The sequence below is a fragment of the Flammeovirgaceae bacterium SG7u.111 genome, assembly GCA_034044135.1.
GTDB lineage: Bacteria > Bacteroidota > Bacteroidia > Cytophagales > Flammeovirgaceae.
On the sequence record CP139021.1, the window covers coordinates 3,092,914 to 3,150,584 of the forward strand.

Genomic DNA, 57,671 nt, shown 5'->3' on the forward strand with positions numbered 1-57,671 from the left:
ATTGTCGTTTAAAAATTATTGATACATTTGCCCAAGTTTAACATATGCAATAATCCGCATATGTAATATAAGAGTTTGATTAATGTATCGTTTAATGATTGATTATATTAAAATTTTCAAAGCGCTATCAGATATAAAAAGGCTAAAAGTTATTTGGCTGCTTACAAATATTGATAAAAAGATTTGTGTTTCGGAAATTGTAGAAGTATTGGAAGAGCATCAATATAATGTATCTCGACATTTAAGGGTTTTGAAAGACGCTTTGTTAATTGAAGAAGCGAAGGAGGGTAAATGGGTATTCTATTATCTTTCTCCAGTTAGGAGCGAATTCCAACATTTAATTCAAAAAACAATCTCTTCTATCCCTGAAAAAGAAATGACTGTAGAAATAACTAAATGCAGGAAGCTACTAAGTATTCGTGAAAATCATAAAAGAGACACTATATAACACAGAATAATATAAGTATCACCAATAAATATTTTTTTATCATAACATATGCGTATTAACGCATATGTTAAATCAACATTTAATAAGTAAGTAACATGAATGAAAAATTTAATTTAGAGCATGTTTAAATTTTGAAAAGAGCCGGGCAGGCTAAAACTTTGTAGTGACGAAACAACAAAGTTTATGGAAACAGGATATACCCGCTTGACCTCCCGGCAATGGCAATATATAAAAGAATATCTTCCCGTGGAAAGGAAACGCAAATATGACCTCAGGGACGTGGTGGACTCGATCTTGTACTGCATGCGCAGCGGACAGCAGTGGCGCAGCCTCTCGGGCGAGGGACGCCCTCCTTGGAATGTGGTATACTATTATTTCCGCAAGTGGCAGGGGGACAACACGCTTTTTCGGCTGAACGCGGCACTCAACCAACTAGAGCGCAAGAGGAAGGGCAAGAAGGCGACCCCGAGCATGCTTTCCATTGATAGCCAGTCGGTAAAGTGCGCGCCTTTTATCGGGCAGGACACGGGGCTGGACGGCAACAAGAAGGTGAACGGGAGAAAAAGGCACGTCATCACCGATACGCTCGGGCTGGTATGGGGAGTGGTCGCCACTGGCGCCAACGAGCATGACGGCACGATAGGGCAACGGGTGGTGGAGCCCCTCTTGGGCTACCTGCACAGGATGGAAAAGATCCTGGCAGACCAGGCCTATAAAAAGAAGTTCACCGGATGGGTAGAGGACAACATAAGGGGCGTAGAGGTCGAGATATCCTCTTGTCCCCCAACCCCCAGGGGCTTTGTGCCCATCAAGTGGAGATGGGTCACCGAGAGGACATTCGGCACGTTCAATTTCTTCCGGAGGCTGTCCAAAGACTATGAAAAAACTACCAAAAGCCAAGAAGCTTGGGTTTTATGGCAAAACTGCCAAATAATACTTAATAGGATCAAAAAAATGCCTATTTAAAATTTTTAAACATGATCTTAGCATTAGATGAGTTTATACACGTTGGCGTAGCATTGGTACTCATTATTGCTGTTGTATCAATCCTTACTGGTTTAATACGGGCCTATATTCCACAGGAAAAGCTGCAGAAAAAATTATCGAAAACTGGTAAGTATGGTGGTTTGATGGGAACACTATTAGGAATACCAACTCCCTTTTGTAGTGCGTCAATGGTTCCGGTATCCATGGGGATGGTAGAGATGGGTGCTCCATTCTCCATGGTTTTCTCATTTTTACTTTCTGCTCCATTGGCCAACTTTGTTGTAGTGGGTTTTATTTTTGGTGTATTTGGGTGGAAAGTAGCTTTGGTGTACTTTCTTGTAGTTTTTATTGGCGCTATTTTGATGGGAACCATTGTAGGAAAAACCTCATTGAGAAACCATGTAAAAAGAATTAACCTCAACTCGGGACAGCCTACTCCAACATGTAGTTCTCAACAATCTACCAACTGTGGTACTGAAACTACTTTAAGTCAATTAGGTAGTGTTTCTACAGTGGAATCAGGATGTTCGGGGCTTTCTTCTCCTTCCTGTAGTCAAAGCAATGAATCGAACCCTAAGCTTAAAGAAGCATTTAAATTTGGATGGGCATTGTTCAAACGAATTTTCCCTTATGTTTTGGTCGGGGCTCTTATTAGTGCCGTTTCGGCAATTTTCGTTCCTGACACATGGGTTCAAGAACATTTGGGTAATGATAGTCCATTGGCTATACCTATCGCTGCAACCATTGGTATACCTTTATATTTGAGGATTGAGATGGCTATCCCTATTTTAAAAGCTCTTATTGTGAAAGGCATGAGCATGGGAGCAGCAATGGCATTAATTATAGGGGGAACGGGAGCAAGTTTACCAGAAATAGCTATCATTTCATCTATGTTAAAACCTAAAGCTATTGCGGCATTTATAATTTCTGTTTTGATAATAGCTGTGGCTGGAGGATTCATTTTTTACTTTTTCTTTTAACAGGTATGAGTAAGGTCATTAGATTTATACAATCAATAATTAACGCATGTCCATATTCAATTGCAGGAAAAAAATGCTTGCAAGCCATAAAAGGTAATAAGATTGATAAAAAAGGAAATAATCATAAAATACTTAGGTACAAAAAAGGCATCAAAACTGGGGCTAACATTTTATTAATTGGTGTATTTTGTCCTTTTCTGTGGTATTCTATTTTAGCAGGTCAGAGTAAGGATTTGATTTGCCTAAATGTTTTGCACTCAGGAATCATAGCAGGGATAGGTGTACTGATAGTTGTAATAAATTATTTATCAATGGTTTATTATAGGAAACAAAGTACTCATTAGGCTAAAGAATCAAGAGCGAGTAACTTTGGCTAATACCGAATAGTTGAGGTATTTCCAACAGGCTTTAGTCTTAGAATGATGGCGTTAACCAGGGGTTCTATTTTTTTTAAGGTCGAATAGTGGGGGGCTCTACGAGGGAGCCCCCACCTGTGTAGGGATGCAGGGTTGGGATAGAAAAAGAAAAACAAGAGCTATCAGAAATATTTATAAGTAACCTAGAATTAGCTATCTATTAAATATGGAAATCCAGAGAGTGCTTTTATAAGTTTAGAGTAGCTAAATTCACTATTTTCTTTGCTAAAACTAAAGTAGGGTCAATTAACTCAACTGATTTTTCAGTATCTGTAAACTCTTTAGTATCAGGAAACAAAAGTGGTAATTCAGTACAACCTAAGATGATTACCTGAGCTTTTTTTTCAATAAGGTGTTTAACGCCTTTCAGAATTTGTTCTTTACAAGGTCCATTTGTTTTTCCTGCTTTTACCCCAAATTCCCCATAAATACTTTCCATTACATAATCTTGATGTGTTTCATCGGGAACAACAACCTGAAGTCCATAATGGGTAAGTACATTATAGTAAATTTTGCTTTGAATAGTGCCAGTTGTTGCCAATATCCCTACTTTGGCTTCCTTCCCAAAATTTTCTAAAATATATTCTGCTGTAGTTGTTATCATATTCACAATAGGCACTTTGAGGTGTTTTTGTATTTCTTTTACAAAAGCATGTGCTGTATTACAAGGTATTGCTATTACATTAGAACCAGCTACTTCCAATTTTTTGCAAGTCGAATATAACGCAATGGTTGGATCTGTTTCATTTTTAATCAAATTGGCTGTTCTATCGGGAATTTGAGGATTTTGTTCAACTATCATTTTTATGTGATCCTGATCTTTTTTAGCTGGTGTGCTTTGAATGATTTTATTCATAAAATCGACTGTTGCAGAAGGACCAACCCCTCCAACAATTCCAAGTTTAAAAGGCTTGACCTGTGGACTATTTTCTTTTGCTAGTGCATAGTCTGCATAAACCTCATTAACGTCTATAATAGAAATCCCTCTTTTCCAAAGCTGACTTACCAATAGAGAAATTTCGGTTACACAAGGCAAGATCACTTCGCAACCTTTTGCTTTTAGTTCTATACATGCCTCATGTATATATTCTAATGGCAGACCGTCTAAGTATCCATTTTTTATGCCTGATTCACCATATATAGCGTTCATTAACTGGTTTTGATTTTCAGGATATACCAATTCATAGTCTTGAAAATATTTCTGCAATAAGAATGATTCTTTCACAAAGCTAGAGGTAAGCACTCCTATTTTTGTTCCCTTCTCAAATCTTAAGTTTAAATAATCGGTTGTAGCATCAAAAATATTTACAATAGTGATTGGTGTTTCTTGTTGCAGCTCACCTAAAAATGAATGACTTGCAAAGCATGGAAGTAAAATTTTAGACACGTTTTTTTGTTCAAAATTTTTGCATAAATTGAAAGCGTAAAACTTTCTTGATTTAATATCCTGCTCTTCAAATAAAGCAGATCCAATCTGACTATAGGGTTGCTGTTCAAAAATGAAATGATAATTATTTTGATTTTTTAAGGCTGATTTGTTTTTCAGAAGTTTAAAAAACAAGTCTGCACTAGATAAAGCCCCTAAGCCACCAATTACTGCAATTTTATTCATCCTTTTTAAATGATTTTCTAGTTACCTGTAACATCCATACAGATGCAATTGTAGCTGTGCTTATGCCACATATATATTTACATAACCCTAATATAGGATAGAAGAAGTTCTTTTGTGAGACTTTTACTTTAAAGCACAAGTTAAAATTAGCTTCTATAGAAAGCAGAGTGACTTTGTCTTTGTGTTAATCTTTAATTTCTTTAAAAGGAATAGGCTCCATAGCCAGACTTGGATATATAGGATTCCTAGGTGATAAGACCAATTCTATTATGTTCGTTTTTTTATTCATGCGATACTGTTTTTCAGTGCCTTCAAGGTAATCCGCTAATTTTCTTTCAATTAATTCGCTTGTAATAGTATCTTCTTTAGTAGGAAAATAAAATTGCTCGAGTTTTTGGGCTACCGTTTTCTCAACAAGATTGATCTTTAAATTGTAATCAAGGTTAGATATATTTTTGTGTCTGAATGGAATGAACTTTACCAATCTTGTCAATTTAACTTCCACTTCATTTTTTGTGTGTTCTTGAAATTTGTCATTGACTTTTGTATTAGGTGAATAAATTATTGAACAGCTAACTAACGTGTACCCATCAATTCGTTAGCCAAGTTCTGGTTTTTAGGCAAGCTTTCTAGAGGAGATATGTAAAATATACTCAATGTTATAGTCTGAGTAATGTTTTTAGGTTATCTCTCAAATTTGGGTATAAACCCGGCTATTTTTAAGCTATCTCTTGCATGGAGGAGGGTAGGGGCACAAGAAATAGGTATAAAGTCAAAAGGATATTTTGCAAAGCATCCTTTTAGATCTTGAGAGCAATAGAAAAAGAGGTAATGTATGCTATTAAATTGCCGACTAAAGCTCTAAAACAAGATCTTATAGGTCTTTCATTGCGTTCAGGTGTATTTTGATGCCTCCTTAGTGGCTTTCAGTACTTCTTGTAGCTCTTTCGGTTTCAACCAAAGCTATTTCAGCATCTCTCGACTATCTTGCAGGCTCGAATTCTACTATTTTGGGCCTGCTCATGGGGCTTTTATTACTGCTTTGTATTCTTTCGCTACCTATGATAGATCATTGGGTAAAGCCTAGTTAAAAAGACGGACTGCAAGTCCTACAATAAAGGTTCGAGGTTACAAACCTCGAACAGCAAGTGTTTGACGAGTTTGAGACCATAAACCTATCGTAAGTCTTTTTGGTTTTTTCTGATCTGCAATTTTCTATTCATTTATTGTACAAGTGATTTCTATTTCAACTTCATCACCAACCATAAATTTACTGGTGTCCTCTCCTATAAGGTAGTCTAATCGTTTTAAGGTTAAAGTCCCTGTAAAAACGTTATTTGTAAGTTTAAAAGGAATTTCCACTTCTTTGGTAATTCCGTGCATCGTCAATTTACCCTTTACAAGAAAGTGCCCATTACTAGACGAAGTACTACTGGATTTGAAACAGATTGTCGGGAATTTTTGAGTATTAAAAAAGTCTGGTGATCGCAAATGGTCATCGCGTTTAGTATTAGAGCATGTTTAAATTTTGAAAAGAGCCGGGCAGGCTAAAACTTTGTAGTGACGAAACAACAAAGTTTATGGAAACAGGATATACCCGCTTGACCTCCCGGCAATGGCAATATATAAAAGAATATCTTCCCGTGGAAAGGAAACGCAAATATGACCTCAGGGACGTGGTGGACTCGATCTTGTACTGCATGCGCAGCGGACAGCAGTGGCGCAGCCTCTCGGGCGAGGGACGCCCTCCTTGGAATGTGGTATACTATTATTTCCGCAAGTGGCAGGGGGACAACACGCTTTTTCGGCTGAACGCGGCACTCAACCAACTAGAGCGCAAGAGGAAGGGCAAGAAGGCGACCCCGAGCATGCTTTCCATTGATAGCCAGTCGGTAAAGTGCGCGCCTTTTATCGGGCAGGACACGGGGCTGGACGGCAACAAGAAGGTGAACGGGAGAAAAAGGCACGTCATCACCGATACGCTCGGGCTGGTATGGGGAGTGGTCGCCACTGGCGCCAACGAGCATGACGGCACGATAGGGCAACGGGTGGTGGAGCCCCTCTTGGGCTACCTGCACAGGATGGAAAAGATCCTGGCAGACCAGGCCTATAAAAAGAAGTTCACCGGATGGGTAGAGGACAACATAAGGGGCGTAGAGGTCGAGATATCCTCTTGTCCCCCAACCCCCAGGGGCTTTGTGCCCATCAAGTGGAGATGGGTCACCGAGAGGACATTCGGCACGTTCAATTTCTTCCGGAGGCTGTCCAAAGACTATGAAAAAACTACCAAAAGCCAAGAAGCTTGGGTTTTATGGCAAAACTGCCAAATAATACTTAATAGGATCAAAAAAATGCCTATTTAAAATTTTTAAACATGATCTTATCAGTATTTACCGTAGAAGCATCTATACGGACATCAAATGTGGAATTTGCAGGATTGTTTGTGTTGAAATTTACATTTCCGTTCATTCCTGAAAAAGTACCTTCCACGGTATTGATTTTCATATTGTCTATTTTGAAGTTAACAATAGACTTTTCGCTATCCACTGTTTGAGCAATACTTGCTGATACTACAAGAATGCTTAATAAAAGTGTTGTGATATTTTTTTTCATAGTGTTTATTTAATTACTGTGCAAGTTTACAGAAACTTGGTTACTTTATATAATCAGTTACCTTTAGGTAACCAGTTACCTTAAAGTAATCAAAGTCAAAAGATGAAAAAGAAAGAACATAAAGAATGCATGTCTGCACTGTTGCCTGTAAAGGATACATTGGAAGTGATAGGTGGCAAATGGAAAATTTTAATATTAATTTCCATTTGGGAAGGTAATAAGCACTTTAGAGAAATCGAACGAAGTATTCCGAAGTTGAGCACTAAGGTTTTGTCAAAAGAGTTGAAGGACTTGGAAGCCAGTCAGTTGATAGTTCGTAGCGTTATCAATGGTTTTCCTGTCCGAACTGAATACGCACCTACAGAATATTCTAAAACTTTGAAGAAAGTCATTTTAGAATTGCAAGATTGGGGTATCAAGCATAGAAAGAGAATTTTTGGTAAGGAGTAGCTTTGTCGTTTTCCTTTTGAACGGGACTTAATTAAGATTGATTTTTTAAGCGACATAATTATTATGTCTAATAGTAGCCTGTGGCTTATCTGCAACATTGCAATCTATACCTTTTGGGGATTTTATTAGATGTAAAAGAACCTCGTAGAGGTTCCAGTATTGTAGATTTGGCCAAGCAGATGAAAACAACGCCGTAGGTGTTGCAGAATTTGTGTGAAATGTAGGTTTCTGCAACCCCTCAAGGGGTTGATGGAATGTTTATGCTAATTACTACAATTATGAAACCCCTACAGGGTTTTTCTCTAAACATCTTTACAAAAATGACGGTTATTTAGTCAATCTTAATAAAGCCCTGCTTAGTAATTTGTTTCTTTTTTATAAATTAGGAGTGACCTTTAGGTCGTACATTTTCTATCTAATTAAAAGAGGCTTTAGCCAAAAGCCTAAATCAGTTCCATATCCCCTAACTGTAAACTGACTACTCGAAATCCTAAAAAAGTCACCTCACTTTCATGCCAGTTCTTATATTTGTGGCATTTCAAACAAAAGTATGAGCAATGGCAAATCTAGCGTGGAAAACGGAAAAGGAATACGAGGAAATCACTTTCAAGAGCTTGAATGGCGTAGCAAGAATTGCCATCAACAGGCCTGAGTGTAGAAATGCATTTACCCCCAAAACAGTAGATGAATTGTGGGAAGCGTTGATCATTTGCCACGAAAGCCAAGAAATAGGGGTGGTATTGCTTACAGGAGAAGGACCATCTCCCAAAGACGGTGGCTGGGCATTCTGCTCTGGAGGCGACCAGCGTGTCCGTTCCACTACGGGCTACAAAGGCGAGAATGGTATCAACCGATTCAATATATTAGATGTACAGCGCCAGATTCGCTTTATGAACAAAGTGGTGATTGCTGTAGTGCCAGGCTGGGCTGTTGGCGGTGGACATAGCTTGCATGTAGTCTGCGATCTTACGCTTGCAAGCAAGGAGCACGCAATTTTCAAACAAACGGATGCCGATGTGGCCAGCTTCGATGGTGGCTATGGCTCTGCTTATTTGGCACGCCAAGTTGGGCAAAAGCGGGCAAGGGAAATCTTCTTTTTAGGAGCGGACTATTCTGCGCAAGAAGCATATGAAATGGGGATGGTCAATAAAGTTGTTCCCCACGAGGAGTTGGAAGAAGTAGCCTATGACTGGGCGCAAGAAATAATGACCAAAAGCCCAACAGCCATAAAAATGTTGAAATTTAGCTTCAACATGATCGACGATGGATTGGTAGGCCAGCAAGTATTGATGGGAGAAACTACCCGATTGGCTTATGGAACCGATGAGGCGGTAGAAGGAAGAAATGCATTTTTGGAAAAAAGACCAAGAGACTTTTCTAAATTCCCTAAGTTTCCTTGATAGACTTGAATGCCTTCTGATGCTTCATCTCAAAACTTATAAGAATGAGGTATTGTATAGCGAACAGCAGCGGAAGGCATTTTCCTATTGACTTATTGAGTCCAAAGACAATTCTCCGTCATTTGGTATTGGATATTCTTCGCAAAATTCTCTTTGGTGAGGGTAGTTTTCTGGCATAATATCTACCCAATATTCGTCTCCAAAAAGCTTGAAGAAATAGCGGCCATCAATATGCTTTTGATACACTTCCCGAATTTCGTAATGGTAGTCGGCTTTAATGGTGTTGTCGACCGAATCTGTATATTCAACTTTTATGCTTTTCTCTTTGAGATAGCGGATATACATAGTGTCTTTACAAAATAGAATGTTTTTGGGTTCACCACTTCCTCCTTCCCAAATGATGTCCCCATGGTCGAAGGAGATATTATACCTAAAACTATGCGATGTGCCATAGTTGTGTTTAGTTATCATCCCAGTGGCAGTAGTTTCTTTGTTGGTTTTTTTAATCACCATGATCATACCATTGGGCAAAATCTTGCTGGTAATATCAATACTCTTCTCTGTTTCATAGTTGCAGTTTGTCAATATGAATAAAGCGAGTATATATAAAAGTGATTTGAGAATACTATTGATCATTTAGACAACTTCGTTTAAACTATTTTCAAATTCCTTTACCAATTCATCTATTTCTGCTTGGTTGTATTTTCTAGAAAAATGGATGGGAATTGCTTCTTTTACTAGTGTTTCCCGCATTATCTTTCCAGATTGGGTCGAGTAACTATGGTAATTGAGTGCGGCAAACTCTTGGTCTTCTTCTTTGTAGTAGCTTTCTATAAATACTTGCCTGCACTGCCAAAAATGATTCTTTATTTTCAGATGGTTTTCTTTATTGGCAGCGTGGTCCATAACTATACCTAAGGAATCCCCTTTTTGGATGTGGAGCAAATGAAAAAGGTCGGCCGTTTTATAATTCTTTCCCTCAATAACAATGGTAGCATCGGCCTGCTGTTTTTCAAAAGCATCTTTCAATTCCTTCACCCATTTCCCCCCTCTAAACCCGCTAGCTTGGATGTCCATTTTGAGAGAATCGTTTTCTTCAAATTTATAAGCCAATGTAGGCGTTTTATGGTCGAGTAGGGTAGCGGCAACAATAAATGACTTTTCCTTAAAAATAATAGTGTCGTTGATGCTGTCGGTTTGTTTTAGCTCCCAGAGCGGAGGCTCAATTTGATAAGTCATGATGTTGTTTTCAGAGACCATTTCTCTTATTTCATAAATGATCGCTCCTTTTTCTACCAAGTTCCATGTATAGCTTTTTAGCTTGGCCTGCACATGTTGGGCAATGTCTTTCGGTCCGCAAATAACCACCCTTCTTTGTGTCCCAACCTGATGCCTTATTACTGTATCAAAATTTATAAAATGATCGATATGGGTATGGCTAATAAAAATAGCATTACAGTTTTGGACTTCTTTTACTGTTAAGTTACTGGCTTCTCCACATTCGCAGAGGTAATTCCAAGGGTGGTTGTTTAGTTTTACAAGGATGGAAATATCTTCGTCTGGTTTACTTTTTATTTCTGCTGAAAACATGTTGCCCCAAAATTTGAGTTCTTTTATACGTCTACTTTTTAGAATGTAAAGATGTCTCTACAAGTTAAAAAACAAAAGCATCTCGGGCTTTCTTCTAAGAAAACCGAGATGCTTTTTATCTACATCTCTGTATTCTCTTTCACTGGCTCAAAAGGACCGTAAATAGCATTGCGAAAACCCTTATGCAAGCCGATCTGGTCGTACGGGAAAAGCTGAACGAACATGACAGCAGTTAGCTCGTTTACGGGGTCTACCCAAAAGAGGGTGCTTGCTGCGCCGTCCCAGAAGAACTCGCCAACTACTCCGTTGTTTTCCTCAGCATTTGCCGGTGGGGCTACCCTTACGGCAAAGTCTATCCCAAAACCTACTTGCCCTTTGCTAGGTAACCAAGAGCGTTCGGTGATGCTATCGGGCAGGTGGCTAGTTGACATAAGCGTAACCGTTTCTGGTTGGAGGATAGTTGCGCCATTCAACGTTCCTTTGTTGAGGTACATTTGGGCAAGCTTCGTATAATCGTCGAGCGTAGAAGTTAAGCCCCAGCCTCCCGGAGTGAGCGATGCATCACTAATGTGAAAGCCTCTTCCTTGTTCATCGGGCACTCTATTTAATACCCCGTCTTCTCCCAAATGATACAAAGCTGTAAGCCTTTCAATATCAGTTTCGGGGACATAATACCTAGTTTCGTCCATTCCTAGTGGGGCTAGCACATTTTCCCTCAAATATTCCTTGTAAGGTTTTCCAGCAATAGTCTCGACCAGCAATGCTTGAATATCTACACTGATGCCGTATTCCCATTGTGTGCCGGGCTGGTACCACAGCGGAATGCTCGAAAGCTTTTTGCCCATCTCGGCAAGTGAACCTTCTGGGTTATAAATATCCAGCTCATTCCACATTTTGCCCAAGCCGGGGATATCTCCTCGGTTTACGAAGCCTGCCGTATGGCGGGTAATGTCTCGAATGGTGATTGGTCGGTTGGCGGGTTCGGTAAGCACATTCCCTTCGGCATCAACTCCGGTGTACACTTGCGGGTTGGCAAATGCGGGTAAGTACTTTGAAAGAGGATCGTCTAGTTGGAACTTGCCTTCGTCGTAAAGCGTCATCAATGCAGCACCTGTAACCGGCTTGGTCATAGAATAGATAATGGCGAGGGTGTTGCGAGCCATGGGAATGCTGTCTTCCCTGTCAGAATAGCCAAGGGCTTTGAAGTATTTTTCCTCTCCTTTTTCATAGATCAGAGCAGATATTCCAGCAATTTTTCCAGCTTCCACAAAGCTTTGGAGGGTAGAGTCAAGTCTGGCTATAGCCACTTGGTCGATAATTTCTTTAGGAGTTTCTTCTTCGGAAACTTCAGTAGCCTTTGGACTGGTGCAAGCATACAGAATACAACCTAAGCTTGTGAAGATAAGGAGTCTTTTGAACATGAGATAATTGTTTTGGTGAATAACTATGAAAATTATATTAGGTAAGTGTAAATTAGTGTAGGAAGGTTAGGATTCAAAATAGGGGGTGGGGGATATTCGGTGATAAATCATCTGCTTATTTTTTTAATGACTGAATCATACCTCTAGTTTATAGAGCAATCATACTAGAGGTTATATTTGTTGAAATATTCCAAAAGGAAATTCTTCTAGACTAAATTTAAAGGGGTATTTAGACTACAAATGCTGCATTGAATTTGAAACCATGAAAACCAAAAACTCAATAGTAATCGTATTCAGTCTTTTGACTTTGCTATCATGTAGAAAAGATGTGGAACAAGAAATGACAGGTTTTCAATATTTTGATATTCAGGAGGTTGGGGCAAGTTCTGAACCTCCTCTGGTTGCTGTTTCTGACGAAGGATATTTGGAGTATGGTTCGAGCGTTGCCTATGTGGATATGCAGGGAGATACGGTTATTCCCTTTGGGAAATACGCCTATTTTGGAGCGGACTCATTGATCTACTATGCAACTGTTTTGGAACATCCAAACGATAGTACTTGGGGCAGAAAGCTGGCAATCGACAAACATCAGAACATATTATTCGACTTGATGATGTTTGACAACGGACCAGATTACTTCAGTGAAGGATTTACCAGAGTCTTGCGGAATGGGAAAATGGGATTTGCCAATAAATATGGGAAAGTCGTAATCCCTTGCATCTACGATTTTGCCAAGCCGTTTGAAAATGGAAAGGCTGAAGTAACATTTGATGCGAAGGAAGTTGTAGACCTGGAGGAACACAGGAGAGTTGAAAGTGATGAATGGTTTGTGATTGACAAAAAAGGGGAGAGGATAGAATAGAATGATTTTACTTCCCAAGCTCCACTATAAAAGAAGCTCCTTTCCCTTCTTCGCTTTCAAGAAATAGTTTCCCTTCCAAATCGGTTACGTACTGTTTCACAATGGAAAGCCCCAGTCCAGTAGAAGGTTCTCCACCCGTGGGTTGGGCGCTGAGCCGTTGGAATTTGCCAAACATTTTCTGCTTGTCTTCCTCGCTAAAGCCAGGACCTTGGTCGCTTACTATGAGTTTAATGCAATCAACACAGTCTTGCAGTCGGATACGTACTTGGGTATTGATAGGAGAAAACTTGATGCTGTTGGAAATAAGGTTTTCGCAAATTTGCCTAAACCGCTCATGGTCTACTTTTCCTTTGCAATCGTCTATTTCCTCAAGGATAGAAATCCCCTTTTGCGTAGCCTGTTCTTTTAAAGAACTAATGGCTTCGCCTAATAGATTCGGGAGGGAGTGTAACATTATCTCGGGCTGGTGGGCTGGTGCTTCTAGGTTTTTCAAATCCAAAATCCTATCTACCATTGTGCCTATCCTGCTCAGCGATTTATTGATGAGGGAGATGCATTTTTCAAAGTCTTCCTTAGTCCCGGGCGTACCTTCCTTGAGCATTTCCGAAACTACCATGGCCGCAGTAAGCGGGTTGCGAAGGTCATGTGCGATGATGCCCAGAAGTTGGTTTTTCTCCTCGTTAATTTGAAGCAATTCTTGGTTTTTGGCTTCTATAGCTGTGTGGCTTTGGCGTAGCTTTTTCTCTAGTTTGTTTTTGTCAATAATGTATTTGGTAAGCTGGCGGGTCATGGCCATAACCAAGGTTTTGTTTTGGCTAGCAAGTTCAAAAAAAGTATCCCTTTCCAAGGACAGGAGGGAGCTATCTGCAAGGGTGACAACATTTGCGGTGCGGATGGCATTATCGAATAAGGAGAATTCTCCAAATATTTTACCCTTTCCTAACTTGGCAAATATTTGCTCTCCATCAAATATTTTCACCTCTCCCTCGGCAATTATGTAGAATGTATTACCAGGGTCACCTTTCCTAAAAAGGGTTGTTCCTTGGGGTACGTCAGTTTCTTCTAATAATTGGGCTATCTGCTCCAACAAATAGGTCTCTAAGGAAGAAAATGGTTCAGCATTCTGGAGAAGCTCTAGTCGTTCGTTTACGTTGTATTTCATCAATTAGAATAACGTGGTAAGTATTGTGGTGCTGTAGATATCATAAATATAAGCTTTTTGGGCATATATACGAATGTTGCAGAATCAGACTGACAGAATATTACTAATTTGCAGCGGTGAAATCACTTACTTTGTAACATAGAAGAAATTATTTAACATGAGATTAAAATTGACAATTGGACTGTTTTTTATAATGGGGGTTTTGGGCTGTTCTGAGGATAAAGGAGAGCTTCTATACGAAAGCGAAACCTTGAAAATAGAGCAGGTTTCTAAAAATGCATTTGTACATGTTTCTTATTTCAATTCGCAAGACTTTGGAAAAGTGCCGTGCAATGGAATGGTAGTAATAGACAATGGTGAAGCGTTGGTTTTCGATACGCCCGTAAGTGATTCAGAATCAAAAGAGTTGATAGATTGGGTTGAAGGGACTTTGGGTGCAAAAGTAAAGGGAGTAGTGGTAACCCATTTTCATGTGGACTGCCTAGGTGGCTTGGAAGAGTTTCATGCTCGGGAAATTGAATCTTATGCTTCTGACCAAACTATTTTCTTGGCAAAAACGCTGACCGAAGTATTGCCCAAAAACGGGTTTGAAGATTTACTTGAGCTAGAAGTAGGCGATAAAAAAGTAGTCAGCCAGTTTGCAGGCGCAGGTCATACGAAGGACAATATAGTGAGCTATTTCCCTAGCGAGAAAGTACTATTTGGCGGATGCTTGATAAAAGAAACTGGGGCTGGAAAAGGCAATTTGGAAGATGCCGATGTAGCTGCTTGGCCAGCAACAGTGCGGGAGGTTAAAGCTGTTTTTGGGGATGCAAACATCATCATCCCCGGTCATGGAAAGCATGGAGGGCAAGATTTGTTGGACTATACTATTGACTTATTCGAATAGATAAGGTTTATAGAGTTATCGAAACAGTTGATAGGTTAGGTAGTTTTTAAATAAAAATGTTTAGATATATGAAATTGAAACTATCGATTACCCAAAAGGTAAAAGCCGTAATGGCATTATTAGTTGTGTTCATATTAGTTTTTGCAACTAATATGATGGATAAAAACCACTTTAGTATTGTACAAGACGCCTATACCTCGGTTTATGAGGATAGATTAGTAGTAAAAGGATACCTGTATAACCTTTCAAGGCAAGTAACAAAGAAGAAAGAGAATTTGTATTTTGATAGAGCCAAGAGCTTAGGAGAACAAAACGATAGGATAAATGACTCTATTCGGACTTTGATAGAAAAATATGCCACGACAAAGCTAACTTCGCGGGAGGATTATCATTTTGAGTCCTTGCAACAGCAGTTTGATAAACTATGGGAAATGGAAAATACTATTAAAAGCCAATTGGCTTCTAGTACGGACAATTTAGCTTTGGACGAACTCATGGTACAATATAATTTGATTTTTGATGATCTGGATGCTTTATCTTCCATCCAAATAAAAGAAGGTGAGAGGTTGATCAATAACTCAAACCGAATAATAAATAGCAATGATATATTGTCGCGGCTTGAAATGGGATTTCTTATTGCCATTGGGCTCGTGATGCAGTTTCTGATTATTTATAAGCCACCAAGATATCGTAGCTGAATCATCTTTTAAACGAAGGGTAAATGAAAAATTTATGGGTCTTTTTTCTAGTATTTTTAGTACTGTCTTGTAAAAGTGATGAGTCATCTACTCAGTCAGCTCCTGAACAAAAAGCTCAGGAGTTGTCGTTCGATTGGCTAGTGGGAGATTGGCAGAGGAGCAATGAAAAAGCAGGCAAGAAAACGTTTGAAACCTGGCGCAAAAAAAATATTGAAACATACCAAGGAACAGGGTTCACTATTCAGAATAATGATACCATTTGGCAAGAACAAATCATGCTAGTTGGCGCTGATGATGCGTGGAATTTTGAAGTTTTGGGCAAAGGCGATACTGAGCCGACTGTATTCAAGCTTACGCAAATAGAAAAAGAGTTGTTTGTATGCGAGAACCCTGAAAATGAGTTTCCTAAAGTGATTAAATATGCTAAAAGTGGAGACGGGATCAAAGCCGTAATTTCGGGAGGAGGAGAGGAAGTGCTTTTTTTGTTCGAGAAAAGAAGTTTTAAGTAGAAGAAGCTTTTTCCCTTTTCCTACAAATTTTCAATTTTGTTTTTTACTTCTTCAATCTCCTTTTCTACATTCACTTCGGTAATCGTATTTAATTTTTCCAACGTTTTCTCCAAAAAATCGGCATAGGCATTTGTGTCTGTATGGAAAGGTCGGTGGTGAAGGGCTTTGTTTAACTTTCCCCATTTCTTTATAAAAGCAGTTGCGCTATCGCTCAAATAAGTTTCATGAAATTTCTGTGAGATATATTCAATAGCCTCTTCAGATGGGTGCACCATATCGCTGGCGTAGAAGCGGTAATCTCTCAAATCGTCGAGTAAGAGTTCGTAAGCTGGAAAATAGTCCACTTGCTCATTTCTAGTTTGGAGTTGGTGAGCAGTTAGTCTTAGTATCGACTTGGAAATGGCATTTGTTTGTAGCGAATCTCGAACATGGCGAACGGGGCTTACCGTTAATATCACCTTAGTGTTTGGAGAAAGTAATGCAAGCATTTCTTCAAATCCATTTACAATTTCCTCTATGTCTAGCATCCTTCTTTCAAAAGTATAGCGGGGTATTTTATGGCAATTTGCCACGGTTTCTCCGCTTTTTGCAAGTTGGAACACATTAGCAGTGCCCAATGTGACAATTAGAAAGTCAATGTTATTTAATTGTTCTTTTGTTTCCGTGAGCTTTTTATCAATATCAGCTTCAAGGCGTGCTTTTTTCGTATTGGAAAGGTCTGAATGGAGGAGGTAATGGTACCAGATTTCCTGGTTTTGCACAAAAAGATGTTGGGGAAGGGCTTTACCTTTTTGTGCAATATCAATCAGCTCTAGTACTGAAAGTGGGTTGTATATTACTCCGAAAGGGTTGCTCAACACATCGAACTTGTTTTCCACAAATTTCTTCCCAATGTTATCTGAAAAGCATGAACCCATAAAAAGGAGCTTGCTTTTTAGGTCGATTTTGTTTTGAGAAGGCGTGATATTAAGCTCTGTTCGGAACATGCTTTTGCTGTGTTTGAATTTAGTAGACAAATTAATTGTTTATGTTTTTAAACACAATATAAAATGACCATCAAAAATCATCGTTTCATAGTAGAAAATACTTATATTACAGGGAATGGTCCATCTCCTGATATGTTTCAAAAACACGATTTATTATTCTTTAAATTTAACTATTTCTCTCGTTATGGAATCTGTAGTTTTATTAATCAACAAAAAAAATGTTAAGGTAGAGTATTTTGAAGACAAAGGATACATTTATGTAAAATGGATCGGTTTTCAAAGCACCGAAAAGGTAATTGAATCTGGCAAAGAGATTTTAGCCGTTTTTAGGACAACAAAATGTTCTAAAGTTATTAATGATAACCGTTTGGTTACTGGTCCATGGAGCAAAGCTTCCGATTGGGTAGAAAAAGAATGGTTTCCCCAAATGATTTCTGCTGGAATGAAGAAGTTTGCATGGATATTCCCCGATAATGTTTTTGCAGAACTCTCTGCTTCCAAGGCGATGCCTGATACTGGTATGGTCAAAAAATTTGACGAATATAAATCAGCAGAAAACTGGTTAACTAATTAGTTATCAAGTTGTTTTTGTTGTTGAAATGCCTCTTTGTAAATAAACGAAGGGGCATTTTTATTTTTTACAAAACTTAACCTGGGCTGTTAGATTCTGTTAAAAATTTGAGCGTAAGCTTTTGAACTTCTAATTTGATGACTGAACAAAAGCACTACCGCATGAACACGCATCTCTACACTAGCCATTTGAAGATTATTTTTAGGCATTTGTACCGAAATAAACCCTTTACTTTTATCAACCTTTTTGGGCTAGCCATTGGCTTGTCGGTTACTTTATTTGTAGCACTTTTTATATACAATGAAATGAACTACGAGCAAATGCACAGCAAAGCTGATCGGATTTTTAGGTTAAGCATGCATTTGCACAGCGGAAATTATGATACTCAATGGGCAAGGGTGAATGCAGATTGGGTCAACAATCTTCAAGCGGAAATACCTGAAGTGGAGAGGTTGGTTCGCTTTCAGGACTACCAGCCACGGAATGTAAAAGTTGGGGAGCATACTTTTAAGGTTGAAAATGCTTACACTACAGATGCAGATGTGTTTGAGGTGTTTGATTTCAACCTGTTCGAAGGAGACACTTCATCAGCCCTTTCTAATCCATATTCGGTGGTGCTTACCGCTTCTATGGCTCAGAAGTTTTTTGGGAAAACCGATGTTGTTGGGCAAGAAATAGAGATTTTAGACGATACAAAGTTGGAAAATACCGTGTATTTGGTGACGGGGGTAATGGATGATTTACCTTCCAATACGCATTTACCAGTAAACATGCTTGCTTCGTTTGCCTCGGGCGAAGAAAGAAAAGGTTGGGCGTACACTTACCTCTTGCTTCATGACCAAAATCCTTCAAGTGTGGAAGGTAAAATGCCAAGTTTTATCTTAAAACATGCGGGTGAAGAAGACGCCCAAACCATAGATTTATTTCTTCAGAATATTAAAACCATTCATTTGCATTCAGATTTGGCAAGGGAAATTATGCCAAATGGGAAAATGTCGTACCTGTATTTGTTTGGCTCGGTGGGCTTGTTCGTTTTATTGATGTCTTGTATCAATTTTATTAATTTGAATACTGCCCAATCGCTCAAAAGAATGCGGGAAATTGGGGTGCGTAAGGTGCTTGGTTCTAGCAAATTCGACTTAGTAGCTTACTTCTTTTTCGAGTCTTTTATCATTGCAAGTGTGGCTACGGTTCTTGGTTTGCTGCTTGTCACCGAAACGCTGCCTTTTTTTCGGGATTTTTCTCCTATCGCCATTCCAATTACCACACTTCTTCCTTTCGCCCTAACCGTCATCTTGTTTATCGCATTTGTGGCGAGCTATTACCCAGCATTTATACTTACTCGCCAAAGAGCGGTGAGTGCGATGAAATCAAAAAATGGTTTTACGCCCTATACAGGGAAATTTAATACAAAAAATATTTTGGTTTCGGCGCAGCTGGTGCTCTGCATCACGCTGATTAGCGGTGCGCTAATTACACGTTCCCAGTTTCATTATTTGATGGATAAAAACTTAGGATTGGAAAAGGAACAAGTGCTTGCTCTTACCGATATTCCCGATCCGGTGAAGTACAAATTCGACTTGCTGAAGCAGCAACTCAACCAATTGCCCGAGGTGAAAGCAGTGGCTGGAGCTATGCAAGTACCTTCCTCGGAAATCCGTGATGTCGGTTCTGTTTATGCAGAGGGGATGACGGCGGATCTTGAAAATCCTCCTGTGATGGATATTCAAGTGATAGATAAAGAATTCATCGACCTGATGGGTGTCGAACTAGTAGCAGGCAGGGCTTTTTTGGAGAATAAAACCGCAGATGTGAGTCAAGCGGACAGGGATAACTTGTTGGACTATCTTCAAGCTCAGCCGAGGGAGTACCTGATCAATGAAACTGCTGCACGGCTAGTTGGGTGGAATTCTCCCGAAGAAGCATTGGGAAAAGAGTTTTCTTGGAGCATAGGAGGCGTTAACTTACAGCGAGGACAGATCATAGGAGTGGTGAAAGATTTTCATCAGGAAAGCTTGCGCAACGGTATTGAACCCTTGGTTATGGTTCATGAGCCTGTTTGGGTCAGGAACGTTTTGGTGAAAATAGACGGAGGGCATGTGCAGGAAGCAATGGGAAAAATAGCAACTCTTTGGAAGGCGAATTTCCCCAATTACCCTCTCAAATACTCTTTTTTAGATGAACTATATGACCGTTTGTATGAAAATGAGAAAAAACAATTGCAGCTGATGTACCTATTCACTGGATTAGCGATTTTCATTTCTTTCATCGGAATTTTTGGGTTGATTTCTTATATGCTAAAAACAAGGGAAAAAGAGATAGCGGTCAGGAAAGTACTGGGCGCTAATCTGTCTTCCATCACGGTTTTGCTTACCAAAAACTTCCTATTTCCAGCAGTGGTAGGGGTGTTTTTTGCAGTGCCACTTACTTGGTCTGTGATGGAGAAATGGCTGCAAGGTTTTGCCTACAGAATAGAAATTAGTGGGTTGAGCTTTATGATTGCCATTGCATTTATCTTTTCCATTTTGATGGTGGCGGTGCTTGGGCAGCTCAGCAAATTAGCGAAGACCAATATTGCAAAAACGCTGAGATCAGAGTAGCTTTGGTGGGAAAAACAAACTTTTTTACCGATCCCACCAAAGCTTTCATTAACTTTGTTCCCTTATTATTTTTTAATGGATCTAAATTATGGAAGAAACCAAAAAAGCTTCATTTTTATACAAACTAATGAATAAATGGCAGGTGCAGAGCATCGGTCAAGTGTTACTTATTTTACTGACATTTAGCCTTACAGGATCAACGGTGGTGTTTATTCGTAAAATCTTGTACAATTTTCTAGGATTTACGGAAGCAACTCCTTTTTGGATTAAAACTGTTACCTATATCCTGTTTGTATTTCCAGCTTACCAGATTTTGATCTTGGTATATGGCACTTTGCTAGGGCAGTTTAAGTTCTTTTGGGAAAAAGAAAAAAAGCTTCTGATCAGGATGAAAATCCTTAAAAAAGAAGAAGGGAAATAAAGAGTAGAAATAGTTGGAAAGGGCTTCATCTTATGTAGGATGAAGCCCTCTTAGTTTGTCATCTTCTCCCAAAAGGATTGATTTTATGAAGCTACATACTCTTCTACAGCTTCTTTTATGTCCGTAAAAGTTTTGATGAGTATTTCTTCATCTTCCTCTAAAAGCGTAACCCTAAACCCTTGAAGGTTGGAACAAAAAGAAGAGATAGGGACAACGCAAATGCCTTTTGAAGCCAATAAGTAATACACGAAACGCTGGTCGAGTGGGATAGAGTCATTCAACCAATCTTCCTCGAGTAATCGCTTTGCCTCTGGGTTTACTACTTCTATTTTCTGATGAGGTTTCAATACGCCATCATTAAAAATGATGGTATTATAAAATGCCCCATAGGTTTCGTTGAACGTGAGTGCAGGTACGCTGCCGAGTATTTCCGAAATTATCTTACTTCTCCGCCCAATGGACTTGTTAAGGTTTTCTCTGTAAGGAGCAAACTCAGGGTGAGTAAAGACTAAAGGTATAGCTAGCTGGGGCAGTTTGGTAGAACAAACCTCAATCATTTTGGCATTGTCTAGCGTAACGCATAGCCTATCGAATTCTGGATCGTTTTTCCTGTTGTAATATTCCATCCAGCCGCATCGGGACCCTGGCCAAGGCAACTCCTTTGAAATACCTTTGAGGGAAATTCCTGGAACTTCTTCGCCAATGAGCGTAGCCAATGGATGAGCTACTGCGCCATTATAGGTAACGTTCATGTAGATTTCATCAAATACTAAAAACAGGTCGAACTCCTTCGCTATCTCTACTATTTTTTTGAGGATTTCTATAGGGTAAACCATGCCTGTCGGGTTGTCGGGGTTGATAACCAAAATGGCAACCACATTGGGGTTGTACTTTACTTTTAAGTAGAGATCGTCAAGGTCGGGATACCAATTGTTTTTTGGGTCCAGCTCGTAAGTGAGAGGGTGGTTGTTGGCATGGGCACCTTCGGCCGAAGAGTGGGTAGAGTAGGCGGGAGAAGGGCCAATTACCCTAGAAGTGGGAAGGATGAATTGGTAGAGTTTGGAAATAGCATCGCCCAGTCCATTAAAAAAAAGGATGTCATCGGAAGTAATTTGTGCACCTCCTAAAACATTGTTTTTCTCGGCCAAAAACTCACGAGTAGCGAGCACGCCCTTCGAATGGCAGTAACTATACGTGTCATTTTCTTGCATCAAATCTCCCACTATTTGCTTCATCCACTCAGGGATTTCACAATGTTTCTTCACAGGGTCGCCAATGTTTTCCCAGATAATCTCAATCCCTAGCTTCTGGAGCTGCTCTGCTTTCTTCACTATTCCTCGAATCTCGTAGCTCAATTCGTCAGCCCCAGCTCTTAATAACCTTTGCCTCATGTCTCTTCAGTTTAGAAGTGTCTGTTTTTATTTGTAAAATATAAAAAAAGCTAGTCGGTTGGTTGTTTTTGGTTGCTATTCAATTTTTTCATTTCTTTAAAAAAATAAGGCGCTAAACCGGCATGACCGATTGAGCGCCTTAGCTTTCTCGGCTATGCATACGCTATTCCAACAAGGCTATTTGCTCATCGCTGATGTCCATGTTGTGGAAAACCTTTTGTATATCGTCATCGTCTTCCAGCCTGTCTATGAGCTTCATTATTTTTACCAAGGAGTCATCGTCTACAGACACTGTAGTAGCTGGGATACGGTCAAGTTCGGCATTTTCCGCCTCTATGTTCAATTCTTCTAGTTTGCTTTGGAACGTGCCAAAATCTTCAAGAGCGGTAGTAACGTTTACCCTGCCGTCTTCAATTTCTACATCTTCCGCACCGCCGTCTATCAATTCCAACATAAACTCGTCTTCATCTGAGCCTTCTGGGAAGGGAAAACTAAAAGAACCTTTTCTTTCAAACATAAAGTCAACCGAACCATTTTTACCCAAGCTACCGTTGTTTTTGGCAAAAGCAGCACGGACATTCGATACCGTTCTGTTCAGGTTATCTGTTTGGCATTCTACTATGACCGCTACGCCATTTGGGGCATAACCTTCATAAGTAACCTCCACATAATCAGTTGCATCACTGCCCTGTCCTTTTTTGATGGCACGCTCAATCGTATCTTTGGGCATGTTCTTGCCCTTGGCATTTTGGACGGCCAGTCTAAGCCTAGCATTGTTTTCCAACTCAGGCCCGCCCTCTTTCGAAGCGACCGTAATCTCTTTGATCAGCTTTGTGAAAATCTTTCCTCTCTTTGCGTCTTGAGCTCCTTTTCTATGCTTGATATTGGCCCATTTACTATGTCCTGCCATATTATCTTGTTCTATTTATTGGTGTTATTAGCTGTTTTCCTTTCCAAATTACGGATGAATTTATCGTTAACGCAAAAGTATAAAAAATAAAAAAACTAAGTCTATCTCATTCCAAATAGACTTAGTTTGTTCATGAAGTATCTTACAGAATTGTGAAATTAGGATTTAATTTTGAATAAATTCATATTATTTAACCACCTCAAGAAATGTCAAAAAGAAGAGACTTTATAAAAAAATCAATTGCGATGGGAGCAGGTGCTGCCATTGGAGTGGGTTCTGCGCAAGCATCTCCATCCGAAAGCAATCACAAGCTGCGTTTTGCCATCGCTTCCGATGGACATTATGGTCAGCCTGATACTCCTTATGAAATGTACCACAATGAAATGATGGCCTGGCTAAATGAGGAAGCAGGTGCCAAAGGATTGGATTTTGTGGTGTTCAATGGAGACCTCATCCACGATGAACCCAAGTTTTTGCCAGAAGTGAAGGCTGTGTACGAAAAGCTGGAAGTGCCTTTTTATGTAACGAAAGGAAATCATGACAGGGTAAGCCCAGAAGTGTGGAAAACGACTTGGGGATACGCCCAAAACCATAGTTTCAAAATAGAAGAATATGCTTTCATATTAGGCACTACGTCAAACATAAAAGGGGAGTATTTGTGTGGAGATGTGACTTGGATAAAAGGCGAGCTAGAAAAACACAAAGATGCATCGGCTGTTTTTGTGTTTTTGCACATCCCTCAGAGCAAGTGGGCGAATTATGGAGTAGAATGTCCTGAATTAAACGAGCTTCTTCAAAAGGCAGAAAATGTGAAGGCTGTTTTCCATGGCCATAACCACGAGCTTGACAACGTGTTTGTTGGGAATGAGCTGAGCTACTTTTTTGATGGGCATATCGGTGGAAGCTGGGGCACAAACTACCGTGGTTACCGCATAGTGGAAATTAACGAAGAAGGGAATATCCAAACCTACCAGTGCAACCCGCAGGCTTTTAAAGTGAATAAGGCAAAGTTGTAACTGTTGACGGCTTTTATCAAAAAATACAAGTGAAGTATAAAAAGAAAGTGAGGTTCTTAAGGAACCTCACTTCTTGCTTATCTGCTGCTCATCCCAAGCTGGGTATGTGGTATAATAGGTTAGTTTCCGTAACCACTATTTTGCTCTAGGTTACCATTTACGTTACGCTCCCTGTCAGGAATTGGGAATACCAACTCGTTTGCATTGTAGGCAAAGCCGTCTACAGTTAGCTTAAGTCGCTTTGCATCATGGATTTTTTGCCCTTCCAACGCCAATTCTATGCTTCTCTCTTTAAGGATATCGTCGAGAGTGGGATTGTCTATATTTGTTAAACCTGCTCTGCCACGAATTAGGTTAAGGTCATTTGCCGGAGAGTCACCTATAGTAGTACCCTCTCTGAAGTTTGCTTCGGCACGTGTAAGGTAGAGCTCGGCTAGCCTAATTACCCCAACATTACCAAACTGATTTACCCATTTTCCACTACGGATATCACCAGTTGCTTCATCAAAATAAAACAGGTTCAATCGGTCATCGCCAGTTTCAAAGCGGTCAATAAGCGTTTGCTGAACTTCGATATCGCCACGGCCACCGTTAGTAGTTGAGGCGAAAAATAACTGCATATTGTTTGCACCGTCTTGGGTAGTTACTTGAATAGCGAAAACATCTTCAGGAGTGTTGGTACTACTATTGAAAGCATCTTCTACGGCGCTATTTAGGAAGTAAATCCCATCTGCGTCAGTTAAAGCCCTGTTGGCAGCATCCCTTGCATCCGCATAATTTGCTTGTTGCAAATAAACCCTTGATAAAACGGCGGCAGCAGCCACGCTGTTTGCATACACGCCGTTGTCAGCAGGAAGGTTTTCGAGGGCGAAAGAAAGGTCTGAAATGACTTGGGCATATACCTCATCTACCGTATTTCGGCTTACCTTTTCAACCGAGTTTGGCTCGGTAACAATTGGCACTCCCAAATTAGTGGCAGTGTTTCCTGCAGAATAAGGTTGGCTAAAGTTAAGAACCAGATCAAAATACACAAGGCCTCTGATAAACTTTGCTTCAGCCTCTACTCGAGTTTTGTCTTCTTCATTTACAACATCCAATGCAGAAAGAACATTGTTTGTGATATTGATTGCTTCGTAAGCTTCTAACCAAAGCTCTCCGGCATCACCGTTGATAACGGTCATTTCTTTTCTCCAGATTTCAGCAGGGTCGCCAAAAGTTCCTGAAAAGGCTATTTCGCCATCTGCTGCAAGCAATTCGGCATTTCTTAAGGTGTTTCCACCAAATAAATCACTATTGCCTAGTGCATCATATGCTCCAATAAGTACGGTTTTGACGTTTGCATCTGAGCTTAATGCTACTGCATTGTCTATGTCTTGAGGTGGGGCTAGCTCCAGCTCGTTTTCACATGCGGTTGCAATAAGACCTATTATTGCAAGAAAATATATTTTTATGTTTCTCATTTTTATTCAATTTTAATAGTTAAGAGTATGTTAAAATGAATTTGTTTAAGAAGGGGTGCTTCTTATCGTATTACATACTCTAGAATCCTACTCTTACTCCAAATGTAAATGTTTTAGGCTGCGGCGCTGAATAGAAATCATTGCCTAGGTAAGCATTGTTGCTTCCAGCTAAGTAGTCGGTGTTCACCTCAGGATCCCATCCTACATAATCGGTCCAAGTAAGAAGGTTTTGTCCACTGAAATATACCCTTGCACTTGTGATAAATGATTTGCTCAGCACTGCCTTAGGGAAGTTGTAACCTAAAGTCAGCGTTTTTAGGCGGACGTAAGAAGCATCAGACAAGTACCTGCTAGAGGCTTGTGCGCCGTTGTTTTGGTAAAGTCTTGCCTGAGGAACACTGGTGATGTCACCTTCTTTTTGCCATCTGTTAAGTTGGTCAGACGTTTGGTTGTCTTCGTACCTAGCGTTGGCAGACATAAAAGTTCCACCTCCAAGGTAAACATCGTTTCCTTCTTGTCCTTGAATGAGTATGTCTAGGTCGAAGTTCCCATATTTTAAGTTGTTAGACCATCCGTAAATAAAGTCAGGGTTAGGGTTGCCCAATACTTTGCTTTCAGCCAAGTTGTAGTTGTTGGTAACATAAGCGTCGCCCAAGTGATCTACTTGGAATGCAGATCCGTCGGTTATTTCTTCGTCGGTAGGAGTTCGGTTAAGGAAGAATATTGCATCGCCATTGCTTGGGTTAGCACCAGCGAATTCTACTCCGTAGTGCACGCCAATTGCCTCTCCAACTTTAATAGTGTTTAGGTAACGAGAGCTAAGTGGGCCAATCATATCTGTGCCTTCGTTTAGCTTGGTTACTTTGTTTGTGTTTCTTGCAAAATTAACACTAGTGTTCCAAGAGAACTTGCCAGTAGTAATAAGCTTGTAGTTTATCACAGCTTCAATACCCTTGTTTTCTAACTCACCTATGTTTTGAGTTTGAGTTCTAAATCCTGAAGTTCCAGGTACGGGTACATCAAGCAATAGGTCTGTTGTGCTTTTTTGGTAATAGTCTATTTCACCATTAAGCCTATCGTTCCAAAGACCAAAGTCGATTCCTATATCCGCTTGCGCTGTTTTTTCCCATTCCAAATCAGGGTTTTCGATTCGAGAAGGTATCAAAGCAGAAGATCCATCATAGATAGCAGAGGTGAAGGTGCCGTATTGTTCATAGTTTCCAATTCCAGCATTACCCGTTACGCCGTAGCTTGCTCTTACTTTCAAGAAACTCAATACCTCAGAAGAAAGAAATTCTTCTTCAGAGATAATCCATCCTGCCGATGCTGCTGGGAAGAATCCATATCTTTTATTTGCTCCAAATCTCGAAGATGCATCCACACGACCACTTATGGAAAGAAGGTATTTTTCTTTGAAGTTATAGTTTAGCCTACCAAAATAGGAAAGGAATGAAAATTCGTTGAGTGTACCCGCCCAGTCAACTACTTCAGCAGCAGAGCTAAGAGTTTTGAGCTCGTCCAGCGGGTAGTTCTGACCTGCTGCATAGGTTACGTCTCTAGTGGATTTTTGGAATTCTGTACCTGCAATTACTTCAAGGGAATGAATGTCCTTTAATACTTTATTATAGCTCAAGTATGCTCTAGAGGTGTTGTTGAAAATACGTGTCCACCTGTCTTGTCCATAGCCGTTTACATCCTCAGATCTACCTGTTTGGGTCATTGAGTTTCGATACCTCTTTTCAAACTGGGTCAATAGGTCAAAACCGTATTCTCCAGTGATTTTTAGCCCTTTTGTTATTTCATAACTTACATTAATATTGGCCAAGTTCCTAAATACAGTGGTGTTGAAACTTGCGTTTTCTAGCTCCATCGTGGCAGGGTAATAGAACATAGCAGGGTTCAGCGCATCGTCATATAAATTGCCTTCTAAGTCTCTTACAGGAGTGAGGGGAGATTGAGCAACAAGCTGAATAGGAGTCGAAAATTCGTTGTCATCAGTTACACGTTTGTTTTCTGATCTGCTAATCCCAACATTCAATCCCAAATCTACTTTTTCAGAAATATCATGTGTAAGGTTTAACCTGCCTGAAACCCTTTGAAATGAGTTACCAATCAGGATACCATCTTGGTCAGAGTAAGAACCGCTGGCAAAGAAATTGGTTTTTCCATTGCCACCTTGTGCAGAGAGGTCATAGTTTTGGAAAGAAGCATCTTGGAATGCTTGGTCTTGCCAATTAGTTCCAGCCCAGTTGGGATCGTTTGCCAATTCTTCTCTCCAGTCCAAATGACCTGAAAGGAAATCCATATTGCCTTCCATGTATTCCAACCATGAGTCTTCGTATTCATCAGGGTTGTTGATAGGGTCAATCCCATCTGCTAAATCGTTGTTGTAAGCCGCCTCCCTGTTAAGTTCAACATATTGGGAAGCATTAAGAAAATCCCTTTTGTTGGTAGGCTTGCTAATACCATATTGAGCATTGAAATTCATTTGGGTTTTGCCTGCGCTACCTTGCTTTGTGGTGATAAGCACCACGCCATTTGAGCCCCTCGAACCATAAATTGCCGCAGCAGAAGCATCTTTTAACACTTCGATAGACTCGATATCATTAAAATTAATATCTGCTAAAGGGTTTGTTTGTGAGCTTGTCAAAGATTGACTATTCGTAGTTACAGGTATGCCATCAATAACATAAAGAGGTTCGTTACTTGCTGAAATAGAAGAAGTACCCCTGATTCGAATATTGATTCCTCCTCCAACTTTACCTGTTTGAGAAGTGATTTGAACCCCGGCAGCCCTTCCTTGCAAGGCTTGCTCGAAAGTTGCTACAGGTACGTCTTCTAAAGATTTTCCTGAAACAGATTCAACTTTTCCAGTTAGGTTCTTTTTGATTTGGTCTCCATATCCTACCACCACTACCTCGGTCAACTCAGTAAAGTTTTCTTGTAAAACGATGTCGAGCGTAGTTTGGCTCCCTATTTCAACTTCTTGGGTCTGAAATCCAATATATTTGAAAATCAGAGTGCTGCCTTTTTCGGGAACGGAGAGGCTGAACTTTCCATCTACATCGGAAATAGTACCATTGGACGTCCCTTTTTCGATTATGTTCACGCCAGGCAGGGGGGAGCCTACTGGGTCTTTGATTGTCCCACTAACTACTTTTTGTGCCATTGCATTGTAACAAGTAAATAGCATTATAAATAGTGTGGTTGTGAAAATTTTGTTCATATACTTTGTAGTTTAAATAATTGATGATTTCGTAAAAATAACTTATAAAAAGATCTCATTTAGAGATCTATACTCTTTTTTTTATAAATAATGTAAAACAGTATTATTTGTAGAGTGATTTGAACAATAAGGGCTAGAAGTGTTTATGATTATATGTGAATAAACGGATGGATTGCATATCTGTCTGTAGTTGGACTCAAGGTTTTAGGTTGGTTTATACATCAATGAAGCATGGCTTATTTGCAGCGATGGATGCCAATATTAGTAGTGTAGCGATCATCACTTATTCAGGTTCGCTATTGCCTTTGCATGATATATTTTTGTTACCTGTTCTAAATGGAGGTACAAGAGAAACCCGAAATTTATTGTTTCGGGATTCCAAGATAAGTTTAGGATATTCAGACAGGGAATTGGGAAGTTGTAAAGGCAAATATCAGGTGGGAATTGTATAGTTAAAAAATGGCTTAATGGTGTTGAGTAACTTGGTTGAGCAGTATTTAAAGAAGTTGGAAGAAATTTCTGAGCCTAATAAGGCTTTGCAGGAAGAGGGGAAAAGAGTAGAGGGGAAATGATTCCCCTCTTTGTTTTTTTAGAGTAAAAAAGTTACGCCAACTGTGGCTCCGGCTAGTACTGTTCCACCACCAACTTCGGCATTTAACCCAATTTTTTCATTAAGGAAGTATCTTACACCAACATGTGCACCAATACTCATACCTCCAGAACCTGAGCCATTATAATCAAATGTTGGACTTGAAGCGTCATCCCATTTTGTATCCCAAGAATAAAAACCTAAACTTCCACCTGCATAAAAATCCCATTCTTCGGCAGCGCTGAACAGTTCATTAAAATGATAGCTACCTCTTCCGCTTACTCCAAATATCGTATGCCTCCATTTTCCACCTGAATATTTTTCGCTATAAGATTGGTAAGAAAGTGAGCCGCCAATGGTTACGTTCTCCACAATTGCCTGTTCATACCTTACATAAACAGGAATGCCCCAGCCTGTGGCGCCAACTCCTGCAGATAGCATCTTTGCTCCATCTGAAAATGGTTCAAATTGGGCAAAACTAGCATTGGCAAAAAAGAGAGTGAAAACTGATAGCAAAACAATTACTTTGTTTTTCATTTTGATTGTGTTTAATAGGTTCATTAAATAGTGATTAGAAATGGTAGTGATAAATAGTTTAAATTGATAAAAAATCTAAGAGCTGGTTTTATTTTCATTCAATAGTAAAAAAGAATTTATAGGGATTCTTTTTTAGGTGTTTCAATACTTGTACGGTTTTACTCAATTATGAAAAAAAAGTTGCATCGGGTGTCTTTTTTTGAATGCAAATATAAGATAATTTAGTAGCATGGTTCAATAGCTCCGCTTTAGATAATATTCATAGAAATACTTTCTTTACCTGTTATAAATGAAAGAAGCTGTAGCGTGTTTAATTACTACAGCTTCTTTAGTATTTAGCCTTGAATTTGGTTTTGTAGTCTACTTCCCTGCCATTTTTTCTGCTTTGTCCATATAATCTAAGGTAAGAAAAGAAAATGCTTTCACCCCAACGGAAAACCCGCTTTCGTCTAGGTAGAAATCTGGTGTATGGTGTGGAGCGGCATCTTTTGGGTTCATCCCAACAGGCATTCCTCCCAAAAAGAAAAACAAACCAGGGACTTCTTTTGCAAAAAAGGAGAAATCTTCCGCTCCGGTCACGGCTTTTCTTAAGAATACGTTTTCCTCCCCAGCAGCTTCCACAAGGCTAGGTGCCATAGTATTGGTAAGCTCAGGGTCGTTGAAGGTAACAGGGTAGCCTTCGTGGATGTGCACCTCGGCTGTTGCTCCGGCACTTTCAGCTATGTTGGTTGCTATGAGGTTAATCTTTTCCACTATTTTCAAGCGCATATTTTCGTCCAATGCCCTAAAAGTACCATCTAGCTTTACTTCTTCGGGAATGATATTGTTTCTAACGCCTCCGTCAATATGACCTATGGAAACTACGGCAGCTTCGTTCGTTAGTTCAGAGCTTCGGCTCACGATCGTTTGCAAGCCCATTATTATTTGAGAAGAAGTTACTATTGGGTCAATCCCACTCCAAGGATAGGCTCCATGTACTTGCTTGCCTTTCACTGTAATAGTGAAACGGTTGGCACTTGCCATGGTCCCGCCGGGTTTGTAGCCAATTTTCCCCGCTTCTGTTTGCGAGTTGATATGCAGTCCAAAAACGGCTTCAATGCCATAATCTTTGATCACCCCTTCTTTCACCATCAATTTTGCCCCGCCTTCTTCGCCCGACGGCGCGCCTTCTTCGGCAGGCTGGAAAATGAAGACAACCGTGCCTTTTAAGTCCTTTTTTACTTTGGAGAGAACTTCAGCAGTGCCCATCAGTATGGCTATGTGGGAGTCATGGCCGCAAGCGTGCATTACACCAACTTCTCTGCCCTCGTATTCGCCTTTCACTTTGGAGGCAAAAGGGATATCGACCCGCTCTACTACGGGAAGGGCATCCATATCTGCCCGAAGACCAACTACCGGACCAGGTTTTCCTCCTTTCAAAACTCCGACTACCCCTGTGTGGGCAATTCCCGTTTTTACCTCCAGGCCTAAGTCGGTAAGATGTTTGGCAACCTTTTCTGCAGTTTTGAATTCTCGGTTCGAGAGTTCGGGGTTTTCGTGGAAATCTCGTCTCCACTCTACCAATTTGCCTTGGATCTCGTTGCTCAGCTTGCTTACGGTAGGTTTCAGTTTAGCTTGGGCAAAGGCTGCACTGCCAAGCCCACTCAAGGCACAAATTAGAAAAGTGATTTTAAAGCGGAATGATTTTAACATAAGTTGTAGCGTTTTGTGGTTGAAAATCATGGTTTCAATGAAGATAGGGCTATTTTCTTTTTCATCAAAATTTTAAGAGTTCTCAACTTAGGTAGTGTTCCGAAAGTAAGGATGGGGTATTTGAAAAAAAGGCAATGTGATGGATCTTTGTAAGATGCGACCCAAACAAAATCGACTTTGCCCACATTGCCATAGCGAATATACGGTCAAGAACGGTAAAACCTACTATGGTAAACAGAATCATAAGTGCAAAACGTGCAACAGGCAGTTTGTAGAGAGACAAAAAGATCCTATAGAGGCGTATAAAGAGCAACTTTTGCCGTTGTTGCCGTTGTTGCTGTTGGAGCGGATATCGCTCCGTGGTATTGAAAGGTTGTTGGGGCATGGCATGTCTTGGATATATAAGCGGATGGCAGCACACTGGTCACTGCTTCCCAAGGAGCTGCCTATGGGAAGGCTCGGTGATGCGGAAGTAGGGCTTTACTGCGCCGAGGCTGACGAAACCTGGAGTTTTGTGGGCGCAAAAGACTGTAAGGAATGGGTCTGGATAGCCATTGAAAGGCGTACCAGACTGGTTGTCGGCTTCCACGTCGGAGGACGGGACGAAGAGGGGGCGTTGGGGCTAAAACTGAGTATCAATCCCGAATTGTTGGACAAGGCCTTGGTTTTCGCCGATGATTTCCCTGCTTACCAATCGGTATTTGCAAAAGGGCAGTTGGGCCAAGAAGGCAAAAAACAGACGACTATGATAGAACGGTTTAACAATACCATCAGGCAACGGTGCAGCAGGTTGGCCAAAGCACTTTCTTTCTCGAAGAAATGGGAAAACCATTACCTGGCCATTAAGTATTTCATCGTCAACTATAACCTTGAGAAAATCGCAAAAAACCCATCCTTATAAACGGAACACTACCTATTAAGTAAGTGGACAAAAGAAACCGTATAATAAAAAAGCCTTAAATTAGCTTGATGGAAAAACGCTATATCACACTAAGTGCGTCAGAAGAGATGGAACTAAAAACCTTGAAAAAGCAGGGTGGTTCTGAACGCGAGCGCGACCGTGCCCATGCGCTGCTCCTGAGCAACAAAGGACATACGATAGATATGCTCAGGGACATATTCGAGGTGCGCAGGGCCACCATCTCGGAGTGGTTTGACAGATGGGAATCCTCAAAGGCGGCAGGATTGATGGATGCCCCCAAGAGTGGGCGGCCGAGTATCTATACGGTGGAAGAGCAAAAAAAATAGCATCCCTTGCCCGGGAAGGGCCTGTCACCTGTCTCCGTTTTTTTGCCCAAGAGGTCTCCACCAAGTTCGGCAAGGACGCCTGTGGGAAGACCGTCAAGCGGAGATCGACCTGTGTTATTTTGACGAGACGGGGATAAGCCTGTGCCCGAACGTTCCGTATGCGTGGCAGCCCGTTGGCACGGCAAACAAGCTGCCCGCCCGGCGGGGCAACGGGGTCTCCGTCTTGGGCATACTCGACCCGTTGGCCAACACCTTCACGGGGAGCTATTACCATGGCGCGGCAAACTCGGCATGTGTCATACAGGTACTGGACAGTTTCTCCGAGACGATCACGAAGAAGACCGTACTGGTCTTGGACAACGCAGCGATACATAGATCCAAAGAGGTAGGGGAAGCTATGGGAAAATGGAAGAAAAAAGGCCTGTACCTACAGTTTATCCCTGCATACTGTCCCGAACTCAACCTGATAGAGATCTTGTGGAAGATGCTCAAGCATTATTGGATCAGGCCAAGGCACTATGCATCCATGCAATCTCTCATAGAGGCCACCTTGTACATCCTACAAAATTATGGAAAACAATATTCGATTTCTTTTGGGTAGGTACTTAAGCCACCTTATTAAATTGTTTAATATCAACTTAGAAATCCACGCTCTATGAGCGTGGTTAATAACCGCTCTGCGTGGCTAAGCCAGAAAACGGCCCAATGATTATATTCAAGAGTTGTCGCCACAACCGAAGAATATATTATGAGCCGTTTTCACAAATTGTCACATTCGATCTGGTATTGCAAGTACCATATAGTTTGGACACCTAAATATAGGTATAGAATCCTCGAAGGAGCAATAAAAAGGGCAGCGATAGAGCATATAATGCAGTACGCCTCCCAAAAGAAATGTATTATCGATACGCTGAACGTCCAAAAGGGCCATGTTCACTTGATTATCGATATCCCTCCCAAATATTCGGTTTCCGATGTGGTGGGGATCTTGAAGGGCCGGACAGCCATACGGTTGTTTTCAAAGTTCAAGAAGCTGAAGCAACGCCCCTATTGGGGCAACCGTTTTTGGGCAACAGGCTATTGTGTTGATACGGTAGGGCTTGACCCAGAAAAGATAAGGCTTTACGTGGAGTATCAAGAAGAACAGGAAAAAAAGAACGAGAGCTAAGAATAACAAAGTAATAAAATAGATTTATAACCGGGGACAATGAATTCCTTTGCCTCCTTTGGGGGCAAGGGCAGTTTACCCCCAGGGGTTATCACAATTCCCCGCCCTTTGGGTGGGGATCTTTTAATTCTCAATTGTAATTCTTTTTCAGCAGGAGTCAGGTAGCCTAAGCTGGAATGAAGCCTTTCATTGTTGTACCAGTTGATATATTCATCAATGACGCCAAAGGCGTGTCCACAATCTATAAATCGATACCTATTGACACATTCATATTTTAGTGTCTTAAAGAAAGACTCTGCGACAGCGTTGTCCCAACAATTACCTTTTCGGCTCATGCTTTGGTTCATATTCCCTTTAAAAGAGGATGAAAACAGCTTTGAGGCATATTGGATCCCCCTGTCGGAATGGAAGATATGGCCTTCTGTTATCCCCTTTTTTTTCCTGGCTTTTACCCAAGCTTTATAAACAGTGTTCTCGGTTGTCATGTCGTCACTGAGCACCCAGGCAATGATTTTCCTGTCCGCCAAATCCATTACCGTTGTCACATAATGCCACTTGTTGCCGACCATGATGTAGGTAATATCAGAGACCCACTTTTGGCCGAGCACTTGGCTTTCAAAGTCCCTGTTTAGCCTGTTCTCGGCAACAGGGAACTTATGGTTTGAATCTGTAGTGGCCACTTTATACTTTCTGCACATCACAGCTTTCAGCCCCAGTTGCCTCATCAGCAATGCTATATAAGACCTGCAATAAACCAGTTTCTCTCGTTCCAGGGCTTTGCAGACCCTTGTGGCGCCATAAGTCCCTTTGCTCTTGTCAAAGATGATCTTGATACGCATCTTAAGATAATCGGTCGAGGGGCTCGGGCTCTTTGTGGCTTTTGGTCTCAGCCAATTATAATAGCCATTGGTGCTCACCCGCATCAGCTTGCACATCTTATCAACAGGATATTCCCCCTTGTGTTCAAGTATAAAACCATACCTTACCTGTCGCTCTTGGAGAAGATGCTTATGCCCGGCAGGCGTCCCTGTTTTTTTAAGATATCACGTTCCATTTCAGCGTCTTTGAGCCGCTTTTTGAGTGACTTCAATTCCTTTTCCAAAGCTAGTGTGGCCTCGTCTTTAAAAACACCCGTTTCTGATTTAAACTCCCTCACCTTCTTATAGTACTGTTTTAACCCCTGTAAAACAAGAGTAACCTTTTAGAATCGGGTTAAAAATTCAAGCGGTTTTTTTTCTGGGCAATATCAAGTGTTCACAGGCTTCCCATTTCTCGATAGGTGTCACCTTTCCCAACAGCCCATGCAGCCTGTCGTGGTTGTAGAAATGCACATACCTCTTCAAGACCTGCTCTATTTCCCCAAAGGCCGTATACTCTACCCTATCAAAAACATCTTGTCTCAATATGCCATGATAGGCTTCTATATGGGCATTTTCTTCTGGGGTGGCCACATGGGTGAACTCCTGTCCCACGCCTACCAAGCCCAAGTATTCCCGCACCCGTGTAGCTATAAACTGGCTTCCGTTATCGCTCCTGATGACCACGTTGCCAGGACATTCATATTCCTCCAACACCGCCGACAAGAAGCCGATGACCTGCTCTTGCTTGATACTGAAGGAGAACATGCCCCCCAATATCCTGCGGGTATGTACATCTATGAGCGACAACAGATAGGCGTTTTTCCCCATGGCAGGTATCCATACCATCTTGATATCCATTTCCAGGCATTCCATGGGCCTAGAGGTCTTTACCTTCCTGAACTCCACAAACTTGCGGCCGGCGCCGCCCCTGTCTATCCTGTCCGCGGTTTTTAAGAGCCCTGCCTGTTTCATGATCCTGTATACTTTCTTATGGTTGATGCGATAGCCCCCTTTTTGTAGGTAAGAGGCCATCAGGCGATAGCCACAGTCTATAAATTCATGTCCCAAAATGGCTTTGATAGACCCCAAGACCTCCTGTTCCCCTACATATCCCTTTGTTTGGTGATAAGTCTCCACAGAGGGCCTGTTCCCTTTCCTGCCCCCGCTAGGCTTGTGGTAATATAACTGCTTTCTGCCAGGCCCGCCCATTTGACGAGCTTGGCCTTGCTTGTCTTATAGCGCCCGTAAAAGCTGTCCACTAAATCTTTCTTGGATCGCACGTCCCAAACTTTTTTTTTAAGAGCTCCCGTTGTACCTCCAGTTCTATCTCCCTGTCGGCGAGCAACTTGCGGAGAAGCCTGTTTTCCTCTTCTGCCTGTTTGAGTTCCTTGCCCTTGACCTGGTAGTTCGCTTTTAGCCCCGCTTCACCTTGGTGTTCGAATTTCTTCTTCCAGCTATAGAAAGTGCCCGTGCTTACTTTCCGCTGGCGGCAGGCTTCTAAGATGCCTATTTCTTCCGATAGCCTTAGAATCTCCAGCTTCTCTTCTAGTGTCCATTTCTTGTATTTCATGGTTCAAATCTATTGTTTTGAAGTCTAAAAGAACACTCCAACCTTATTGGGGGCTAAGATAAGTACCGTCCGCTATTTTATACTCTTTGCTTAACTCGACCGTACTTCTGCCGCTTTTAACCAATTCTACCAGGGTTTCTTTGAACTCTTTGTCGTAGTGTTTTCTTGCCATAATTCCTAAGTTTACGGACTTATAAGTTTATACCAACAAAACTAGATAGTTCACTGAGTGTCATCGGTAGTGGGTACGCTGAAGGGTCGGACTGCGATCCGTGTGTTTGGCAAGTACCCAAAGTTGCGTGAGCGCCCCTATTGGGGCAACCATTTCTGGGCTCGGGGATATTGTGTTGACACAATCGGCTTGGGCATGTCGAAGATCCTCAAGTACGTAAAGTATCAAGAAGATCAGGAGAAACGTAGAAAGAGGTAGGAAATAAATGGTAAAACCGGGGACACAATAAGCTCTGCCTCCTAAGGGAGCAGAGGTAATTTCACCCCCCCCCCTTGTACCCCAGGGCTGTTAAGTTCTTAAACAAGAAAAAAGTTCTTTGATATTTGTGTTAAAAACCACTTGACTCTCAGTGATTGAATGAGAGCCAAACTTTCTATGTATGTTGATAGCTATCGAGCTAAACACTGCACTGTTCACTGGACCATTATCTGAAACAATTCTGTTTTTGTCTTCATTATGTACCACATCTTTTACCCAATGCAGGCTATTTTCAATTGTCCAGTGTCCCCTGATTTCAGTATGAAAAGCTTTTGCATCACAACGGAATAGATCAGACATATAGAACCTGTCACTATGGTGGCCCTCACCATTTTTTTCAGTTACCTTATGTATGTTCCTAACCGCTTAAAAAGTTGGACTGGTTTAGTAGCCTAAAACCAGAACGATAATGATAGACGATCTACTGAAGAATGCCCGCAGGACAGCAAGTGGCAGAAGGGTCCTAAGCTCGGCACAAAAAGCCACCATTGTTGAGGATTGGGAAGATTCCGGGCTATCTTGCCCCGAGTACTGCCGCAGGTACGGGTTAATCGCCAGCCAACTTTACAAATGGCGTTCAGACGCAAAATCAGAGGCCGTCATGGGAATCAAAAATGATGGGGAACTACATTCCAAGTCCGAGCTGGAGATGCTCAGAAGACAGAACGAAGAACTCAAGAAAGCTTTGGGAGAGGCTACGCTGGATATCAAGATCCTTAAAAAAAAGTTGGAATGGGACGCACAGAGAAACAAGAAGTCGAATCGCTATCCCAACAGTTCCAAGTAAGCATGAACAGGACTATCAAGGCACTGGGAGTTGCCAAGTCGACAATATATTACAAGCCTAAATCTTGCGTACTCCCCGCAAGAAGCCCACGCCTGAAGCAGGGGAGGCGATATTGGCTATCACTGGCAGGAAATCGACTTATGGGGTGCCCAGGGTGAGGGCTATACTGAAAAGGGACTATGGGATAGAGCTTTCCAGGTATATGGTGCATAAGTTCATGAAACAGGAGAACCTATTGGTGAAAAGGGGACGCAAGCGAGGGGCGGGCCGCCCGCATACAGGCAAGATAGCAGTAGGCCAGCCCAATACCAGATGGGCAAGTGATATTACTTCCATCAAGTGCTGGAATGGGCAGAAAGTACGCTTTGCGTACGTTTTGGACTGCTGCGACAGGTCCATCATTGCATGGACGGCAGGCATCCATATCCAGGCCTGCGACATCGAGCTGATGCTCCAGGAAGCAATATTTAACCGCTTTGGAGAGGCTCTCCCCGAAAAGGGAAAGCTCCAATTCTTGCATGACAACGGGCCTGAGTATATAGAGAATAACCTAAGAAAGCAGATCGCGTTATGGCATATTGCCGATTGCAGCACACCCGTTTACTCTCCGCAGTCAAATGGCATGTGCGAGGCTTTTAATGGCACTTTCAAAAGAGATTACGTATATGAGAGCTGTCTGGACAATCCTGAAATGATATATAGCCAGATACGGGGATGGATAGATGAATACAACCAATATGCGCCACATTCGGCATTGGATATGAAAACACCGAATGAATTTTATAACTTTAAAACCGCTGCATGACCAGTTCAGTTTTTAAGCGGAAAGAGCATGTACATGTACTAGACGTTGTAAATTGCCCCACTCTTTAGCTTTATAAGAAAAACTGGCATCATAAACAGTTACATACCAAGAAGATCTTCGTCCATGACCTTTTTCATGGGTTTCGTAAAAATCCAATGGAATATCATTGACGATAATATCCTGGATTTCATTGAAAAGGCTTGGCTGGTTTCTTTTTACCTGTATCACATAATGGTTGCCGCCCTCAAGAATTGCGTCAACTGTTTTTTTGGGTGTGGAGCGCATCAAGGAAAATGGTCACGCCCATATCTTTGAGCCTACTGCAAAGGAGGCGGACAACATCTATTTCACTTTCCTTTTTATTGCGATAAGTCTCAAGAGAATATACCAGGCCGCTTTTTTGCGTAAACAAACTAACAATTGCCTGAAAATTCTGGGTTTGGCCATGGGCATTGCTTACGGTAGAGCCTAAAGCCTTGCCATCTCCACTCACTGCATCTTCTCCTGCTAATTTCACAAAAGAAGACGCCCAAGAGTTGAAGGCATTTATCATTTCTTGTTGGTCTAGCCGGTTAATAAGACCCGAAATCGTCACATGGCTTGGAACCCCATGTTTTAACTTCAGTAATTCTGTAAAGGTCTTTGAATGAGCCTTCGCAAACCGTGCAACAGCCCGTCCTCCAAGATAACCGCACAGGTTACTGATGATTACTATGGATAAAAGCTGAATATGGCTTATCCGCTGGCCTTGGGCACGTCGGGGATCCCTTACTGTTGAGAAAGCTTCTTCTAATGTCATCTAGTTAAGATTATTTAACACAAATATAAAGCTGTTTTAGAACTGAACGACCCTGCCCCCCCCTTCTAGGGGTTATTTCAAATTCCCATCCTCAGGGTGGGGATCTTTTAATCAATATTATTTATTAATGAATCAAGTTTTAAAGTCAGCTTCTCTGCACCTATTTCGTTAAGATGATTACTATCCCAAAAATCTTCTTTAACAAAATTTGGATCTTTTAGAAAATTAAAATAATACAAATTCTCACTAGAATTAACAATTTTATTTATTGTATTTATCGTTGTATTTAGCTGATCAGGATTAATATAATCTATATATGTATAATACGCAGGACTTGTATAAAAAACAACATTAAACTTTTTAGCTTTTGATATTGCAATTATTTCTTTTAAACGTTGAATATTTGCATCTAAAAAAATGCAATTTTCCACAGTATGCCCAACTGCTCTAATCTTCCCCTGTTTGACTAAATCTTGTTGATCAGTTGATTTGTAGCTTGTCCCCCAACCTAATGTGTTACAAGTAATATTATTATTATGGTAAAGTAAAAAGTTTGAGATTTGTATTATTTTGCTTTTTAATGGGAAGTTAAGCATCTCAAAGTCATCTGCTATACCTCCATAGTTCTTAATGCCATAATATATTCTGTAATTTTTCACATAAGAAACAGAGTACTCTTTAAATAATGTAAAGTAGTCTATGGGTAATACCAGAAATTCTAAATTATTTAGATTGGCTATGTGCTTTTTTAATATTTCTATATCTTCTGCTAGTTTTTGTCCAACATGTGCACCATTAAAACCTTTTTTTGATTTTAAAAATTCTGGATCAATTCCGAAATAAGCATGAGAACTTCCTAAAAAAAGAATCTCAATCTCCGTAGCATGTTTTTTTAAATATTCGTTCTTATATGAATAATCATTAGGGATTTTTCTCAAAATAAATTCTGCAATAGATAACATTGCTATTATAGGAATTACTAAGAATATAGTCTTATATATAAATCGTTTCATATCATGTCAGAATTGGAAATATATAAACGTTTGTTCTTCACCACCAAACCATATTAATGCAATGATAATTAAATAATACAGTGCATACCTGAATAGTCGCCCCCATTTTAAACTGATATTTTCAATAGCATATTTACTTTCTCTACCAAGCCATTCACCAAGAATAAATAACAGTAAAATAAGGGGGAAAATATATCCAATTTTCCCATGAATTAAATTAATAGTTTGAACATAGCCCCACTGATATTTCAATCCACTTAGCATATCATGGATATATTGAATAGCATGCCCAATATTTTCAGCTCTAAAGAAAATCCAAGCTAAAACACTTAGACTAAAAGTTATTAGCATGAAAGTAATTTCTCTAAAAGTTGGGAGTAGCTTTCCTTTTGCTATAATTTCAATGTGACTCCTGTTGTTTTTAGTCAACAAAAGAGGTAAAAAGTAAATAGCATTTAATGCTCCCCAAATAATAAATGTCCAATTTGCTCCGTGCCAAAAACCACTGACAATAAAAATGATGAAAGTATTTCTTACTTTCATCCAAGTTCCACCACGACTTCCACCTAATGGAATATATAGATAATCTCTGAACCAAGTTGAAAGCGATATGTGCCAGCGTCTCCAAAATTCCGCAATATCTCTAGAAAAATATGGGAAGTTGAAATTTTGCATTAAATCAAAACCAAATAGTCGGGAAGTGCCAATTGCAATATCCGAGTAGCCTGAAAAGTCTCCATAAATTTGAAATGTAAAGAAAACAGCTCCAAGAACTAATGTACTACCTGAATAATCAGTTGAATTGTTGAAAATAAGATTTGCGTATTCAGCACAATTATCAGCGATTACAATTTTTTTAAATAAGCCCCAAAGTATTTGACGCATTCCATTAACTGCTTTTGAATAATCAAATACCCTTTTTCGATAGAACTGAGGTAATAGATTAGTTGCTCTTTCAATCGGTCCTGCAACTAATTGAGGAAAGAAACTTACAAATGCTGAAAATGCAATAAAGTCTTTTGTTGGTTCAAGTTTTCGCTTGTAAACATCTATTGTGTAGCTCAATGTTTGGAAGGTATAAAAACTAATGCCAACAGGTAAAATTATATTTAAGAAATTGGCTTTTATTTCAGTTCCAACAAATGAAAATGCAGTAATAAAGTTGTCAAGAAAGAAGTTGTAGTATTTGAAGAAACCAAGAAAACCTAAGTTTACTAAAATACTTATCCATAAAAGTGCTTTTCTTCTTGTTTGGTTGTTTTCAGTTTTCAATTTCAAACCAACTGAGTAGTCAATAAAAGTGCTGAATACTATTAATGATAAAAATCTCCAATCCCACCATCCGTAAAAAACATAACTGGCAACGACAATAAGAAAATTTTGAGATTTCAAATTTTTATTCGTCACAAACCAATAGAGTGTAAAAACTATCGGCAAAAAAATCGCAAAATCAATTGAGTTAAAAAGCATTTATTTCTTATTCGTTTATAATTTGCTCTGTGACACATATATTCTAGTCAATGATAAGTTTATAAATTAAGATTATCAAGTGTTTGTCAGCGTTCCATTTTTCGATAGGTGTAATACGCCCCAAGAGCCCATGGAGCCTGGTGTTGTTGTAAAACTTGACATAGCGCTTTAGTATTTGCTCGATTTCACCAAAATTCTGATATTCAAACCGAGTAAACACCTCCTTTTTCAAGATACCATGATAGGCTTCTATATGTGCATTTTCTTCTGGTGTCGCTACATAGGTAAATTCTTGTTGGACACCTATTAACCCTAGGTACTCCCGTACATTCTTAGCTATGAACTGGCTCCCATTGTCACTCCTGATAACCATGCTCTCAGGGTAACCGTAGTCTTCAAACAATAATGATAAAAGTGCTATGACATGGCCTTGTTTTATCGTGTAAGAAAAATAACCCTTTAATATCTTACGTGAGTGGACGTCGATCACGGATAACAGATAGGCATTCTTTCCCGTATCGGGAACCCATACCATCTTAATATCCATCTCTAAACATTCTAACGGTCTAGTGGTATGTACTTTTCTATATTTCACAAATTTACGCCCAGAGCCACTTCTACCGATCCTATTGCCCGGTTTTTAACAAGCCTTCTTCTCTCATTATTCGATATAGCTTCTTGTGGTTTATATGATAGCCTTCTTTATTCAGATAACCGGTCATCAACCGATAGCCACAATCTATAAATTTATGCCTTAAAATATTTTTTACCGTGGGCTATCTCTTTTTGTGATACCAACCTTTTTGATCGATGGCAAGTGTATTCAGAGGGCTTATTGCCTTTCCTACCTGGGCTTGGCTTTCTGTAGTAGCTGCTCTGGGCTATCCCGACCATCTTTATGATCTTAGGTTTACCACACTTATATTTTAGGCAGATAGTATTGACTAAATCTTTCTTGGATCGGATGTCCCAAACTTTTTTAGAAGTTCCCGTTGTACTTCTAGCTCAATCTCTCTGTCACCAAGGAGCTTGCGCAATACCCGGTTCTCCTCTTCTGCCGCCTTTAGTTCTTTGCTTTTGGTATTATAGGTGATTTTTAATATCAACTTAGAAATCCACGTTCTTTGAGCGTGGTTAATAACCGCTCTGCGTGGCTAAGCCAGAAAACGGCCCAATGATTATATTCAAGAGTTGTCGCCACAACCGAAGAATATATTATGAGCCGTTTTCACAAATTGTCACATTCGATCTGGTATTGCAAGTACCATATAGTTTGGACACCTAAATATAGGTATAGAATCCTCGAAGGAGCAATAAAAAGGGCAGCGATAGAGCATATAATGCAGTACGCCTCCCAAAAGAAATGTATTATCGATACGCTGAACGTCCAAAAGGGCCATGTTCACTTGATTATCGATATCCCTCCCAAATATTCGGTTTCCGATGTGGTGGGGATCTTGAAGGGCCGGACAGCCATACGGTTGTTTTCAAAGTTCAAGAAGCTGAAGCAACGCCCCTATTGGGGCAACCGTTTTTGGGCAACAGGCTATTGTGTTGATACGGTAGGGCTTGACCCAGAAAAGATAAGGCTTTACGTGGAGTATCAAGAAGAACAGGAAAAAAAGAACGAGAGCTAAGAATAACAAAGTAATAAAATAGATTTATAACCGGGGACAATGAATTCCTTTGCCTCCTTTGGGGGCAAGGGCAGTTTACCCCCTTACAGGGGTTATCACAATTCCCCGCCCTTTGGGTGGGGATCTTTTAAACCTGCTTCGCCCTGGACCTCGAATTTCTTCTTCCAACTATAAAAAGTACCGGTGCTTACCCCATTATTTACGGCAGGTTTCCACAACACCAAACCCTTTGGAATCAGATAGGATTTCCAGCTTTTGTTCTAAAGTCCATTTCTTGTATTTCATATCTCAAATTTATCTATTTAAAATTTAAAAGAACACTCCGAAGTTATTGGGGGCTAAACTAGTGTCGTCGGTTTTTGCCAAAAGAATAGAATTCGTATTTTTGTACATCTTCCCACATCAGCATTTTTATTCCTTCCAAATCATTCTTTTTTATTAGAATTACATTGCTGCTTAGTAGTATATTTTTTAATTTGAATCTAAATCAATCAAACCTATCCAGATGACCTCTGAAACCAACACTGGCGCAAGCTCCTTTTTTAAGAAATTCGGTATATTTTTTTTAGTCATTGCAGTAATAGTTGCAGGACTTACGTATTTCAAAGTGTCCTTACAAGCCGAAAAACCTATTCGATCGGCTATAGATGCTTCTTTTAAAGCCTATGTTTCGGCATACACTGCCGGGGTGATTTCCAAGACTTCTACCATCAAAATCCAGTTAGCAGAACAATATGCTGACTCTACCCAGTTGGGTGAAGAGCTGGAAGCAGGGGTATTTGATTTTACTCCTTCGGTAGCGGGAAAGGCTACTTGGGCAGATGCCCGTACCTTGGAATTTGTGCCTTCAGAGCCGTTGACTTCGGGGGAAACCTACAAGCTGGAGTTTAAGCTTGGGGAATTGGTCGATGTGCCAGATCACCAGGCTTCATTCAGCTACGAGTTCAGGACGGTGCCGCAAAACTACGAGCTGGAGCTCGATGGTTTGGAGGCTTATGAGCTAAGGCAACAAGAGCGGCAAAAGCTATCGGGCAGCATCACTACGGCAGATGTGGCAGAAGAAGAAGCGATAGAAAATCTATTGCATGCTACACAAAACGGTTCTGAACTAGCCGTAGCATGGAAACACGATGCAGCAGGAATGACGCATCAGTTTATAGTGGAAGACATTGCAAGGACAGAAAAAGAGGGCAGGGTTGTGTTAGACTTGGACGGGAATGCCTTAGGTGTGCCTCTAGTATCTAAGGAAGAGATAGAAGTGCCTTCGCTCAGCGATTTTAAAGTGATGAGCTGCAAAGTGGTGCAGCACCCGTCCCAGTATGTTACCCTACGCTTTTCCGACCCGCTCGATTCTAAAATGCAGCTCTACGGTTTGGTACGGATAGAGGGCTTGCAAAGCTTGCGCTATCAGGTGACGGGCAATGAGCTTCGGGTATTCCCAGCTGTGAGGCAAACGGGGGAAAAGGAAGTGATTATTGAAAAAGGGATCAAAAATCTTTCGGGTTATGCATTGTCTGAGCAGTTTAGTGTCAAGGCGGTATTTGAACAAGTAAAACCTGCCCTAAGGTTTGTGGGCAAAGGAAATGTGTTGCCAAGTTCCGAAGGCTTTGTCCTCCCTTTTGAGGCGGTGAACCTAAAGGCGGTGGATGTGACCATCCTTAAGATATATGAAAACAACGTTGCCCAGTTTTTCCAAGTGAACCAACTTGGCGGGGAGCGGGAAATGAAGCGTGTGGGTCGGCCTGTTTTGCGCAAAAGAGTTCCGCTCAATACTACGGGCGTTACCGATTTGGGTAAGTGGAACCGGTTTACGCTTGACCTGAATGAGTTGATATCGACTGAGCAAGGAGCTATTTATAGGGTAGAGTTGGATTTTAAGCGCGCCTATTCTACGTATCATTGCCTCGATGGCAGCACGGAAGAGGAGGATCTGACTTTTACGGAAGAGGAAGACGGTGATTGGGACTCTTCGGACGAGGATAGCTACTGGGACGACTACGGATATTACTACGGCGCTGGCTACAACTGGCAAGAACGTGAAGATCCTTGTTCGCCTTCTTACTACATGGGTACGGACAAGAGAGTGGCGAAGAACATATTGGCTTCTGACCTAGGCTTAATAGCCAAAGGTACTGAGAAAGGGGAAATGCTGGTAGTAGTAACAGACTTAAAAACAGCTGGTCCACTTGCTGGTATAGATGTTGAAATTTATAATTACCAACAACAGTTTATTGGTACGGCAAAATCGGATGCGAACGGCTTTGCCCGACTTCCTCTGACGAAGAAGCCTTATTTGCTAGTAGCCAAATCTGGCGCACAGCGAGGCTATCTCCGACTAGATGACGGCTCTTCGCTTTCCCTCAGCAATTTCAACACGGGTGGGCAGAAAGTGGAGAAAGGGTTGAAAGGCTTTATGTACGGAGAGCGTGGTGTGTGGAGACCGGGAGATTCGCTGCATATTGCTTTCATCTTGGAAGACCATGAAAACTCGCTTCCCGAAAGTCATCCGGTGGTGTTTGAGTTGGTCAATCCGATTGGGCAAGTCACCCAAAAGATTATCCGCAGCAATGGGGTGAACGGGTTTTATAACTTCTCGACTTCCACTGCCGAAGATGCAATCACGGGCAACTGGATGGCGATAGTGCAAGTAGGTGGAGCAACGTTTTCCAAGCCGCTCAAAATAGAAAGCATCAAACCGAATAGGTTAAAAATAAAGTTGGACTTTGGGGTAGAAAAGATCGCACCTGAAAACAACAAGCTTAACAGTGAGCTAGAGGTAAAATGGCTGCACGGAGCGAAAGCACCAAACCTCAAAGCTGAGTTTTCTGTTTCGCTCAAAAACATGGCGACGAAGTTTGAAGACTATTCGGAATACACCTTTGACGATCAGGCAAAGTATTTCTATGGGGAAGGGCAGCAGGTGTTTAGCGGAAGGTTGGATGCTGATGGAAAAGCGATCATCAATACAACCTTGGAAACTGAAGCGGAGCCTCCGGGCATGCTGAATGCTACGTTTACTGGAAGGGTGTACGAGGAAAGCGGCAATTTTAGCATCGATCAATTCTCCATTCCTTTCTCACCTTATGAAACTTATGTGGGTATTTTACCGCCCAAAGGTGACCGATCAAGGAACATGTTGCTTACCGATACACTGCACACGCTCAGTATCGTAACAGTGAACAGCGATGGCGAGCCAGTAGCACGTGATGGCATCCAGCTGGAGTTGTACAAGCTAGATTGGAAATGGTGGTGGGATAACTCTGACAACAACCTTTCAAGTTACGTAGGTCGCTACGGTCGCAGCCCAATCATGACTGGTAGGGTCAATTCCGATGGGAGAGCGGAATGGCAATTTAGGGTAGATTATCCTGAGTGGGGAAGGTTTTACGTGAGGGCAAAAGACCCTGTTTCGGGGCACAGTAGCGGAAAAGTTATTTACATCGACTGGCCGGGCTGGGCTGGCGATTCCCAAAAGAACATGCCAGGCGGTGCAACCATGTTATCCTTTTCTACCGATAAAACAAAATACAATGTAGGTGAGGAAGTGCATATAAGCATTACGGGGAGCGCACAAGGCAGGGCTTTGCTAAGTATAGAAAATGGAAGCAAAGTAGTGGGTGCAAGATGGGTAGAAATGAACAAGGGGCAAAACGATATTTCCTTTGAAGTAACAGAGGATATGGCTCCGAATGTGTTCGCCCATATCACATTGTTGCAACCTCATTCCCAAACAGTAAATGATTTGCCAATCAGGATGTACGGCGTTGCACCGGTGATGGTGGAAAATCCTGAAACTCGCCTAACTCCAGAAATTGACATGGCGGAAGTGCTTGAGCCTGAGCAAACCTTTACGGTAAAAGTTTCGGAAGCCAACGACAAGCCCATGACTTACACATTGGCGATAGTTGACGAAGGCTTGCTTGACCTTACTCGCTTCGGCACACCCGATCCTTGGCAGAAATTCTATGCCAGAGAAGCGCTTGGCGTGAAAACATGGGATATTTACGATGAAGTAATGGGTGCTTTTGGAGGGAAACTTGAACGCTTGCTCGCCATTGGTGGTGGTGGAAGTGGAAGAGAAGCGAAGAATGCAAAGGCGAATCGCTTCAAACCTGTGGTAATGTACCAAGGACCATTTGTGTTAGAACCCGGGAACACTAATTCCCATGAAATCAAGATGCCTTCGTATGTAGGCTCTGTGCGGGCAATGGTAGTCGCTGGTCAAGAAGGTGCTTATGGTTCAGCCGAGGCGACTTCTCCTGTGAAACAAGCCTTGATGGTGCTTGGGACTTTGCCTAGAGTATTAGGTCCAGAGGAAATAGTAGAGCTTCCGGTAAATGTATTTGCCATGGAAGACGGTGTGGGCAACGTAGAAGTTACGGTGGAGACCAATGAGCTTTTAAGCCTTGAAAACACTATACAGCAAGTGGGATTTGGCGAAGCTGGAGAGAAGATGTTGAAGTTTAGGATGAAAACGGCAGCCAAGCTTGGTATTGCTAAAGTGAATATCACGGCGAAAGGCGGTGGAAAAGTAGCTAGGCACAGTATAGAAGTAGACCTGAGAAACCCGAACCCGCCTATGGTGAAGGTGATGGATGAACTGGTGGAAGCTGGGAAAAGTTGGGAGACAGATTTCAACTTATTTGGTATGACTGGTACGAACAAAGCCGTACTGGAAGTTTCAACCATCCCGCCCATCAACTTGGGGCAACGTTTGAAATACTTGCTAAATTATCCACATGGATGTATTGAACAAACTACATCTTCGGCTTTCCCTCAACTGTTCCTTGCGAACATTATGGAGTTGAACAAGGAAACGCAAGCTAAAACAGAGGAAAATATTAAGGCGGCTATTGAGCGGATTCAATCTTTCCAAAACTCAGATGGCGGATTGAGCTATTGGCCAGGTCGCGCTACTTCCGATGAGTGGGGAACAAGCTATGCGTATCATTTTCTATTGGAGGCGAGTGCAAAAGGTTATACTGTTCCTTCGGGAATGTTGAATAAAATCAAGCGTTTCCAACGAAAACTAGCTCGCAATTGGTCTACAAACATACCTACAGAAAGCAACACTGCCGATCTTACCCAAGCGTATCGTTTGTACACTTTGGCACTTGCCAAGGCACCAGAGATGGGGGCAATGAACAGGATGAGAGAAATGAAAAGTATGTCTCTCCAAGCTAAATGGAGGTTAGCAGCAGCATACTTAATGGCAGGGCAAAGCGAAGCTGGTAAAGCTTTGGTATTAAATGCAAGCAAGGATATTCAAGAGTACAATGAGCTTTCATATAGCTATGGCTCGGCTCTGCGCGATCAAGCCATGATTTTGGAAACGATTTGCCTAATGGGAGATAGAAAGCAAGGAGTGGATTTGTTGAAAGCAATATCAAATGGACTTAGTGAGCAAAATAATTGGTACAGCACGCAAACTACTGCTTACTGCCTCATTGCTGTAGCGAAGTTTGCCATGGATAACAATAGTAGTGGGGAAATGGCCTTTACCTTTTCTACCAACAATGGTAAAGAAGTAAAAGCGACTACGGGGCTTCCCTTAGTGCAAACTGATTTGGCTATCCAAGAAATAGGTACGAACAACTTGAAGATTTCCAACACCAGTGGGCAAGTATTGTTTGCAAGGGTCATCGTAGAAGGTACACCTTCCAAGGGCAAGGAAAAAGCTTCGGAAAAGAACCTGAACATGGCGGTGAGGTACTATGACAAAGATGATAACCAAATTGAAATTGATGACTTGACACAGGGGCAAGATTTCTTTGCCGAAGTCACCGTTTCCAATCCGGGCTTGCGAGGAGATTACAAGGAAATGGCACTGACACAAATCTTCCCATCTGGTTGGGAAATATTCAACACAAGATTGTTTGCCAATAGCTTTGAACCGGGCAAAAAAGTTGATACGCCTGAGTATATCGATATTCGGGATGATCGGGTGTACATGTATTTCGACCTAAAAGCTGGTCAGAAGAAAGTGTTTAAAGTTATGCTCAATTCGAGCTTTGCTGGGGAATATTACCTGCCAGCCGTCCAGTGCGAAGCGATGTATGATAACAGTATTTATTCCAACACGGCTGGAAAAGCGGTGAAGGTAAGTGTGCAGGAAGAGCAGTAGAAGGAGGGAAGTAAGTAGAAATAATGAAAAAAGCCCTATAAGGTTTTCAAAACCTTATAGGGCTAAACAAATTAAATCGGAAGGGCTTATCTCCCCATCAATTTTAAGTTTTTGGCTGCCAAAGCTTTGATCGCTTCAACCGAAGTAGCCGAGCGCAAGCCGTCTTCTGGTGTGTTCATGCAGTAATCTACTAGTTTTTCCACCGTAGAAGTAGCTACGTGCATGCGCGTATCGGAAGAAGCATAATAGATCAATACTTCGCCATTTTCTTTTTCAATCCAGCCGTTGGTGAATACCACGTTCGAAACATCCCCAACTCGTTCAATTCCCTCAGGAGCTATGAAATAGCCAGAAGGTGAGTAGGTCAGTTTGCTAGGGTCTTCCAAAGAAGTCATGAACAGATAAATGACATAGCGCAAGCCTGCTGCGCAATTCCTTACGCCGTGGGCCATGTGTAACCAACCATGCTCGGTTTTGATAGGAGCTGGGCCTTGGCCGTTTTTCACTTCCTTTATGGTGTGATACACCTTATTGTCGATGATTACCTCGTCTTTTACCTCAGCATTCACCATGCTTTCGCTCAAGCCCCAGCCAATTCCTCCGCCAGAACCCGTGTCGATGAAGCCGTCTTGAGGGCGGGTATAAATCCCGTATTTTCCATCTACAAACTCGGGGTGGAGCACCACGTTTCGCTGCTGGCCAGAGTAGGTGATAAGGTCGGGAAGCCTTTCCCATTCTGTCAGGTCTTTGGTGCGGGCAATTCCGCAAGCTGCCACCGCTGCCGAGGTGTTTCCCTCAGGTGCGTCAGGGTCTTTTCTTTCGGTGCAAAATAACCCGTAAATCCATCCATCCTCGTGCTTGGTGAGGCGCATGTCATACACATTGGTATCGGGCACTTCCGTTTCTGGCATGGTGACAGGGTAGTCCCAGTACCTAAAGTTATCTATCCCGTTTGGGCTTTCTGCTACGGCAAAAAACGATTTTCTGTCCGAACCTTCCACCCTTACCACCAAAAGGTATTTCCCTTCGTGGAAAATAGCCCCAGAGTTCATGGTTGCATTGATGCCAATGCGCTCCAAAAGGTGCGGGTTCGTTTGGTAGTCAAGATCATACTTCCAAAATATGGGTGCATGCGCCGCAGTAACTATGGGGTTTTCATAGCGTTGGTAAACGCCGTTAGAATCTTCCACTGGCTTGTTTGGGGTGGTGATAAGCGCCTCGTGTTTTGCAAACAGCTCGGCAACTTCCTTATCAAATTCTTCTTTTGTCATCTTCAATAGTAAAATTTAGTATGGTTATTAGTTTGGAGCAATAGAGTGTTTGCAGCATGCTTCGCTCAGCTTTTAAGCTTCTGCTTTTTCCAATTTCTCTTTTTCTTGGTTTGTCAATTCATCTTCCTCGTCCAGTTTGTCGTACCAGTTTACTTTTAGTATCCAGCTTGTGACAAGTACCACGGCTATTGCAATAGAGGTATAGGACCATTTGAGCAATACGATGTAGATAGGGAATACGACCAAGGCTGTCTGCCAGATGATACCGATAAACACATTGAACATATCTCTTTTGAAATTTTTGTTCGCCTTAAAATTCGGATTCTCGGCCACTACCTTGTTGTGGATTGGTTTCCAATATCCCCAAGGCCTTACGTTTTTGTAAAATTTCTTTAATATTTCTTCATCTACCGGAGGTGCGGTGTATGTACCTATAATACATCCTACAAATGAAAGAAGCAGCATAAGTGGGAAGGTGTATAAGTCGAGCACATCTGGGAAAATATAACGGAACGAAAGTGCTGGGATCAAACCTCCGAGCATGCCCCAGAAAAAGCCATTGCCGTTGAACCTCCACCAGTACCATTTTAGCACATTGGCCGCTACATAAGCCCCAAACAGGCCAGAAACCACCCATTGGAGAATGTCATTTACATCTAACAAGAAAAAGCCTAAGATGATACTGATACTCACCATAATCAGCCCTGAGATGTAGTTCATTGAACGGACGGTGGAATCAGGGGCTTTCGGGTTGATGTACTTGAGGTAAATATCATTTACAATATAAGCTTGGGTTGCATTGAGCGTACCAGCAAAGGTGGACATAAATGCAGCTAACAAACCAGCTAATAGTAATCCTAAGAAACCAACCGGCACGAATTGGCTAATAGCCGAAGGGAGGATTTGTTCGAAATCGAGTCTTCCTGCCACAAAGAGGTTGAGTTGGTCGTAATATAGCAAGCCTAACACGCCAAAGCCGGCGATCATGAAGTAACGGGCTGGCATAAGGATATAAGAAACAGATCCACTCATCAAAGCAGCATCTTTTGGTGTTTTTGCCGAAAGGATTTTTTGCATGTCGTAAGTAGGAGCAGGGCCTGCCATACTCGCCAACACTCCTTTGAAAACCATCATGCCCATCATAAGGGTAAAGAATGAATAGCCATCGCTGTCAATTTTCTCATTTACCTCGGCAATGATATTGCCCCAGTCCATTTCCAATTTCCATCCAAAAAGTGGTGACATCCAGCCGTCTGGAACTACTAGCTCTTCTATCATCATGGCTTTCATCGCAATTACCCCGATAACAAGTGCCGAAACGGTCATGATGATGTATTGTACCAAATCTGCCCAAACTATACTCATCATACCACCAAGCAGGGAGTAGAAAATGGCAAAAAGCGTGAAGGCAATTCCATAGAAATGAGGAACATATTCGGGAGAAACTGTGAAAGGGACGTATGGTGATACAACTTCCCAAGGGATAAATACTTGAACAAATTTACCTAAACCAATGAAACCATAGGCCAGCATGCCTAAGCCCACCAAGAGGGCAAATACGACCACAATGATGTGGGAAAGGTTGGCAGATTTTCCAAAACCAAAGCGAAACCCGATCCATTCGGCACCTGTGGTCACCTTGGAACGCCGCAGCCAAGCCGATAAGAATACCATGAGGAAAATTTGGTTGAAAACGGGCCATAGCCAAGGAATCCAAATACTTTTTATGCCATAAACAAAAAGGATGGTCACTAGCCACATAGTACCAGAAATGTCGAACATACCCGAAGCATTGGAAAGGCCAAGCATGAGCCAGGGCATGTTGTTGCCTCCCAGAAGATATGATTTTTTGTCTGCTTGGGCTTTTTTCTTGACTAGTAGGCCGATGATGACCGTGAGGGACAGGTAGCCCAAAATGATGAGTACGTCTATTAAACTTAATTTCATGTTTAGAGAATGATAGTTATAAAAAATGTTGTAAAACAAAAAAGCTGAATACCCTGTTGAGGAGGGTCTCAACAACCTCTTAAAGCTATTAAATATTCCTCTTAAACGTTTGTCAAAAGGTTATACTTTTTACAGCTTTTGTTACTATGAGTTTGTTATCCCATTTTTTTCACTGGCGAAATCTAAAAAATGCATCATGTTTAAGAATCTGTTTGGAAATATATCTTCAAAATTCTTATGTGCTTCTTTTGGCGCATAATTTTGTTAAAACCTCCGCACATAGCGCTGCTATGTGCGGAGGTTTTACCTCATTCTACATCCAAAATAAGCGATAACAATTTTTGAATTTAATTCCCAAACAGCTTCTAATAAAAGTGATTTTAATTCACCACGATTTTTTTTGTATAAGTCGCTTTGCTTTGGGTGAACCTTATGAGGTACAAGCCTTTGACAGAATTACTTAGGTCTATTGAAAACTTTTACATCTGGAATTTGAGAAATAAGGTATGTTAGACCTTTGTTAAAGAGATTAGCCGACTAGTTCCCAGACATGGGTTATGAATGTTTTAGCATAGTTCAAAGAACAGAACTATGCTAAAACGAACATATTTAAGTTTAAAAAAGAGTTAATGTGATATTTTTTTTAAATGCCTATTGGTATTCGATTTTTGGAGTTTGGTTGATAGCGTTCGCTTTTTGGGTGAAAATACGAAATGCCAAACGAACCTTAGCAGGCATATAAGGGACTTACTAAAGACCAGCGTGAAAACCTTCTAAATTCTTATATATATAAATGAAAACCTCTACAACACGAATAGCACTGTACTTAATACTGCTTTTTTCGCCCTTTATTTCCCTTGCACAAGTACCAACTAAGGCAAAAGCACTTGAATATGTCAAGGAAGTAAATAAGAAAAAAGTATTGTTGAAGTTGAGCAAAAAGCTGAAAAAACAAACAACAAAAGACAAAGAATATGCAGTTGAATTTGCCCAAAAGAATGATATCCCAATTTTTATTAGAAACAATAATTTCTACGGCGAGCTATTACGGGTGACTCCATCGGGAAAGCCCATTTATATTGCAACTACTAATGTAGATGCAGCTAAAAGTATAGGTACCGATCGAGTGTGGGACGGAGGAGATCTTGGGCTTGACCTTTCAGGAGATGGGATGACTATAGGAGTGTGGGATGCAGGAGCAGTACTCGCATCTCATGAAGCCTTTAGTGGGAGAGCTTCGCAAAAGGATAATGTGACTATTACTGACTATCACGCTACGCATGTAGGTGGGACAATGGTAGGAGCAGGGATAAATGCTGATGCTAAAGGAATGGCATATGAAGCCAATCTATCAGCATATGATTGGAATAATGATGATTCTGAAATGGCTACAGAAGGTGCCGATGGTTTGTTGATTTCTAACCACTCTTATGGAATAGTAGCTGGTTGGTATTTGGATAATGGGGTTTGGAAGTGGAATGGCGATGATGGGATTAGTGATCAAGAAGATTGGAAATTTGGTTTTTATTCTAGTGGCGCACGATCTTGGGATCAGATTGCCTATAACTCTCCTTATTATTTAATATTCAAATCTGCTGGAAATGATAGGGGAGATGGACCTGAAAATGGGGATCACCCACAAGATGGTTCTTATGATTGTATAAGCTTTGACGGTGTTGCAAAAAACATTATGACGATTGGTGCTGTAGCGGATGTAGTTAGCTATTCGACTCCCGAAGATGTGGTTATGAGCAGTTTTAGCAGTTGGGGTCCAACGGATGACGGAAGAATCAAACCTGATGTAGTTGCCAATGGGGTAGAGCTTTTATCTGCGTGGAATACGGGTAATAGTGATTACCAAAAGATTAGTGGAACTTCAATGGCTACACCAAGTGCGGCAGGATCTGCATTGTTGCTACAGGAGCATTATCAGGAGTTGAATGGACGGTTTATGAAATCTGCTACCCTTAAAGGGCTTATTATCCACACTGCTGATGAAGCAGGAGCTGAAGAAGGACCAGATTATGCCTTTGGATGGGGGTTGATGAATATTGGTAAAGCAGCTAAATTAATTGGAGATAATGGAATTGGGCATCAGATATTAGAAAAAACTCTTTTGAACTCAGATAGCTTTGAGCTAGCAGTTGATATAGGAGCGGCTCCTGCTGTGCTGACTTTAGCTTGGACAGATGTGGCTGGAACTCCGGTAAATAGCCAACTCGATCCATCTAGTTTAATGCTCGTAAATGATCTGGATATGAGATTGGTAGGAGAAGGGCAAGAATTTATGCCTTACATATTGGATCCTGCCAACCCTTCTGTAGCAGCGACAAAAGGCGATAATTTTAGAGATAATGTAGAGAAAATATATTTATCGGCACCGACACCAGGAACCTATACCATCAAAATTAAACATAAAGGAAGCCTTTCCTCTGGAATACAAGATTTTTCTTTGATTATTAGTGGTACGGAAGCTCCATTAGGGTCTATTTGTTATGCGTCTGATACTGCGGAATTGGGAACCAATTTAGCTCCTCGTACACCATATTGGTATACGTTTACTCCAACTCAAGATGGCTTGTTGAACTTAAGCACTTCGGGTAGTACTACAAAAGACACAAAGGTTTCCATTTTTGCTGCCTGCGGTGGGAATCTCATTTATTCTGGAGATGATGAAGACGGAGAGCAAACGGATGTTAGCTTTTTGGTGAGTGCCGGGGAAGAGCTTTTCTTTATGTGGGATAATGCTGCAGATACTACAGGTTTTGCTTGGGACTTATCGATCAACCCTGTTTCTCCTTCTATGGAGCTTGATTCATTAGTATTGGTCGAACTTTATAAAAGAACTGACGGGGGTAATTGGGAAGATAATTCAAGTTGGCTTAGTTCTGAGGCATTAAGCAATTGGTATGGTATAGAAACGAATGAAGATGGAAGGGTTAGGAAAATTGATTTATCTGAAAATGAATTAAATGGCAAATTGCCCAACACCTTAAAATTCTTAGGGAAGTTGGACTCCTTTGCGGTCTTTAATAATGAGCTATATGGGGAGCTTCCAGACAGTCTAGATAAATGGAAGTCTTTGAGTTATTTCTCTATTGCTAATAATAAGGTAGAGGGAGAATTGCCTGCATATTTCGGTGAGATAGATAGCCTGCGTACTTTGTCGTTATCAAATAACGAGCTTAGCGGAACTATTCCCCCTTTGCTGGGGAACGCCATTAATTTAAAAAAGCTATACATTGCCAATAACAAACTTGAAGGAAAGTTGCCCCCTGAGCTTTGGTCTTTGGCAAATCTGGAAGAGTTGACTTTTGCAGGTAACAGTTTGTCAGACACCATTTCAACAGAAATTGGACAACTTTCTAAGTTAGTGAAATTGAGTTTTTCGAGAAATGACTTCTATGGTGAAATACCTCTTTCTATAGGGAGCTTAACTGAACTTGAAGAATTATACCTAGGTTCCAATCGTTTCACCGGCTCTGTGCCTGATACCATTGCTACATTGGAAAAGCTAGCGACATTCAAACTAGAAGAAAATCAGTTCAATGAAATGGTGGATTTATCCGGTAGTGCAAAAATGGCAAGCCTCAATTATGAGAATAACTATTTTACATTCGAGGATATCTTGCCCAATATTGGTATTAGTGAGCACACTTATTCGCCTCAGCTTCCTGTTGGTGAAGAAATAGATACTACTTTAAATAAAACGGATGATTTTCTGATTGTATTAGGAATTGATTCGGGTGTAGTTGGTAATGAATATAAGTGGTACAAAGATGACTTATTGATCAAAACAACTACTTCTGATACGCTCACCTTGACAGGAGAAGGCAAGATTGAAAATGCTACATATACTTGTAAAGTGACAAATAGTGGAGCGTCTGTTCTTACACTAACTTCACTAGATGTAAACGTGATTGATACCTCGGTCTACCAACAAACGATTGATTTTGAAGAAATTCCTGATAAAACTTTTACTGATAACTTTTTTAAGTTAATAGCCACAGCAAGCTCAGGTCTTCCTGTCAAGTTTGAAGTACTTTCAGGTTTAGATTTAGCGGGTGTCAGTAATGATACAGTGACGATTTTAGGTGTGGGTGAAGTGACAATTAAAGCATCTCAAGCGGGTAATGTCAATTACTATTCTGCCGAACCTGTGGAAAGAAGTTTTATGATCTCTAAGTCTCCTGCTGTAATCGTGCTTGATAGTCTAGCTCAGCCTTATACTGGTGCTTCAAGGAAGGCAGCAGCTAGAACTGTCCCCACTGGGTTAGTGGTAGATGTAACTTACAATGGTAGCTCTGCTGAGCCTACTGAAATAGGTAAATATGGAGTTATTGCTAGTTTAGTGAGCGACTTTTATGAGGCTGATCCTGTTTCAGATTCTTTAGAAATCACAAAAGGAACAGGACAAATAGTCCTTTCTGATTTAGAACAGGTATATGATGGTACTTTAAAGCAAATATCGTTTGAGACTGTTCCTGCAAATTTAATTGTTCAAATGTTTTACAACGATGTGCCAATCAATGCTGGTAAATATGGAGTTGAGGCTGTTTTAAATGACGAGAACTTCTATCCACTTACAGTGAGAGATAGTTTGCATATAAAGAAAGCACAGGCAACTATTGAAATATCAAACTTAGAACAAGTTTTTGACAGGACACAGACAAGGTCAGTTGCGGTAACTACCGACCCTGCCGGATTGGACTTTAGACTTACTTACAATGATTCTGCCGAGCTTCCTTTGCTTTTCGGTTCTTACACCGTAGAGGTCACTATCGTAGATGATAACTATGAAGGGACTAAAACAGAGACTTTTGTGATCACGGGGATCTCTGAAGAACTGTCAAAAAGATTGATACTTTATCCCAACCCAACTTCGGGTTTGCTGAAACTTCAGGATAATTCAGGATTTAGGGAACTAGGGGCTGTGAAGGTATTTGATAGCTCTGGGAAGGAAGTGTTGGGCAAAAAGCTAACAGCTTTGGAAACAAGTATAGAAATAGATCTTCGTGAATTTTCAAATGGAGCGTTTATCTTGCT

51 protein-coding genes and 1 pseudogene (1 of these 52 running past the window's edge) are annotated in these 57,671 nt (G+C 41.1%); 25 read left to right on the forward strand and 27 right to left on the reverse strand.

All coding sequences use genetic code 11. The features are described 5' to 3' along the window. The first annotated feature begins 94 nt into the window (after positions 1–94). The 4 genes from R9C00_12065 (at position 95) to R9C00_12080 (ending at position 2,759) form a co-directional block, all read left to right on the forward strand. Positions 95–448 (forward strand): metalloregulator ArsR/SmtB family transcription factor, encoded by a 354-nt coding sequence (locus tag R9C00_12065; protein ID WPO38188.1) that lies wholly within the window; start codon positions 95–97, stop codon positions 446–448. Positions 449–631: 183 nt separating this feature from the next. Beyond that, positions 632–1,414, forward strand: a complete 783-nt coding sequence (locus tag R9C00_12070) for an IS5 family transposase (protein WPO38189.1) — start codon at positions 632–634, stop codon at positions 1,412–1,414. 11 nt (positions 1,415–1,425) lie between these two features. Beyond that, on the forward strand, positions 1,426–2,415 hold the full coding sequence (locus R9C00_12075; GenBank protein ID WPO38190.1) for a permease: 990 nt from the start codon (positions 1,426–1,428) through the stop codon (positions 2,413–2,415). A gap of 5 nt (positions 2,416–2,420) precedes the next feature. Further along, complete coding sequence (locus tag R9C00_12080; GenBank protein WPO38191.1) at positions 2,421–2,759, forward strand: hypothetical protein; 339 nt, start codon at positions 2,421–2,423, stop codon at positions 2,757–2,759. A 259-nt stretch (positions 2,760–3,018) separates the two neighbouring features. Here R9C00_12080 and R9C00_12085 read toward each other — a convergent pair whose 3' ends face one another. Continuing rightward, the gene (locus tag R9C00_12085) at positions 3,019–4,443 is read right to left on the reverse strand and encodes an amino acid racemase (GenBank protein WPO38192.1); all 1,425 of its coding nucleotides are present in this window, start codon (positions 4,441–4,443) and stop codon (positions 3,019–3,021) included. Between the two features lie 184 nt (positions 4,444–4,627). Then, positions 4,628–4,948 (reverse strand): hypothetical protein, encoded by a 321-nt coding sequence (locus R9C00_12090; protein ID WPO38193.1) that lies wholly within the window; start codon positions 4,946–4,948, stop codon positions 4,628–4,630. A gap of 1,075 nt (positions 4,949–6,023) precedes the next feature. On the opposite strand from R9C00_12090, the gene R9C00_12095 reads away from it, so the two are divergent. Further along, positions 6,024–6,806: an IS5 family transposase gene (locus tag R9C00_12095; GenBank protein WPO38194.1), complete on the forward strand. Its 783-nt coding sequence runs from the start codon at positions 6,024–6,026 to the stop codon at positions 6,804–6,806. On the opposite strand, the gene R9C00_12100 is transcribed toward R9C00_12095, so the two are convergent. Beyond that, positions 6,799–7,056: a YceI family protein gene (locus R9C00_12100; protein ID WPO38195.1), complete on the reverse strand. Its 258-nt coding sequence runs from the start codon at positions 7,054–7,056 to the stop codon at positions 6,799–6,801. The genes R9C00_12095 and R9C00_12100 overlap by 8 nt on opposite strands. A gap of 102 nt (positions 7,057–7,158) precedes the next feature. Between R9C00_12100 and R9C00_12105 the strand changes: the two genes are divergently transcribed. After that, complete coding sequence (locus tag R9C00_12105; GenBank protein ID WPO38196.1) at positions 7,159–7,506, forward strand: helix-turn-helix domain-containing protein; 348 nt, start codon at positions 7,159–7,161, stop codon at positions 7,504–7,506. 557 nt (positions 7,507–8,063) lie between these two features. Then, entirely contained in the window at positions 8,064–8,906 is an 843-nt protein-coding gene (locus R9C00_12110) for a 1,4-dihydroxy-2-naphthoyl-CoA synthase (protein WPO38197.1), read from the forward strand. 84 nt (positions 8,907–8,990) lie between these two features. Here the strand turns inward: R9C00_12110 and R9C00_12115 are convergent, their stop codons facing one another. The 3 genes from R9C00_12115 to R9C00_12125 form a co-directional block, all read right to left on the reverse strand. After that, positions 8,991–9,542: a hypothetical protein gene (locus R9C00_12115; protein ID WPO38198.1), complete on the reverse strand. Its 552-nt coding sequence runs from the start codon at positions 9,540–9,542 to the stop codon at positions 8,991–8,993. Further along, positions 9,543–10,496 (reverse strand): peptidase, encoded by a 954-nt coding sequence (locus tag R9C00_12120; protein WPO38199.1) that lies wholly within the window; start codon positions 10,494–10,496, stop codon positions 9,543–9,545. Between the two features lie 119 nt (positions 10,497–10,615). Further along, positions 10,616–11,917: a serine hydrolase domain-containing protein gene (locus R9C00_12125; GenBank protein ID WPO38200.1), complete on the reverse strand. Its 1,302-nt coding sequence runs from the start codon at positions 11,915–11,917 to the stop codon at positions 10,616–10,618. Between the two features lie 262 nt (positions 11,918–12,179). Between R9C00_12125 and R9C00_12130 the strand changes: the two genes are divergently transcribed. Beyond that, positions 12,180–12,779: a WG repeat-containing protein gene (locus R9C00_12130; protein ID WPO38201.1), complete on the forward strand. Its 600-nt coding sequence runs from the start codon at positions 12,180–12,182 to the stop codon at positions 12,777–12,779. A gap of 7 nt (positions 12,780–12,786) precedes the next feature. On the opposite strand, the gene R9C00_12135 is transcribed toward R9C00_12130, so the two are convergent. Continuing rightward, a complete protein-coding gene (locus R9C00_12135) occupies positions 12,787–13,941 on the reverse strand; it encodes a HAMP domain-containing sensor histidine kinase (GenBank protein ID WPO38202.1) in 1,155 nt (384 codons plus the stop codon). A gap of 157 nt (positions 13,942–14,098) precedes the next feature. Here R9C00_12135 and bla point away from each other — a divergent pair, with 157 nt between their 5' ends. From bla to R9C00_12150, 3 genes are all read left to right on the forward strand, one after another. Continuing rightward, complete coding sequence (gene bla, locus R9C00_12140; protein WPO38203.1) at positions 14,099–14,830, forward strand: subclass B1 metallo-beta-lactamase; 732 nt, start codon at positions 14,099–14,101, stop codon at positions 14,828–14,830. 68 nt (positions 14,831–14,898) lie between these two features. Then, positions 14,899–15,528 carry an MCP four helix bundle domain-containing protein gene (locus R9C00_12145; GenBank protein ID WPO38204.1) on the forward strand — a complete coding sequence of 210 codons (630 nt, stop codon included), beginning with the start codon at positions 14,899–14,901 and terminating at the stop codon, positions 15,526–15,528. A gap of 23 nt (positions 15,529–15,551) precedes the next feature. Then, a complete protein-coding gene (locus R9C00_12150; GenBank protein ID WPO38205.1) occupies positions 15,552–16,037 on the forward strand; it encodes a DUF6265 family protein in 486 nt (161 codons plus the stop codon). Positions 16,038–16,057: 20 nt separating this feature from the next. On the opposite strand, the gene R9C00_12155 is transcribed toward R9C00_12150, so the two are convergent. Then, entirely contained in the window at positions 16,058–17,023 is a 966-nt protein-coding gene (locus R9C00_12155) for a GSCFA domain-containing protein (protein ID WPO38206.1), read from the reverse strand. Between the two features lie 184 nt (positions 17,024–17,207). On the opposite strand from R9C00_12155, the gene R9C00_12160 reads away from it, so the two are divergent. From R9C00_12160 to R9C00_12170, 3 genes are all read left to right on the forward strand, one after another. Next, positions 17,208–17,597 carry a hypothetical protein gene (locus R9C00_12160; GenBank protein ID WPO38207.1) on the forward strand — a complete coding sequence of 130 codons (390 nt, stop codon included), beginning with the start codon at positions 17,208–17,210 and terminating at the stop codon, positions 17,595–17,597. Between the two features lie 134 nt (positions 17,598–17,731). Then, a complete protein-coding gene (locus tag R9C00_12165) occupies positions 17,732–20,194 on the forward strand; it encodes an FtsX-like permease family protein (protein ID WPO38208.1) in 2,463 nt (820 codons plus the stop codon). Between the two features lie 88 nt (positions 20,195–20,282). Further along, complete coding sequence (locus R9C00_12170; protein ID WPO38209.1) at positions 20,283–20,615, forward strand: DUF6787 family protein; 333 nt, start codon at positions 20,283–20,285, stop codon at positions 20,613–20,615. A gap of 83 nt (positions 20,616–20,698) precedes the next feature. On the opposite strand, the gene R9C00_12175 is transcribed toward R9C00_12170, so the two are convergent. Then, positions 20,699–22,006: a pyridoxal phosphate-dependent aminotransferase gene (locus tag R9C00_12175; GenBank protein ID WPO38210.1), complete on the reverse strand. Its 1,308-nt coding sequence runs from the start codon at positions 22,004–22,006 to the stop codon at positions 20,699–20,701. A gap of 163 nt (positions 22,007–22,169) precedes the next feature. Further along, the gene (locus tag R9C00_12180) at positions 22,170–22,916 is read right to left on the reverse strand and encodes a YebC/PmpR family DNA-binding transcriptional regulator (protein WPO38211.1); all 747 of its coding nucleotides are present in this window, start codon (positions 22,914–22,916) and stop codon (positions 22,170–22,172) included. Between the two features lie 206 nt (positions 22,917–23,122). Here R9C00_12180 and R9C00_12185 point away from each other — a divergent pair, with 206 nt between their 5' ends. Beyond that, positions 23,123–23,932, forward strand: coding sequence for a metallophosphoesterase (locus R9C00_12185; GenBank protein WPO38212.1), 810 nt, complete (start codon positions 23,123–23,125; stop codon positions 23,930–23,932). 119 nt (positions 23,933–24,051) lie between these two features. Here the strand turns inward: R9C00_12185 and R9C00_12190 are convergent, their stop codons facing one another. Together R9C00_12190 and R9C00_12195 are read right to left on the reverse strand one after the other, a co-directional pair. Further along, entirely contained in the window at positions 24,052–25,392 is a 1,341-nt protein-coding gene (locus tag R9C00_12190) for a RagB/SusD family nutrient uptake outer membrane protein (GenBank protein WPO38213.1), read from the reverse strand. A gap of 79 nt (positions 25,393–25,471) precedes the next feature. Then, positions 25,472–28,618, reverse strand: a complete 3,147-nt coding sequence (locus R9C00_12195) for a TonB-dependent receptor (protein ID WPO38214.1) — start codon at positions 28,616–28,618, stop codon at positions 25,472–25,474. A gap of 167 nt (positions 28,619–28,785) precedes the next feature. Here R9C00_12195 and R9C00_12200 point away from each other — a divergent pair, with 167 nt between their 5' ends. Further along, positions 28,786–29,070 carry a hypothetical protein gene (locus R9C00_12200; protein ID WPO38215.1) on the forward strand — a complete coding sequence of 95 codons (285 nt, stop codon included), beginning with the start codon at positions 28,786–28,788 and terminating at the stop codon, positions 29,068–29,070. A 137-nt stretch (positions 29,071–29,207) separates the two neighbouring features. Here R9C00_12200 and R9C00_12205 read toward each other — a convergent pair whose 3' ends face one another. Both R9C00_12205 and R9C00_12210 read right to left on the reverse strand, forming a co-directional pair. Next, positions 29,208–29,744 (reverse strand): hypothetical protein, encoded by a 537-nt coding sequence (locus R9C00_12205; GenBank protein ID WPO38216.1) that lies wholly within the window; start codon positions 29,742–29,744, stop codon positions 29,208–29,210. 360 nt (positions 29,745–30,104) lie between these two features. Further along, a complete protein-coding gene (locus R9C00_12210; GenBank protein WPO38217.1) occupies positions 30,105–31,436 on the reverse strand; it encodes an amidohydrolase in 1,332 nt (443 codons plus the stop codon). Between the two features lie 139 nt (positions 31,437–31,575). On the opposite strand from R9C00_12210, the gene R9C00_12215 reads away from it, so the two are divergent. From R9C00_12215 to tnpA (R9C00_12230), 4 genes are all read left to right on the forward strand, one after another. Continuing rightward, entirely contained in the window at positions 31,576–32,337 is a 762-nt protein-coding gene (locus R9C00_12215) for an IS1 family transposase (protein ID WPO38218.1), read from the forward strand. Positions 32,338–32,405: 68 nt separating this feature from the next. Continuing rightward, positions 32,406–32,684: a helix-turn-helix domain-containing protein gene (locus R9C00_12220; protein WPO38219.1), complete on the forward strand. Its 279-nt coding sequence runs from the start codon at positions 32,406–32,408 to the stop codon at positions 32,682–32,684. Next, entirely contained in the window at positions 32,629–33,285 is a 657-nt protein-coding gene (locus tag R9C00_12225) for an IS630 family transposase (GenBank protein ID WPO38220.1), read from the forward strand. The genes R9C00_12220 and R9C00_12225 overlap by 56 nt, the downstream gene beginning before the upstream one ends. Before the next feature lie 147 nt (positions 33,286–33,432). Beyond that, on the forward strand, positions 33,433–33,852 hold the full coding sequence (tnpA, locus tag R9C00_12230; protein WPO38221.1) for an IS200/IS605 family transposase: 420 nt from the start codon (positions 33,433–33,435) through the stop codon (positions 33,850–33,852). On the opposite strand, the pseudogene R9C00_12235 reads toward tnpA (R9C00_12230), so the two are convergent. From R9C00_12235 to R9C00_12255, 5 genes and pseudogenes are all read right to left on the reverse strand, one after another. After that, positions 33,849–34,832 (reverse strand): annotated as a pseudogene (locus R9C00_12235) (IS3 family transposase). The gene tnpA (R9C00_12230) and the pseudogene R9C00_12235 overlap by 4 nt on opposite strands. A 2-nt stretch (positions 34,833–34,834) precedes the next feature. Next, a complete protein-coding gene (locus R9C00_12240; GenBank protein WPO38222.1) occupies positions 34,835–35,008 on the reverse strand; it encodes a hypothetical protein in 174 nt (57 codons plus the stop codon). A 64-nt stretch (positions 35,009–35,072) separates the two neighbouring features. Next, positions 35,073–35,921, reverse strand: coding sequence for an IS3 family transposase (locus R9C00_12245; GenBank protein WPO38223.1), 849 nt, complete (start codon positions 35,919–35,921; stop codon positions 35,073–35,075). 49 nt (positions 35,922–35,970) lie between these two features. Beyond that, a complete protein-coding gene (locus R9C00_12250) occupies positions 35,971–36,282 on the reverse strand; it encodes a transposase (protein ID WPO38224.1) in 312 nt (103 codons plus the stop codon). Positions 36,283–36,325: 43 nt separating this feature from the next. Then, complete coding sequence (locus tag R9C00_12255) at positions 36,326–36,454, reverse strand: hypothetical protein (protein ID WPO38225.1); 129 nt, start codon at positions 36,452–36,454, stop codon at positions 36,326–36,328. A gap of 727 nt (positions 36,455–37,181) precedes the next feature. Between R9C00_12255 and R9C00_12260 the strand changes: the two genes are divergently transcribed. Together R9C00_12260 and R9C00_12265 are read left to right on the forward strand one after the other, a co-directional pair. Continuing rightward, complete coding sequence (locus R9C00_12260) at positions 37,182–37,559, forward strand: transposase (GenBank protein ID WPO38226.1); 378 nt, start codon at positions 37,182–37,184, stop codon at positions 37,557–37,559. Between the two features lie 64 nt (positions 37,560–37,623). Beyond that, on the forward strand, positions 37,624–38,364 hold the full coding sequence (locus R9C00_12265) for an IS3 family transposase (protein WPO38227.1): 741 nt from the start codon (positions 37,624–37,626) through the stop codon (positions 38,362–38,364). Positions 38,365–38,376: 12 nt separating this feature from the next. Here the strand turns inward: R9C00_12265 and R9C00_12270 are convergent, their stop codons facing one another. The 6 genes from R9C00_12270 to R9C00_12295 all read right to left on the reverse strand — a co-directional run bounded on the left by R9C00_12270 (position 38,377) and on the right by R9C00_12295 (position 42,752). Then, positions 38,377–38,649: a hypothetical protein gene (locus R9C00_12270; GenBank protein ID WPO38808.1), complete on the reverse strand. Its 273-nt coding sequence runs from the start codon at positions 38,647–38,649 to the stop codon at positions 38,377–38,379. Beyond that, complete coding sequence (locus R9C00_12275; protein ID WPO38228.1) at positions 38,621–39,163, reverse strand: ISAs1 family transposase; 543 nt, start codon at positions 39,161–39,163, stop codon at positions 38,621–38,623. Before R9C00_12275 ends, R9C00_12270 begins: the two co-directional genes overlap by 29 nt. 107 nt (positions 39,164–39,270) lie before the next feature. Next, positions 39,271–40,176, reverse strand: a complete 906-nt coding sequence (locus tag R9C00_12280) for a hypothetical protein (protein WPO38229.1) — start codon at positions 40,174–40,176, stop codon at positions 39,271–39,273. Positions 40,177–40,182: 6 nt separating this feature from the next. Beyond that, complete coding sequence (locus R9C00_12285; GenBank protein ID WPO38230.1) at positions 40,183–41,646, reverse strand: MBOAT family O-acyltransferase; 1,464 nt, start codon at positions 41,644–41,646, stop codon at positions 40,183–40,185. Positions 41,647–41,689: 43 nt separating this feature from the next. Then, positions 41,690–42,193 carry a DDE-type integrase/transposase/recombinase gene (locus tag R9C00_12290; GenBank protein ID WPO38231.1) on the reverse strand — a complete coding sequence of 168 codons (504 nt, stop codon included), beginning with the start codon at positions 42,191–42,193 and terminating at the stop codon, positions 41,690–41,692. Positions 42,194–42,590: 397 nt separating this feature from the next. After that, positions 42,591–42,752, reverse strand: a complete 162-nt coding sequence (locus R9C00_12295; GenBank protein ID WPO38232.1) for a hypothetical protein — start codon at positions 42,750–42,752, stop codon at positions 42,591–42,593. Positions 42,753–42,863: 111 nt separating this feature from the next. Here R9C00_12295 and tnpA (R9C00_12300) point away from each other — a divergent pair, with 111 nt between their 5' ends. Then, positions 42,864–43,283 carry an IS200/IS605 family transposase gene (tnpA, locus tag R9C00_12300; protein ID WPO38233.1) on the forward strand — a complete coding sequence of 140 codons (420 nt, stop codon included), beginning with the start codon at positions 42,864–42,866 and terminating at the stop codon, positions 43,281–43,283. Between the two features lie 505 nt (positions 43,284–43,788). Then, complete coding sequence (locus tag R9C00_12305) at positions 43,789–49,407, forward strand: MG2 domain-containing protein (GenBank protein WPO38234.1); 5,619 nt, start codon at positions 43,789–43,791, stop codon at positions 49,405–49,407. Positions 49,408–49,493: 86 nt separating this feature from the next. Here R9C00_12305 and R9C00_12310 read toward each other — a convergent pair whose 3' ends face one another. Both R9C00_12310 and R9C00_12315 read right to left on the reverse strand, forming a co-directional pair. After that, on the reverse strand, positions 49,494–50,678 hold the full coding sequence (locus R9C00_12310; protein ID WPO38235.1) for a glycosidase: 1,185 nt from the start codon (positions 50,676–50,678) through the stop codon (positions 49,494–49,496). 72 nt (positions 50,679–50,750) lie between these two features. Further along, on the reverse strand, positions 50,751–52,625 hold the full coding sequence (locus R9C00_12315; protein ID WPO38236.1) for a sodium:solute symporter family protein: 1,875 nt from the start codon (positions 52,623–52,625) through the stop codon (positions 50,751–50,753). Positions 52,626–53,418: 793 nt separating this feature from the next. Between R9C00_12315 and R9C00_12320 the strand changes: the two genes are divergently transcribed. Next, positions 53,419–57,671, forward strand: partial view of an MBG domain-containing protein gene (locus R9C00_12320; protein WPO38237.1) — the 5' portion only. Its footprint extends 49 nt past the window's final position; the window shows 4,253 of its 4,302 coding nt (coding positions 1–4,253); it begins with the start codon at positions 53,419–53,421; its stop codon lies beyond the right edge, outside the window.

What these genes read in the sequence shown, in the direction of transcription:
- R9C00_12065 (WPO38188.1), top strand. Translation starts at nt 95, where the DNA reads ATGATTGATTATATTAAAATTTTCAAAGCGCTATCAGATATAAAAAGG.
- R9C00_12070 (WPO38189.1), top strand. Translation starts at nt 632, where the DNA reads ATGGAAACAGGATATACCCGCTTGACCTCCCGGCAATGGCAATATATA.
- R9C00_12075 (WPO38190.1), top strand. Translation starts at nt 1,426, where the DNA reads ATGATCTTAGCATTAGATGAGTTTATACACGTTGGCGTAGCATTGGTA.
- R9C00_12080 (WPO38191.1), top strand. Translation starts at nt 2,421, where the DNA reads ATGAGTAAGGTCATTAGATTTATACAATCAATAATTAACGCATGTCCA.
- R9C00_12085 (WPO38192.1), bottom strand. Translation starts at nt 4,443, where the DNA reads ATGAATAAAATTGCAGTAATTGGTGGCTTAGGGGCTTTATCTAGTGCA.
- R9C00_12095 (WPO38194.1), top strand. Translation starts at nt 6,024, where the DNA reads ATGGAAACAGGATATACCCGCTTGACCTCCCGGCAATGGCAATATATA.
- R9C00_12100 (WPO38195.1), bottom strand. Translation starts at nt 7,056, where the DNA reads ATGAAAAAAAATATCACAACACTTTTATTAAGCATTCTTGTAGTATCA.
- R9C00_12105 (WPO38196.1), top strand. Translation starts at nt 7,159, where the DNA reads ATGAAAAAGAAAGAACATAAAGAATGCATGTCTGCACTGTTGCCTGTA.
- R9C00_12110 (WPO38197.1), top strand. Translation starts at nt 8,064, where the DNA reads ATGGCAAATCTAGCGTGGAAAACGGAAAAGGAATACGAGGAAATCACT.
- R9C00_12115 (WPO38198.1), bottom strand. Translation starts at nt 9,542, where the DNA reads ATGATCAATAGTATTCTCAAATCACTTTTATATATACTCGCTTTATTC.
- R9C00_12120 (WPO38199.1), bottom strand. Translation starts at nt 10,496, where the DNA reads ATGTTTTCAGCAGAAATAAAAAGTAAACCAGACGAAGATATTTCCATC.
- R9C00_12125 (WPO38200.1), bottom strand. Translation starts at nt 11,917, where the DNA reads ATGTTCAAAAGACTCCTTATCTTCACAAGCTTAGGTTGTATTCTGTAT.
- R9C00_12130 (WPO38201.1), top strand. Translation starts at nt 12,180, where the DNA reads ATGAAAACCAAAAACTCAATAGTAATCGTATTCAGTCTTTTGACTTTG.
- R9C00_12135 (WPO38202.1), bottom strand. Translation starts at nt 13,941, where the DNA reads ATGAAATACAACGTAAACGAACGACTAGAGCTTCTCCAGAATGCTGAA.
- bla (WPO38203.1), top strand. Translation starts at nt 14,099, where the DNA reads ATGAGATTAAAATTGACAATTGGACTGTTTTTTATAATGGGGGTTTTG.
- R9C00_12145 (WPO38204.1), top strand. Translation starts at nt 14,899, where the DNA reads ATGAAATTGAAACTATCGATTACCCAAAAGGTAAAAGCCGTAATGGCA.
- R9C00_12150 (WPO38205.1), top strand. Translation starts at nt 15,552, where the DNA reads ATGAAAAATTTATGGGTCTTTTTTCTAGTATTTTTAGTACTGTCTTGT.
- R9C00_12155 (WPO38206.1), bottom strand. Translation starts at nt 17,023, where the DNA reads ATGTTCCGAACAGAGCTTAATATCACGCCTTCTCAAAACAAAATCGAC.
- R9C00_12160 (WPO38207.1), top strand. Translation starts at nt 17,208, where the DNA reads ATGGAATCTGTAGTTTTATTAATCAACAAAAAAAATGTTAAGGTAGAG.
- R9C00_12165 (WPO38208.1), top strand. Translation starts at nt 17,732, where the DNA reads ATGACTGAACAAAAGCACTACCGCATGAACACGCATCTCTACACTAGC.
- R9C00_12170 (WPO38209.1), top strand. Translation starts at nt 20,283, where the DNA reads ATGGAAGAAACCAAAAAAGCTTCATTTTTATACAAACTAATGAATAAA.
- R9C00_12175 (WPO38210.1), bottom strand. Translation starts at nt 22,006, where the DNA reads ATGAGGCAAAGGTTATTAAGAGCTGGGGCTGACGAATTGAGCTACGAG.
- R9C00_12180 (WPO38211.1), bottom strand. Translation starts at nt 22,916, where the DNA reads ATGGCAGGACATAGTAAATGGGCCAATATCAAGCATAGAAAAGGAGCT.
- R9C00_12185 (WPO38212.1), top strand. Translation starts at nt 23,123, where the DNA reads ATGTCAAAAAGAAGAGACTTTATAAAAAAATCAATTGCGATGGGAGCA.
- R9C00_12190 (WPO38213.1), bottom strand. Translation starts at nt 25,392, where the DNA reads ATGAGAAACATAAAAATATATTTTCTTGCAATAATAGGTCTTATTGCA.
- R9C00_12195 (WPO38214.1), bottom strand. Translation starts at nt 28,618, where the DNA reads ATGAACAAAATTTTCACAACCACACTATTTATAATGCTATTTACTTGT.
- R9C00_12200 (WPO38215.1), top strand. Translation starts at nt 28,786, where the DNA reads ATGGATTGCATATCTGTCTGTAGTTGGACTCAAGGTTTTAGGTTGGTT.
- R9C00_12205 (WPO38216.1), bottom strand. Translation starts at nt 29,744, where the DNA reads ATGAAAAACAAAGTAATTGTTTTGCTATCAGTTTTCACTCTCTTTTTT.
- R9C00_12210 (WPO38217.1), bottom strand. Translation starts at nt 31,436, where the DNA reads ATGTTAAAATCATTCCGCTTTAAAATCACTTTTCTAATTTGTGCCTTG.
- R9C00_12215 (WPO38218.1), top strand. Translation starts at nt 31,576, where the DNA reads ATGGATCTTTGTAAGATGCGACCCAAACAAAATCGACTTTGCCCACAT.
- R9C00_12220 (WPO38219.1), top strand. Translation starts at nt 32,406, where the DNA reads ATGGAAAAACGCTATATCACACTAAGTGCGTCAGAAGAGATGGAACTA.
- R9C00_12225 (WPO38220.1), top strand. Translation starts at nt 32,629, where the DNA reads ATGCCCCCAAGAGTGGGCGGCCGAGTATCTATACGGTGGAAGAGCAAA.
- tnpA (WPO38221.1), top strand. Translation starts at nt 33,433, where the DNA reads ATGAGCCGTTTTCACAAATTGTCACATTCGATCTGGTATTGCAAGTAC.
- R9C00_12245 (WPO38223.1), bottom strand. Translation starts at nt 35,921, where the DNA reads ATGGGCGGGCCTGGCAGAAAGCAGTTATATTACCACAAGCCTAGCGGG.
- R9C00_12250 (WPO38224.1), bottom strand. Translation starts at nt 36,282, where the DNA reads ATGAAATACAAGAAATGGACACTAGAAGAGAAGCTGGAGATTCTAAGG.
- R9C00_12255 (WPO38225.1), bottom strand. Translation starts at nt 36,454, where the DNA reads ATGGCAAGAAAACACTACGACAAAGAGTTCAAAGAAACCCTGGTAGAA.
- R9C00_12260 (WPO38226.1), top strand. Translation starts at nt 37,182, where the DNA reads ATGATAGACGATCTACTGAAGAATGCCCGCAGGACAGCAAGTGGCAGA.
- R9C00_12270 (WPO38808.1), bottom strand. Translation starts at nt 38,649, where the DNA reads ATGCGCTCCACACCCAAAAAAACAGTTGACGCAATTCTTGAGGGCGGC.
- R9C00_12275 (WPO38228.1), bottom strand. Translation starts at nt 39,163, where the DNA reads ATGACATTAGAAGAAGCTTTCTCAACAGTAAGGGATCCCCGACGTGCC.
- R9C00_12280 (WPO38229.1), bottom strand. Translation starts at nt 40,176, where the DNA reads ATGAAACGATTTATATATAAGACTATATTCTTAGTAATTCCTATAATA.
- R9C00_12285 (WPO38230.1), bottom strand. Translation starts at nt 41,646, where the DNA reads ATGCTTTTTAACTCAATTGATTTTGCGATTTTTTTGCCGATAGTTTTT.
- R9C00_12290 (WPO38231.1), bottom strand. Translation starts at nt 42,193, where the DNA reads ATGGATATTAAGATGGTATGGGTTCCCGATACGGGAAAGAATGCCTAT.
- tnpA (WPO38233.1), top strand. Translation starts at nt 42,864, where the DNA reads ATGAGCCGTTTTCACAAATTGTCACATTCGATCTGGTATTGCAAGTAC.
- R9C00_12305 (WPO38234.1), top strand. Translation starts at nt 43,789, where the DNA reads ATGACCTCTGAAACCAACACTGGCGCAAGCTCCTTTTTTAAGAAATTC.
- R9C00_12310 (WPO38235.1), bottom strand. Translation starts at nt 50,678, where the DNA reads ATGACAAAAGAAGAATTTGATAAGGAAGTTGCCGAGCTGTTTGCAAAA.
- R9C00_12315 (WPO38236.1), bottom strand. Translation starts at nt 52,625, where the DNA reads ATGAAATTAAGTTTAATAGACGTACTCATCATTTTGGGCTACCTGTCC.